Origin of the sequence: Evansella sp. AB-rgal1 (assembly GCF_041820985.1) — a bacterium.
Classification (GTDB): Bacteria; Bacillota; Bacilli; order Bacillales; family Salisediminibacteriaceae; genus Evansella.
In genome coordinates this window covers 1-57,671 of the sequence record NZ_JBGUAU010000019.1, presented here as the reverse complement: position 1 = coordinate 57,671, position 57,671 = coordinate 1, and the positions used below count along the sequence as shown (strand labels likewise).

The window sequence follows — 57,671 nt, the reverse complement described above, 5'->3', positions numbered from 1 at the left end:
ATGAATGGATGTGGAATTTTTGTATTCGTCCTAATATCATGAGATAATAAGATAACAATTCTGAGATTAATGGAGGTTACATATATGGAAACATCAAGAAATGAGGAGTTAACTCAGTGGAAACAAGAGTTACAATCAAGAAAAGACGAAATAATAAAAAGAAAGCACATCATTGAAACAAAACTGGACAAATACAAAACTCGGTTACGTATCGCTTCTTCTATTGAAGAAAGTAATAAAGGAGCGATAGTGGACAGTTTGGAAAGCCAAGTAACACAATTTAGGCGTGAACTTGAAGAATTTTCTATAGCCAACGAACCAGAGATAAGGGAACTAGACTCTATTTTAAAGTCAGTAGAAAGAGAGTTAGCACGCTCCTAAGGAGTAATTTAATCCCTTCTAAACTAGAGGCTAAAGTATTCAATAACGAATGTTTTTCGTACGAATAGTAAAAATAACCCGTATGAAATCAAGGTAATATACATGATTTCATACGGGTTAGCTATGTTATAGTTTTTGTTCCATCATTTTGTACATATTCCCTTAGGAATATTAAATGTTAATGGAATATAAACGTAGATAACTTATCCTTTACATGTCTCTTTTATTTCATTAATGAATTGTAAAACATCTGCACGTAATTCTTCACGTTGTAAAGCAAAGTCTAATGTAGCTTTAATGAACCCTAGTTTATCACCTACATCATATCTTTTTCCTTCGAATACATATCCATAAACAGATTGACCTTGTCTTAGCTCGTGAATTGCATCTGTAAGTTGAAGTTCATTACCAACACCAAAAGGTATTCTCTCTAAGATTGAAAAAATCTCTGGCGTTAATATATACCTTCCTAAAACAGCAAAATTTGAGGGGGAATGTTCAAGTTTTGGCTTCTCTATTACTCCGTTAAATGAATATAAACGATCCTCCATTTTTTCTGGTGAGATCAGCATACCGTATTTCGTAACATCGTTTTGTGGAACTTCTTGAATACCAACAATTGCAGACTGTTGTTTTTCATATTTTTCTATTAATTGCTTAATACAAGGAACATCCCCTTGTATTATATCGTCTCCTAACAAAACAGCAAAAGGTTCATCCCCAATGAAGCTCTTTGCACATAAAATTGCATGCCCTAGTCCTTTCGGTTCTCGCTGTCGAATATAATGAATATTAGCAAGACTTGATATCGCCTGCATCTCCTTTAACTCGGCTATTTTCCCTTTCTTCAATAGGGTCTCCTCAAGCTCATACGAAGTATCAAAATGATCTTCAATGGACCGTTTTCCTCGACCACTGATAATGATGATATCCTCGATTCCAGATTGAATAGCCTCTTCAACAATATATTGAATCGTTGGTTTATCCACAACTGGAAGCATTTCTTTCGGTTGAGCTTTAGTAGCTGGTAAAAAACGCGTTCCTAATCCAGCTGCAGGAATAATCGCTTTACGAATTTTCATAGTTTCCATCACCACTTTCTTTCGATACTACTCGTTTTCATTATACCCCTTACTCTTTGTAACTAGTATTTCCAAAATAATTCTTAACATATTCTTAATATCCACTTCAAGGGAATTAAATACATTAATAAAAGGACTAATCAGTCTGAATTTCAGACTGATTAGTCCTTACCTTTTTAATAAGTAACAAATTTCAGATTTATTCCCTGTTCTGACTATCTATTCATCTATTCAACGGCTTCGCATTGATAATATAACGTTCTGGTGCATCTCCTACAAAACGAAATGGATAGCACGTAGAAATAGTCAATACTTCTTCATCGATGGAATAATCGATAACAGTTCGATCATCAGCATCTACAATGAAAGTTTCTTCTATTTCATATTGAAACGTTCCATAACTTAGTTGCACTTCCACGATATCACCAATCTCTAAATCACCTAAATTACGAAATACAGTATCTCTATGTCCTGAAAGTAATATTTGCCGTGCTTCTCCTGGAAAACCTGTTCCTATAAAATGTCCAACACCAGCTTTTAAATCCTCATCGCTCGTACCTTCCACTACTGGCCATTCCTCATTTAATTTTGGGGCTCGTAACAACCCAATTACATCCCCACCAGCTGGGTCATAGTCTCGTATAACACCTTCAAAATCTGAGAATTCTCTATCGCTAGCTCTATCTGCATATACTATGCTTTGAGCAGATTTTAACGCGTCATTTTGTTTGGCATTCATTTCAAAGTATTGATATCCGCCAATACCTAAAAAGAAGAAACTAGTTAAGATAAGAACGATACCTATCCATTTTCTCAAATTTCATGCACCTCCAATACTACCACTTTACTATTATACCCAAAAAATAGGAGTAACAAAAGAGAGCAAAAAAGAAAAATGACGAAGATCCAAAAGCTGTTATCAGAGTGCACGGGAAAATTTATATTAACTTCCTTAAGCGCGCTCTTTATTACTTTTTGAATCCTCCTCTATTCTACAAGCCAATTCACCGACCTCTGTCAGACATTCTAGGCAGTGGATATGTTGTTGCTTACACTCAGCTAACCAACTTAATGAGACACATCAAAAAGATTTAAATTTAATCTATAAGACTTAAAAACTCATTCACTAAATCTACTACATAACCACTACCACCAAGCTCTTCAACATGTTCGATCATAACGGTGACTAGAATATCCTTTTGCTCGTAATCTAAAGCAACATACCATCCAAGTTCTTTTCCATCTTCACTTTCTAACGTATCCTTCAGTTCTGCAGTTCCTGTTTTTCCCGCAATCACTCTTGAATGGTTTACCCCTTGTCTATGAGCTGTTCCATTTGGTTCTTCTACTACCGCAATCATTGTTTCCAAGATTGTTGCAGCAGTGTCCGCTGTGATTATGTTTTCCTTCCAATACGCCCCTTTTGCTGCTTCCTCACTATATAAAAATGGTTGAACAATGGAACCTTCATTGATAAACATTGTGTATAAGGCAGTTAAGTGTAACGGTGTCATTTGAACTTGCCCCTGGCCATATCCCGTATCTGCTAGTAATATTTCTGAATTAATCCCATCATTTGCTATCGATGATGAGTACATAGGGAACTCAAATGGAATTGGTTCTCCAAAGCCAAACGCTTCTGCCCAACTTTCCATGGTATCTGCACCAATATCCAATGCCTTTTGTGCAAAATAAATATTGTCGGAAAACTTCATTCCTGTTTTCAAATCAACAGAAGTAACCGTATCAGTAACCCGGGTAACTCGATAATCTCCCCAGCTATCATTTGGCTGCCATCGTTTTTCTGTGATTTCGAGTTCTTCTGTTGGATTCAACATTCCTTCTTCTATACCAATAGCAGCAGTAATTGGCTTGAATACAGAGCCTGGAGAATAAGCATTCTGAAATCTACGTTCAAAAAGTACATTCATATCTTCTAAGTTTGCTGTTCTTGGATCCTTCATTCGTAGATATTGATAGTTTGAGTTATAAGAAGGAACACTTAATAATGCCAACACTTCTCCAGAAGTTGGATTCATTACAACGGCAGAACCTTGTTCATCGCCAATCGTCTCTGCAAGTTTCGCTTGTAACTTTGCATCAATTGTTAAAGTAATATCTTCTCCATCAACAGGTTCTTTTTTTATCACTACATGTCTTGTATTTCCTGCTTCATCTACTGTAGAAATAGTAATTCCACGTTCACCTCTTAAACGTTCTTCTAAAACACTCTCTAGCCCACGTTTTCCAATGTTAGAATGAGCATGATATCCTTGACCTTCAAATTGTTCCAATTCCTCCGCAGTAATAGCTCCGATATATCCCACTAATTGCGACAAAGATTCTCCTTGAGGATATTCTCTTCCTGAAACTCGATTCACCTGCACACCTTTTATTTGCTGCAGTGCCATTCTTCTTTCATCTGATAGTGGCATACTTTGTACAGGTGCAAACCAGCCTGGATTGTTCGGGTATTGGTTGGCCATATTTTGCACATATTCTATATCCAGATCAAATAGCTCTGCTACTCTTTCCGTGGCGTCGTCAAAATCTTCTATCATTTCCGGGAAAAATCCTACTTGATATATTTCACCATTAATCGCTAAGCCATTTCCGTTTCTGTCAAAAATTTGTCCTCGCTCTGGATCTGAAGATTGAATTGTTATTCCATCGGTTGGTTTCTCTAATCCTACGAATAAGTGACTAGGGGACCAATCCACGGTCCAACTTTCGATTTCTTCCTCATTTTCATCTAACTCTATTACTTTTTTTAGTATAACTTCCGTCTCATAACGAAGGTTACCTGCAATGGAAGACATCGTTACATCTATTAGATATCTAAGTTCTTCTATTTCCTCGAAATCTAGTTCTTCTTCTTCAAAATTACGTGATTCAAAGCTGACAGCAATAGAGTCTACACTTAAATCTCCATACACTTTCTCCATTCTCTCTGGGAGCGACCACTCTTGCTCTGAAAGCTCCGCTAGAGATTCTTCACTTAATACCTCCATCATCCCACCGTACTCATGTGATTCCCATGATTCTATGTAATGACTAAGGGTGTCTTCAGGATTAATTTTCTCCTCCTCTTCTTCTGAACAACCAAAAAGAAAGAAGCTACTGATCACTGTGACTAAAAGTAAAAGAAAGACGTTTTTCATGTAATCCCTCCCCAACCTATCTTGTACCCATTATATATGAAAAATGGAAAAATATGAATTCCACGAGACGACAAAATAGTAGATTTATTTTGACATCTCGTCGAAGCTGGTAAGGGAGGACACCAAAGAAAGTGATTATTTTCACCAAAGCGGATGAAAATACGTTATTAGATGCTTTAGTAACATCAACTTTATATGGAATGAGCGTAAGTCCACGAACTCCTGTTGTGGGAAGCAGAGTAAAGGCGAGACACCACAGAACGGAGCCAGGATGGCGACATGACGCCGTTGCCCACAGGACGTGGGCATGTACTTAGGCGGAATTCTGCGAGGAGGCTCGGCAACTCCCCACGGAAAGGAGTGGACAGTAGCGAATGGAATACAAGCAAACAAAGTTAGTATTACTATATAGCTTAATACACGTATTTTCAGGGTAGAGACTTTCTTCATTTAAGCTAGCATTGCCACGGCACTCTCTACCAAAAAGCCACTGAAAAGTAGTGTTGTACTTCCAGTGGTAGTAAAGTTTATGCATCGTTATATTTAAGAACTAGTCTGTCTCTGCACCCTTCTTGCTGTTCTCCACTTTCTCCAAATGATAATAGCACTAATTCCAAGCATGCCTCCTACAGAGTCTAGAATAACATCCTCTACCATTCCCGTTCTGTTCGGATGAAGAAGCTGTCGAAATTCATCAATAGATGCATATAGAGTTACAAATAGCCAAGCTGTGATGGCCGAATATCTCCTTTTTCTAATAAAAAAATCAAAGACTCGATATGCTAATAGCCCCATTACTGCAAAGGCAAAAAGATGAGCTCCTTTCCGAAGAAAGAATTCTACAAATGCAGCAGGAGTTCTCGTCTCTAAGCTAATAACAGAGTCTCCATATGTAAATGAAATTGGCTCCGCTATTTTTTCTACCCATTCTAAAGGAAAGTCTTCTAGAATAGGTTGAACATTTTGGTCTTCATACGATTGAGATGATGAAAAATATATGAGACCTACCCAAGTTAATAATGGAAAAACATATAATATAAAAAATCTCGGTGTTACAGGTTGCTTTACATTTTGAATCACCATAAACGTCCTCTCTCGCTAACACGTTAAGTTTATGTGTAAATTATATCAAAACTGTCAACGATGATAGTACTTCTAGAAAAAGGTGGTAAATAACATGAAAAAAACTTTCCTATTTCTAACACTACTCTTTTTATTTTTGCAGACATTCCCAGATGACAGTTTAGCATCAACAAAGTCCTATCAATTAGAAAGTAACTTTTCTAGCAACGATAATCCAATCTCTATCCATGAATTGATCCTGTTTCAAAATGAGATATATGTTGCATCCAAAATTATTGCTTCTTATGAAGAAAAATTCACTTTATTAGAAGAGGAAGCAAAACTGGAATTAGATGAGCTTGTAACGGAGGCAATAGCTGATTATGAAAGCAAAAGAAACAATGATGAACGAATATCCTATCTTTATTTCTATCGAACATATTATCGAGCTGCCCAATCATTAGAGAACGAAATTGACACACGATTTCAGCATAAATACGATCAATTACAAGAAGAATTAACAGCAAATGGATTATCCCCAGATAAATCCATTCACTTTAAAAAAACATATGAAAAATTGAAAAATAAGCAGAAAAACTCGTTAATGTCCATAGTCAAAGAAATGATTTGATTTTTTGGGAGACCTCCCTCCAAGTGGTAATTTGCACCATGGTGATGAAAATACGTTATGAAGTATATTAGTACATCTAAAATGAGCGCAAGCCAGCATGACTCCTGTGAGAAGTAGACCCAGAGGGGAGATGACGTAGGGTGCTTGCACTCGAAGGTAGCTCGGCAGACCCCCTAGGAAAGTGCGTGGAATATAAACCATCAAAGTTATTCATACTAGATAAGTTTGCTACCATGAACCCACGCATTTTCAGTCCATGATAGTGAAAATTTCAGAGTACACACTCTATGTTGAGATTATGAGTGCGTGAATGAGACAACATTTGAGACACCCTCTGGTCTCCTAAAAAGGGGATAATCATATGCGTAAATTCATTTTAGCTTTTTTATTAATACGAATTGCTGTTTTTTCTGCAACTCCTTATTTAGTTGTGCACGATGTAAGCACTTGGTTTCACCCGCCGGAATATCACACTTTCTCGCTTGTGTCTTTATTTCACTATCAAAGTGATTTTTATACCTTCTATCCCTTTGAAAAAAATTTGGAGGAAATTCTACAACTAGCTGGGCATCTTGTTTCTTACAGCTCGTTAAGTGTTTCTTTTTTTCTTACCTTCAAAAAAATTCCTATCCATCGTCGTTTTATGATTACATGGGGATTTTCATCTTTTGTTGGCCTACTCGATGAATGGAACCAGTTTTTTATTGTTGGTAGAGATGGCAGACTTGTAGATTTTCTTCTTCATTCATTCTCTTCTTTCATCACGCTTTTGTTGATACTTGCCTTCATCTATTTGAAAGGACAGATGTTAACCTACTTCAAGGACAAGAAATCACCTGATGTGAATACCAATTTATAAAACTATATTCTAACGTTTTTCATAAACAAGCAGTTGATCGAATAAGCTTGGTGTATACAACCCTTCTAGTGAAGGAGGTACAGTTTTGTATCGTAGAGGTGTGTCATCGGGTCCGGTTATTATTATTGGTATTGTAATTCTCGTTGTGGTTATTATCTTCTTTCTTTATTTGTCTCCATCACAGCAGGCAAAGAGGGCTGTGGATCAGTTTTATCGTTATGAGCAGGAAGCGAAATTTTCCTCTTCTTGGGAGATGTTTCATCCGTTGATGAAGGAGCGTTTTAGTCGGAGTAATTATATGCAAGACAGAAATCATGTTTTTATGAATCATTTTGGTGTAGATACGTTTGAGTTTTCGTTAAGTCGTGCGAAACGGGTCAATGGGTGGCGTATGTCAGAAGATTCCGAGGCGATACCTGGTGTTTATAGAGTTACGGTTACGAAGTATTACGGTGGCAAGTACGGGAGATTTCAATTTGTTCAGGATACGTTTGCTTCAAGAGAAGAAGATGGCTGGAAGATTATGTGGGATTATAGAAGTGGTGATTAAAAAATATACAATTCTACTTACATTTTCAATCATTATGAGCTTTTTTTCTCTATTTTCATATGATAAAAGTCAATTATTTTCAAAAGGTACAAATTTCTATTGCTAAAAATCTAATTTATGAGATATAGTAACAGTAACTATATTTTTAGGAGAGTGATGGAATTTTGGACAGTATACCCTATGCCTCGATAATCTTATTAGGGACATTGTTATTGTTATCAGGTTATTTTTCTGCATCAGAAACGGCTATTACGAGTGTAAATAAAATGCGCTTACGTAATCAAGCTGAAAATAATGATGTGAGAGCAAAACGTTCGTTAGAGATGGCGGAAAATTTTGACCAAAGCATATCTACGATTTTAATAGGTAATAACATAGTGAATATCGCATTGACTGCGATTGCGACTAGCATTGCAACACAAACATGGGGTAATGGTGGTAGTACACTAGTTGTCACTACGATTGTATTAACAATCATCGTTTTAATCTTTGGGGAGATTTTACCGAAATCTTTAGCAAAACAATTTGCTGAAAAATATTTGCTTACAATCTCTGCAACCTTAAGAGGTATCATGAGAATCTTCTACCCAATTACATGGCTTTTTGTCCAGTTAAAATTAGGGATTAATAAATTGTTTACCTTAAACAATGAGGAACCTAGTGTTACGGATGAAGATGTAAAAGCATTAGTTGAAATTGGAGAAGAAGAAGGGACATTTCACACTCAAGAGCGGGAACTACTTCACAATGCCATTGAATTTGATGACATTGTTGTAAAAGATATCCTGACACCTAGACCGGATGTTGTTGCAGTTTCTATAGACACACCTATAGAAGAAATTAAAGATATATTAATATCCGAAAAATACTCTAGAATTCCAGTTTATGAAGGTACAATTGACAACGTTGTTGGAGTCATTTCCCACCGTGACTTTTTCGTTCAGTATGTGCAAGAGGAGAAGCCTCTTCTTTCAGATATAGTTCGTCCACCTTATTTTGTGATAGGTTCTGTTAAAATCTCGAACCTTCTTAAAGATTTACAAAAAAATAAAGTTCACTTAGCAATAGTTTTGGACGAATATGGCGGTACAGCAGGCATAATTTCTATTGAAGACATCTTAGAAGAAATTGTCGGTGAAATTTGGGATGAGCACGACGAAAATGAGCAATTAATTGAGACACTGGAAGATGGAAGAGTACGTATGGATGGTCGAATTTCGATTGAAGAATTTTGTGAAACAATCAATTTAGATGTTCCAGAGACATCGTCGAATACGTTAAGTGGTTGGATTAGTGATACTCTTGGGCACTTACCTGTGAAAGGTGACACGATGGAGTACGAAAATATTAGTTTGTATATTGAAGATGTTCGTAATCGCCGAATTCATAAAGCGATTGTGGAGATTCAGAATGAGAGTTATCAGACGGCATTGTGATCGTTGTAACGCGTTAGTGGTGTTGTGACGCTGGCGTGGTGGCGCTGGTTCTTTCTGGGTTGATGGTAGATAGTAGATAGGGCACTGGAAAAGGTGGTATTACACTTTTTTCGGTGCTTTTTAGTTTAGAATGAAGTCCGTGATTTGGAGGAGCTCTGATCGCACCTTTCACAAGACAAAATGCTTCGCAAAGGCGCGATTCCGCTCTGATCGAACCTTTCACGAGTCAAAATGCTTCGCAAAGGCGCGATTCCGCTCTGATCGAACCTTTCACGAGTCAAAACGCTTCGCAAAGGTTCGATTCCGCTCTGATCGCTCCTTTCACAAGACAAAATGCTTCGCAAAGGCTCGATTCCGCTCTGATCGAACCTTTCACAAGACAAAATGCTCCGGAAAGGTTCGATTCCGCTCTGATCGAACCTTTCACAAGACAAAACGCTTCGGAAAGACGCGATTCCGCTCTGATCGCTCCTTTCACGAGTCAAAATGCTTCGCAAAGGTTCGATTCCGCTCTGATCGAACCTTTCACGAGTCAAAATGCTCCGGAAAGGCTCGATTCCGCTCTGATCGCTCCTTTCACGAGTCAAAATGCTTCGCAAAGGCTCGATTCCGCTCTGATCGAACCTTTCACGAGTCAAAATGCTCCGCAAAGGCGCGATTCCGCTCTGATCGCTCCTTTCATGAGACAAAATGCTTCGCAAAGGCTCGATTCCGCTCTGATCGCTCCTTTCACAAGACAAAATGCTCCGTAAAGGTTCGATTCCTACACCTAACAAATCAAGTTACTAGCTCCAGCTACTTATCTCCCATTCCAATCTGCAAAACTTCCGCTACCATTACAACCTCCACACTCTATATGTGACGAGGAGTAATAGTACTCATTTGCAAAAACGTTGAATCCTCTTCCACGACAATCTGGGCATATCCCTCTCGCCTCCATTTTTGCAATTCTTTTATCATACTGCGCATTTCTCCATTCAACAATTGAATTAATTAACCCCATTTTTCTCACCTCAGTAATAATTTTTTACTAGTATGTGGAAAAATGAGGAATATATACACAATTGGCCGAAGATTATTTTTAACTAAAACCTCACCAATATCAAAATACACGGCTCATAAAAAAATGAAAAACCAAGGTTGCCAAAAGCCCACCCTGGTTTTCCATTAAAAATTTATTCTTTGACTCGAGCTAAAATGTCTTCTTTTAAGCTATCCAAAAGACTTACACTTTCTTCTTCAGAACTTCCTTTTACTCCGAAGTAAAACTTAATTTTCGGCTCCGTTCCAGAAGGTCTTAATGCAACCCAAGCATCTCCAGCTAATTTGTACTTCAGCACATTCGATTTAGGTAATTCAATAGGTGACACTTCGCCTGACTCTAGGTTTTTGCTTGTTTGAGATTGGTAATCCTCAACAACAGCAACTTTTTGTCCTCCAAGTGTTGTAGGTGGTTCTGCACGGAACTCGTTCATAATATTGTTGATTTGTTCCACTCCAGCAATACCCTTTAACGTTAAAGAAGCCAAGTCTTCTTTGTAATATCCTACTTTTTCAAACAATTCGTTTAATCCTTGAAGCATTGATTTTCCTTGAGATTTATAATACGCTGCTACTTCAGCTGCTAGCAAGCAAGCTTGAACGGCATCTTTGTCGCGACAAAAATCACCTATTAAGTAACCGTAGCTTTCCTCGTATCCAAACAGGAACTCTCGCTCATCAGATTCAAATTCTTTGATCTTTTCACCGATGAATTTAAAACCAGTTAACGTGTCGAGAGTTTCTATACCATACGATTCCGCTAGCTTACGTCCGATTTCCGAAGTAACAATGGTTTTGATGACTTTATGATTGTTCGTTAGTTCACCTTTTGCCTGTTTTTGCTCTAGCAAATAGTGAAGCAAAAGAGCACCTGTTTGATTTCCAGTTAAAACTTGATAGTCTCCTGCTGCATTTTTCACCGCAACACCAACACGGTCTGCGTCAGGATCCGTTCCAATTAAAATATCTGCATCTATTTTTTTCCCATATTCAATAGCCAAAGTAAAAGCTTCATGCTCCTCTGGATTTGGTGATTTTACTGTAGAAAAGTTTGGATCTGGCTCCGCTTGCTCTTTTACAACAGTTACGTTTTGGAAGCCCATGCGCTTTAGACCTTCTTGAACTGGGATGTTTGCTGTTCCATGTAACGGTGTAAAAACAATTTTCAAGTCATCCTTCATTTCATTTATCAGACCTTGGTTTTCCACTAACGTCAGAAGTTCATTGTAATATGCCTCATCTACTTCTTCATCAATATATACGAGAAGTCCTGAGTCCAGTAACTCTTTCTCTTCCTTTACTTGTACTTCAAGCTCATTCTCCACTTTGTTTACAAATTCAATTATTTCATCAGCCATCTTCGGCGGAAGTTGACCACCATCTGGACCGTATGCTTTATAGCCGTTATATTCAGGAGGATTGTGACTTGCGGTTACAACAATCCCTGCAAAAGCATGCAGATATCTTACTGCAAAAGAAAGACTCGGTGTCGGTCGTAAACTTGAGAACAAGTATGTTTTTATTCCGTGATGCCCTAACGTTTTTGCTGCTTCTAAACCAAATTCAGGGGACATGTGACGGCAGTCGTACGCAATTGCCACTCCTCTTTCCATTGCTTCCGAACCTTGAGATACTATGTATTGAGCAAGACCTTCCGTTGCTTTTCGAACGGTATACAAGTTCATTCTATTTGTACCTGCCCCTAGCTCGCCTCGTAATCCACCTGTTCCAAACTCTAAGTTACGGTAAAACGCTTCCTCCAGCTTTGCTTCATTTCCCGCTAATTGATCTAACTCATCTTTATATTCTTTTAATAAATTTGGAGTTCCAACCCATTTCTCATAGTTTAGTTTCCAACTCATCGATTCTGTCTCCTTTATTCCGCATTTTTTGATTACATTATCTTGATTTTACCAAATTTCGTGTCTCCCTGATACCACTATCAATAGTAAAAAAGCGACAAAATAATTGCAGGTTTTTTCTGATGGTGGTCAGTATTTTATATCGTTTCTTGAACTTCCGCCTCATACCATGCGTAAGTGTTTTTTCCATTTTCTTTCGCTTTGTACAATGCAGCATCTGCTTTTTTTATAATAGATTTAAAACCTTTTCCATCCTTAGGGTAAAGCGCAACTCCAACGCTCATCGTGACGATCCAGTCTTGTTCCTCATACGTCCAATGTTCCCTTGCACATGCAAGTATCTTTTCTATCACATCTTCCACTTCCCGACAATGGGTAATCGAAGGCATGAGAATGTTGAACTCATCTCCACCAATTCTTGCAATAGTATCGTTTTCACGAATGCAACTCTTCAACCGATTAGCCAGTGATTGTAAAAACAAGTCACCCACATCATGACCTAGTTCATCATTAATAGGCTTAAAATTATCACAATCTAAATATAGGATAGCAGCCTGATGTCTATCCCTTAAAGCACTTCGAAACACTTTCTTCACTTTCTCTTTAAAAAAGCTCCGATTAGGAAGGCCTGTCAATGGATCATAATATGCCATATAATGAATCTTTGCTTCATAGTCCTTCCGCTTAGTAATATCTTCTCCCACAAGTAGGATTTTCTCAATATTATTATTCTCATCTACAATTGGAGTGATATCTAGTTGCAACCATAACCATGTTCCATTATTATGTTTTGCTTTTACTTCAATACTCTCATAATTCTTTTTATGAAGTACATACTCAAATTTATCGATAAATTGTTGCTGAAAGTCTTTATGAACAATTTCTACTATAGTATGACCAATAAGACCTTTTTGATGAAAGCCAAGCATTCTCTTGTGAGAAGGTGAGGCATATAAGGTTTTTCTATTTACATCCACTAACTGAATTAGATCTCTTGTATTCTCTGTAATTAAACGATATCTTTCTTCACTTTCTACTAGAGCCTTTTCCACTTTCTTTCGCTTGGAAATATCTCTAATAACAGAATGAACTGCCTTCTTCCCTTTATCATTAATCTCAATTCTTGATATTTCTACATCTATTTCATTCCCGTTTACCGTTTTAATTTTTTCTTCTTGTAGACTCGATTCATTTCCTTCTTCTAATAACAGCTGAATGCTCTGCTTCACTTTTTCTCGAGATTGAATAGGGAAAAAATCATAAATAGATTTTCCGATTAGTTGCTCGTTACTATTAACCTCAAATAATGATACTGCCGCCTCATTTGCATATTCGATAAAACCATCGCTATGTATAATCACCGCATCCGGTGAGTAATTTATTAATCTACTATAACGTTCTTCACTATCTTTTATCGCTTGGTTCATTCTTTTTTCCTTCGTTATATCATTTAAAATACCATACACACCAACAATATCCCCATTTACAAAAATAGGGATATTAATAATACTACAATCAATCAAATTACCTTCCTTATGTATCACCTTTGTTTCATATTGTACCGTTTCTCCATGTAACGCCTTGCTGAAAAAATGCTCTACTTTTTCAATTTCTTCAGGTTCAATTATTGGTCGAAAAGATGATTTAGATAACTCCAGAGTTTCATATCCTAATATTTCACTTGTAGCTCTATTAGCATTATTAACTTTCCCATCTGCATCTAATGTATATACTGCAGACGAATGATAATCTACTAATGATTGATATCGTTGTTCACTTTGCAGTAACTTTTCCTCTGCTTTTTTTCGCTTTGTAATATCGCGGGTCACAGCTAATACATAGGTGACTTCGCCTTTTTCATTCATAATAGGTGTTAATATTGTTTCTCCAACCTTATCATCATTACTTCGTTGTTCATATGTACGGGGTTCCTTTAGTCTACACACATTCATATATTCCTGATTAAGTAGGCGAGCATTATCCTCGTCCATTACATCTGAAATATGTTTTCCAATCACACATCCATTAAATCCAGCTAACTCAATAGCCTTTGAGTTTAATGCTACATAACGAAATGACTCGCCTGATACTACCTCCATGACAAAAATAGCATCCTCAAGATAATTAATAAACTTTATAAACTCATGAAAACTGGACTCAAATAATGTTTTTAGCTGGCTCATCCTATTTCACCCCACTACTCTCTTAAAGTGCGTAGATACTACTGATTGAAGTTTCTCATTTAGATAACAAGCGAGCAAACAACACGACTCGACAAATATATTTGAATACTCTAATTGTTATAGGTATAAAGTTGTGCACAATCAAAGTATATAGAAAATTTGTATTAATGAAAACAAAAAAAAGGTAAATATTCATAATGGTATATTACAATATTGTTACGATGTGAGAATTCCAGTTTTTTAAACATGTATTGTATTAAAGGAATTTAGAAATCTTTATCATTACTTTATTTACTATCGGCTCTGTTAAACGTTGATGTTGATTTTTACTCCAAATTGATATCAACATTGTCCTTTAACATTGCTTTATATAAAAAACACCCCTGCAGAATATTGTTTTGCAGGGAATGATATAAGTACTTTTTTATACTTTGATACTCATAAATGTTTTCCAAGTCTTACCAGATTCCAATCGATACAATTCATTTTTCTTATTAAATTCTAACTTTAACCCCATCCATGGCTCGATGCAAACATAATTTTGCCCCTTTGTGGACCAAAGAACAATATAAGAAAACTCCTTACCATACTCAAGGGTCACCCGTTTTTCCATATGCGGCAAAGGAAACGTCACATAATTTCGCCTCGAATCCAACAAAACTACCGCCTCTTTCCCCTTATCTAAATCAACACTTCCATAAAACGGCTTAATTTCCCCATCATTATAATCCAAATACGATGTGGAATCCGTATCCACGCCAACAAGCTTTGAAATGGATGTAAAGTATGGATGAAACCCCGCATGAATCGGCATAACTTCCTTTGATAAATTTTTATATTCCTGATGAATGACAAGTTCATCTTTCTTTAATTCATATGTATAGATAATTTCAAACTCAAACGGGTACGACTTCTTCGTTTCTTCATTGCTTGCTAACCGCAAAGTAATAGATAAAGAATTTACATTATTCGTTTCCACTACCTCCCATGGCATATCTCGCGCAAAACCATGGCCCCTCATTTCATACGTTTGCCCTTCCCATTCATAAACCCCATCCTCTAATCCACCACAGATAGGAAAAAGAATAGGAATTCCACCTCGTATGTTTGAATCTCTATCATGAAGTGTCTCCTCATTAATAAACAACAACTCATCCCCAGCAATACGAAGCTCCGTAATAATACCACCTCGCTCTGGTACAACTACCAACCTCGTATTTGCTTCTTCATGAAAAAGCTCGAATACCTCTAACGATTTATCTCGATAATTACGAATTTTCACTGGACGGCCTCCTCAAAAAAATGTTCTCCATTCGAAAATTAAATGAAGACATCATAATGTTTTATTATAACATTAATTTCAAGAGACCGATGATAATTCCCCATAAAGGAATGCTAAACGCAGTTCCCCATAAAAGCCCTTTAAAAAAGTTCCCTTTTTGTTCCATGATGACCAAACTCCTTCTACAATTACTGTTAGTTAAAAAGTATTGGTTTATGGAAGCAAACTTAAACAAATTATTGCCGATATTATCTTCCAACAACACGACAAGCATAAATTCCACAACTTCGTAAAAACCTAAACATAACAAATATAGAACGCTCGAGGACAATTCAAGAAAGGAGCCTTCACGTTATGGGTAACATGGGACTACTAATCGGTAATGGCTTTACCATCGACTTCGCCACAAAACTAGGACTAAATCCATCAGAACCATTTTCCCATTTCAATACCGACCAAATCACCTACAACCATTTTATCAACTACATACCAGCAATCAAAAACGAACTTTTTAAACTTGCTCATACAGAACAAAATGACTATGCAGCAATCGAAACATTCATGAAAAGCAAGCAATATAACACAGACAAAGACAGCCAACTGCGAAGGTTTCTCGCCATATCCTACTCTATTTTTCAAATGAAAGCAGAAAATCAACACATCCACGACTGGAAATGGACAAAATGGTTCCACCAAAACAAAGACAAGCTCGAACTAGCCATCTCCTTCAACTACGAACTACTATTAGAAACAGCACTAAAAGCAGCCGGGATCCCACACTACCGAACAGGCACAACCGAACCCGAACAAGGCATTCCAGTCATCAAACCACACGGCTCCATCGACTTTGACATCGTCGACGAACCAGCAACCATCACACGTTGGAACGAACCAACACGATTACACGACACCGGCCACGTCCATACCGTACCAAAAAGCGAGTGGCTAGACCCAAGGATGGAAGCAGACATCATACCACCGCGAAAAAACAATTATCAACGTTCCCTACGTTGGGTAAAAGAAGGAATTCGTACCTTTAAAAGTCGTGCGTCTCGAATAGACACCTTCATCATCGTCGGCCTCTCCTACAGCCTAGCCGATCGCGAAGAAGTGGATCAATATTTGGATTGCTTACACGAAGACACGCGCGTGATCGTAGTTGATCCCCAACCGAGTGAAGACCTCTTGAGGAAGATCGTCTCCCTTAGGTTAAAGTTAATCACACCACGAACAACGAGCGGGCTCCCTTGGTGAAAGATTTTGTTTACCAAGGGTCGCTGCGTTCCCCACCTCCTCGTCAAGGTCCAACTTGGTTTACATAATTAAGCTCTATCCCGTATCCCAAAATCACCTATCGCAAAAAAAACTACACAAATAAAAAGACCCCTTTCACGAGTGCACTAAATTAGTGCAACCCTCAAAGGAGGTCTATCCTGAAAACACGCTTCATCATTAGATGTAAACTATCTTGATTAACAACTTTGTTTGATTGAATTCCATTCGCTTCAGCCCTCTCGCTTTCCTGTGGGGAGTTGTCGTGCCTAAGTCTCTACTCTACTTCCCACTGGAGTCTTCGGGCTTCCGCTCATTCCTTATAAGGAGTCCAGTATCAAAATAACTTCACAGCGTATTTTCATTTCCCATGGTGCAACTATTCACTTGAATGGGTGGTCTCATTAAAACAACCCGTCATACCCTTTCAGCCTTGCCAATCCTTCTACAAAGTAATAATCACCATAAATCAACGGTACATCCACATTACTATTTTCAGGATAGTGACCTGTTCCGTGCAAAATTAAGCCATCTTCTGCTTCATTTTCCCAGTCGCCATAGTTTTCGTATAAAGACTTCAACATTGCCACGGCGCCATCTCGGTAAAGAGGCCCCTCTACCGGCCCAGCCTTCTCCCCGAGTAATAGCAACCCGGACGCCGCGATTGCCCCAGCCGAAGAATCACGATATTTCGGCACATCATCAGGAATTCTCATATCCCAATGAGGCACCATGTCCTCTGGTAAGTGAGACAGTAAGAAATGTGCCACACGCTTCGAAGCTTGCAAATACCGCTCCTCTCCAGTGTAGTGATAGCTCAACGCCATGCCATAAATAGCCCACGCAGTTCCACGGGACCACGCTGAGTAAGGTGCGTAGCCTTGACCACCAATGTTTTCTGCATGCTCTCCTGTCGCAGAGTCAAAACGAACAATATGATGAACCGCTCCATCCTCACGAATAAAATACTCCAGCACCATGTCCGCATGCTTCATCGCCGCATTTTTAAAACGAGGATCGCCCGTCTCCTCCGACGCCCAGTACAACAACGGCAAATTCATCATACAATCAATGATCGCCCAACCAGAATTCTCATTCCCCTCAAACCAAGGATTCCATGCACGAATGTAATTCCCATTTACATTGAACCTACCTAACAAAATCGTAGCCACCAACAACGCCCGGCGCTTCGAATCCTCATTTCCCGTAAACTTATAATTCGTCAAACTCGTCAACGTCCACATAAAGCCCATATCATGGTCGAGCTTATAATAATCCGTAATCACCTTATCCAGCTTCGCCTCACACTCTTCCGCGATTCCCTTCAAAGACTCATCCTGCGAATCCCTATGTAACAACCAAAGCAACCCTGGCCAAAATCCAGCAGTCCACCAGTGTGGCGCCTCCAGTTTATATTTCCCATCGATACTTGCATGAGGAAAGTTGGCACCGATTTTTGCGCTCGTTCTCCCAACCTTCTCACTAACCTTCGACCATGCTTCCTCTACCCATTTTTCCGTCATAATCTCGCCCTCCTACTAAATTGAAGTAATCACTTTTCCCTTAAACACAACTTCCCAACCGCCATTATCATCCTGGCGTAATTCCGGAACATCCTTCCAGTTCTCTGCTCCATCTCCCTCACTCGCAAAACCATAAACAGCTGCACCGAAAACGGTCACACCCTTCTCCACGTCGCCCTTCAACGATGGAATAAACGTAGGACTAGAATAAAGAACATTCACGTTCGGATCCGTTCTCACCAACGAAGAATCCCGATCCCCCGTCAGCGACACAATTCCACTCGCCCCCCACGGTAACGAAACACCCCGCTCGCCATCAAACACAACAGGAGACACCCGACCAGACTCTCCAACCTCCATCGGTACAGAGAACGCACCCTCCATCGAATTCAACTCCCGCTCCGAATCAATCCGATGCACTCGAACATGCCAATCCGCATTCACAGGAACAAGCCACGTCTCCACCGAAACATCACGCCACGGCTTCCACAACGAATACAACACATTCCCTCGAAGCTCCGCCACCTCACAACGCTTCCGAACACGATAATACCCATCACGCTCACTCAACGCCAACATCGAATCAAACGCCCCCTGCGCAGCCCCATCCACACCACGCTGAATACAAAAACCAAACTTATTTGAATACGCAAACTTCCCATACTTCGCATCATTTTGCCCGTGGATAGACTTCAAAAACTGCCCTGACGTTAGGGAAACCACATGCTGTTGATCCTCACTTCGGCAAATCACCATTCGAGGATGCTTCTGGACAGAAAGACTCTCCAGTTTCGGTAAAGGTTTCTCCTCCGACTCCCAGATCGGGTGATCCTCTAACAATGCTAAAACCAGAAACGATTTCAATGCCCAATAAGGAGATCCTGGACCATTGTAATTTTCCGACATAAGTAAATTCGGATATCCATAACCAATCGTGAGTAAACCATCTTTCGTGAAGATCGGCTGTTTCATCCACCAACGAAGATGTCGTAGTACCAGCCCTTTCACTACTCCCCAATCCATCACTTCTACATCAGCAAAGGCAAGGGCACTCCAAAACGCCCCTTGGGAAAAACGGTACGATAAGCTTCTTCCAAAAGGAAGCGCTGATCCATCCTCCCCGAACCAATAAAGAAAGTCCTTTGCAAAAATAGCAGCGCGCTCCTTATATCGTTCCGCCCTTTCAGGATCTTTTTCTTTCATTACTTTTGCGTAAATTAAACTATAAAAATGAAAAGCAAAGGGAATATAGTAATCTTGCTGCTCATTGTGACCGTCACTATACCAGCCATCCCCCATGTAGTACGATTCAATTTTCGCAAGAGACTCTTCTTGTTTTTCCGTATCATAAGGAAGACCCACTGTTTCAAAGCCAACGTTCACAAGCACTCGAAAAAACTGCCAGTTACTCGGTACGATCTCTTTATAGTTGATTTGATTTAACCAGTGATACACGTTGTCTTTTTCATCATCGGTAAGTGGCTCCCATACTTTTTCAGGAATGAGTGTTAACGCATAACCAAACACTGCCATCTCCACTGATCGCTGATCATAATCTCCCACTTTTCCCCAATACTCTTCGTGTGCTGGGTTCGTTCCATTAATTATTCCCCTGACAAACGTTGGGAGTAGCTCGCTTTCCTCTTCCCCTGCTAATAAAGGAACTAGGCCCCATAGAACGCGAGAGAACGCTTCCATCCCTGCGATGTCCGTTCCATAATGAGCGTTTGTATCTCCAACATATATGCGTGACGATCCTTCACTGAAATGATTCTTTAAAGGCTCACAGATTTGATGAAGTAACGTAACCACGTCTTGCCTCGTTTGTAACGGATTTTCTTTTATTTGCTTCATCGATACACCTCCGATTATTAGTACAATAATTGTATGAAAGTAATTCTACGAATCCATGAATCTATTTTGATGAAAAATAGAACAAATTTGACTTTCTATACTGCTCGTAAACTATCTTGTAATACTAACTTTGTTGGTTTGTATTTCATTCCCTTCAGCCTGCTCCCTTTCCTGTGGGGAGTTGCCGAGCTATCCTCGAGCTAAAGCTCTGCGGGATCTCGCCTCTACTCTGCTTCCCACTGGAGTTGATCCTGCTTTCGCTCATTGCATATATAGTTAAAAGTACTAATTATCCTCATAACGAATTTTCATCTACCACCTTGCAAATTTTAAATTGCTTGAGCTCTTTTACCCTACTAATGAGGGTGTTTTCATTTGGTATGTTGCATATCTTCTAGTTGCATGAGTGAAAAAATATAGAATAGTATTTATCCCCACTGAAACTTTATCTCTATGTCCATTTGTGTAGATGGTTGTTTCCAGGTTATGTCTATGAGTGTTACTGCTTCGTCTTTGCCGAAGTGGTTTGTGTAAGTGACTCTGTTCCAGGTTACATCCACTTTTTCCCGATCAACGATGACGTGTAGTGGTCCTTGATCTCCAGTGATAAGGAGGCCACGTTCTGTGAGTTCTAACGTTTCAACGGGAGATATAAAGCGTTCCACCATGGACGAAGGGATCTCGGAAAATTGATAGGAGTCTACCAACGTTAGGTGAGGTTGACTTGATTTTTCCCAAGAGAACGTTCGTACTAGCTTTGTTAAGCTTTCTTCATCATAAGCGTCGGTCATGTTGATGGAGATGGAATTGCTGCTACCTTCCTTGTTTATGTCTTCGATACTTGCATGGCGTTTCCCTGCTGATTGGTGAATTCCGTTTATTATTGGAACGGAGTGTCCGTGTGATCCGTTGCAGAGTAGGTTGTATCGGTTTTGTCCGAAGTACTCTCGGGTGTATAGTCCTGATCCTATGTCTGATAGGTATGCTTGCCCGTTTTTATATAGCATAAAGTGGCCCATGTCGTTATGGTTGTGTGGCTCGTCGTTATGCCCGCCTTTTGTTGCAAAACCAAAGTGTCCGGTTTGTGATGTGTGTTTAGAGATGAACCATTGTGAGTGTGGAAAATAAATGGTTTCATCTGGCCATGGTTTTCCTTCTGTGTGGGAATCGTCTACCCACAGTAGATTTCGAATTGCTGGTGCCCATCTGCTGCAATGATCGTCGGTGTAGTTTGCATGTGTGGTCGCAGGTGGGATTTGAATGTCTTGGTACGTGCGTTTTAAGTAGTGACTTAACCCTGGGAATGTGTAGAGATTTGCGAATGTGTCGGAAAAATTGACGGTAATATTGTTATGTATAAAGCATGCTTGTTGAAACCGTGCAATTTCATGGACTTTTTCTGATGCAAATAAATTTATTTCTCCGTTCGTTTTCTTTTTTATTAGGTCTGCAAAATAGGTGAAATAGCCAAATCCGTATTGCCAATAGCCATAGCCTTCGAGACAAACTCCGTCTTCTTGGAATCCTTGCAAATAGTAGTCCATGGTCGAGAGGACTCTTTCTAGTATGCTTGCTAATTCATCTTCATCATCCAAGAGGTATAATGCTGCAGCACCAATGGATCCAGCGCATACGGATGCCCAGTTGTGTTCTGCGGTTTCCCAATGGAACGTTTCATTTTGGAATGGCCAAAAAATACGATGATAGATCTCTTCTTTCACTCTTTTTACGAGAAGTGGGTCAATGATATCCTCTGTTAAGGTAATGATTTCACTTAGTGCGAACCCTGTCTCTGCAGCAAACAGATCAATTGTATACCTTTTCATTTTGTCGGATTGCTGTAACGATAGGTCGATTGTTGTTGCGTACTCCTTCTCTTTATGGATATGTGCTGGCAAACACCATGTGTACTCATTGCAAATGGACCAGATGGCATTCTCTAGTTCTTCTTTGTATGTAGGGTTATCTTGTTCTAGTAAAGTCATGATTGCAAATGTGTTCAGGCGTCTTCGTTTGGAGAAATAGGCTGTTTCATATTCCTTTCGGGTACCAGTTTCCTTGAATTGCTTGAATAAAGTAAAAGATAGTTCTGGTTCTTTTTCTTGGGTTAGCCTTGTTGCTTCCTGTTTTATATCTTGTAACATGTTGCGAGTCGAGTCTTGATTTTTAAGTTTTTTTAGTAAATTATTTTTTTCTGTATCAGATTGAAGTAGTGTCATCGGTGTTTGGGCGCTGGATCGTAGAGCATCCTTCATTGTTATTCCGTTCATTTTTTCACCAACTTCTTTGTTTTTTGATTCACATAGATCTATGTGGTTTCTGTTAGGTGAGACTTTTTTTAAGTTTTTCATTACAAAGTAGAAACAATGTGTGAAGTCGTCGTAACCTCATATGTTTAGTGTCGGCTAGTATGCTCGCAGGGAGGTAGCCATGCAATTCATGAATGAACATGAACGAAACACTTACTTACTCTTAAGTTTACAGAAAGTTGATATGGACGTATATACTACTTTTTTTACTATTCTATTAATATTTTTACAGAAACAGACGCGGATGTAAATCATAAAGGGTAATTCTGTTGGAACATCGTGCTAAACAACTTTGAATCTGGAGAGCTTTGGTTTGTCTTGAAAACTGCTCTTGTGGGGGGGTGCTTGTTTAAAAATAGGTAATTGTCTTGGAAATTGGTTTAATTGCCGTTTTACATATCTCCTCTGCTTGGTTTGGAAATTAAATCGTGGTTTTTTGCCATTTCGCCGCTTTCCTCTGCTCCTTTTGGCAATTAAAAATCGAATCCTCTAATTCACTCTTTGAAATACCTCTCCAGTAACTAAAATAGGGTTTCTCTTTGCTACCATCAAATTCGATCGTGCACTCAAAAAAAGTGAAACCTTCCCTACCATAAAATCGTATCATTTTATAGGGATTTATAAAGCTACCTTGTAAATTATGGTATTATGTAAATAATAAAAGACCACTGGAGGGGATTTACATGTTTCGATTTTTTAACCGTGTTCGTACAATCGTTTCGTCTGAATTGAATTCCTTATTAAACAAAGCAGAAGATCCAGCAAAAATGCTCGATCAATTCATCGTAGATATGGAAAGCGACATATCCGAAGTGGAAGCAGCTGTGGCTAAACAAATAGCAAATGAAAAAGTACTTAGAAACAAGTATGAAGAAGCTGCTGCCTATGTAAAGCGCCGGGAAGAACAGGCTATTAAAGCCTTAGAATCAGGTGATGAGGATCTAGCAAGACGAGTGTTAGAGGACAAAAACAAGCAACAAGGAAATGCAGATTCTTTGAAGCAATCTCACGAAGAAGCTCAAAAACTTTCTGCTGAGTTAAAAGAAAAATTGCTAGAAATGAAAGACGAATACAATGAAATGAAGATGAAGAAGGATTCATTGAAAGCTCGTTCCGAAAGTGCACAAGCACGAGCGAAAGTAAACAAAACTTTATCTGGAATCGGAACAGGTGCAAAAAGTGGTTTCCAACGCATGGAAGAAAAGGTTATTCTTCATGAAGCAGAAGCAGAAACATCGGAAGAGATGCGCAGTGTCAATAAATCATTAGATGATGAGTTGAAAGCATTAGATTCCAACAGCAGTGTTGACAACGAGTTAGCAGCACTGAAAGCAAAATTACAGAAGAAGGATGAGTAGGTTATTTTAAGATAACATATTTGTTCCTTATAGACGCATGGGGCTCTTCTATCTCTAGAAGTCTCCATGCGTCTTTTTGGGATTATACCTTGGGTAGGCGCTACCCGCGTAGTGCCTACAAAATGACCTAGTTGAAATCTCCCTTATCCTCACGTTTCCTCTCGGTTTTAACCTGCGACTCGGGTAGGCGCTAGTTCAGTATCTGTCCGAAACCAAAAGACACATGGAAATCCCATGCGCCCTTCAAAGCTAATCAATCTTAAAACCTACGTCCGCCACCGCGAGAGCCTCCGCCACGGAATCCGCCGCCACCTCCGCGAGATCCGAAGCTTCCGCCACCGCCACGAGAACCTCCACCAAATCCGCCCATTCCACCACCGGAACGGCCACCCGGTCGACCTCCGCCACCGAAGCCTCCTCCGCCAAATCCACCTGGACCACCTAACGTGGTATGTCGGCGCATTTGCGCTGCTTGGCGACGTCGTTGTGCTTCACGACGATCGTGTTCGTCCTTCATATCTTGAATAATACGTCTTCCGATAGCAACTTCACTCATCACTTCATTAAAACGCCCTTGAGACATATATGTTTGCACTTGTGTCTCACACGATTGGAAACGAGTTCTGAAGTTAGATGTAAAGAACCCTAGCGAGTATCTTCTCTCCGCTTGACTGTAAGCCGATTTTAAATCGGACCACTCTCGCTCTGCTCGTCGCTTTTCTTCCAGCCTTGCTGCTACATCACGACTATATTCATCAATATAACCTTTTTCTTCGGAAACTAGCTTTTCAATTACTTGCATATCAATTGGTAAGCTCTTCAGCTTTCTTTCTAGCTCTGATAGGCCATTTTCAATCGCTGAAAAGTGTTTATTGTTCACCTGTAGAGAATTTTGCGCTACATCGTTTTGAGCTTTCTGGAGTTTTCCATATAGTCCTTCTAACTCTGTTTCCATTAACCCTTTACGTCCTTCTAGCAATTCGAAAGCTTGAAAACAATTATGATAGTATTTTTCCACCGTTTCAAATTTACTTAAAAGAGAGTTCATTAATTCATGACTTTTTTTGTATTCCTGAACATTATCTTTCAGCCAGCTCTCCACCTCTGGAAGTTTCTGTACTATTTCCTCCACCAACTGCTTCAGTTTGGAAAACTGGTCTTGTAGGTGGATCCAATGATGCTCGGCATAGTTCACACGAAGTCGCTCCAGCTCTTTTGCAAAGGAGCTATCTAAGTCAAAATAGGATTTTATAGCCGTAGATAGAGTAATGACATGTTCTTTTGTATTATCTCTGTATTGTACAAGTGTTTCCACTCGATACTTCGCTTCATCTAATCGGTCATAAATTGTTTTGCTTACTGATTCAGCTTTATTCACTTCCCCTGCATATAAGTGACCACGGAAGTTATCCATATACAGGCGTGCGTCCTTAATGAAAGCAAATGGATCTTCATCCGGTAAGCTCAAACGCTCTCTTTCGATATAGGAGCTTATCTCCGTCTCTTTCTTCTCGATGTTGGTTGTTACTTGCTTATCATCCTCTAGTAATGTTTGCAAAAGTTGAATATCTGCTTTCAGACTTGAAACTTCGGTAGCTACTTTATCGAGTTGGTTGTTTGCAGCAATAAAATCAAACGCATCCTCTAACTTAATTGTATCATTCAATTTCCTCGCAACATTTTCTTTCTTCTTCATTAGTAAGGCGAAATCTCTTTGTTCCTCTGTTTGAAGCTTACGAAGCTGCTCGTCATACTGCTCCATTTGATTTCGTAAATTTGATAATTCTCGAGAAGTTTCAAGCTCTTTTTGCACATGTTCGTCAACTTGCAAAGTTAAAGACTCTAATTCCATTTTGTCTGCCTTACTTACATCCTCAAATGGCTTCAGCTTGTTGAAAAAAGCTGTGAATTTACCCTTTGGAATCGTGATTCGCTCTAATTCTTTTTCTCTTTCTTTTACTCGGTTTAAAAGAAGGAGAAGCTCATCATTTAATTGCTCAAAAATATCCCTTGTTTCTCCTCTACATAATTGTACTTTTTCATTCGTTTTATTATAAGGTTCTAGGACATTCGCAAGAAGATTCTTTTGACTTTGTAGTATTTCTGTATAGCGTATCTTCGCTTTTTTCCGCTGAGATAGAACACTTAGTCCATACACAATGACAACTATTAAAAGCATGACTCCAATAATAGAGAGAAACACAATGCCTCCACTTCCGCCTTGACCACTATTTTGTGCCGGAGGAGGTGGTGGTGTAGATGTGTTGCTATCTGGAACCTGTAACGACTCTATACGAGACAAGAGAGATTCTATCCCCGCTTCAAAATTTCCGTCCATGGCATGAGGAAGAAACGTTTCGTCTAATAAGGCACCAAACGGATCGGAGTTGTGTAGCGTATCAATGGCTCTGTCGATACTCGTTCCCGGGGTCACAGATATGTATACTTCACCAAAATCATAGTCGATGAGAATGACAGCATCATAACCCTCTGTACGAACCTCTTCTAAAAGATTACTTGCTGCATCCTCAATGGGAACTCCTCCCAAGCTCACTACTGTATGAACGTAGTAATGATAAGTTGAATTTACAAAACTAGCCTCTAACGATTCAATTTCACTATCAGTAAAGAAATCTCCATTATCATGAATGGATACAGCTGCATTTGTTGTTTGTGGAAAAAACAAGAAACATACTATTAGGACACTCATTATACTTATTAACAACCGTTTCATGTTCATATTCATACCTCCTTCTCTTCATTCTAATATCCTTTAAGACAAACCGAAAGAACTAATTTCCAACTATGTATACGACTCTGATTGCTATGAAGTTTCATCTATACGTTGTCGTTCTGTTTCCTCTTCTTGCCTGTTCATGAACGTATCATGGAAATCAAACCTCTACTTTTTTTCTCGCTTGCGTTACATGAGAGCTAGCTTTAGGATTACCTAACTTACCACGCACTCCAGTTTTCAGATGCTTTAGAAGTTACACTCTTACTAATAAAGACAGGATCAGGCTCCTTCAAATTAGTATCCTCACTTTCAGGAGTCTGACCCTTCTTTTTTAAAAACCTGATGAGAAACGAGTTTCTCTGAGTAGACACGGAACGATTGGATCAATTAGCACTACCACCTAACACAGTGAAAAAGTTCGTTTGTACTTTTTCAACGGTTACCTTTGTTATTGGGGAAGGTTCTTGGACAATCTTTGTTGAATCATATTAAGAATTTCTTTGGAATCAACATTTGGGTCTTTTTCACTTCTGTCTTTTATGTCCTTCATTAACTGTTTTAACTCATCGATTCCCATATAAGATTCCTCCTCATACATGGATAGAGCGAAAGACATATTGCTCTTTCCTTTATAATATTAACGTGAGGAGGTTAGTGTTAGTAGAAGAGAAAACAAGCATATCACATAAATAAAAATACAATTGGTAGAATAATGATAAGTAAAACAGTATTAATGAGCCAGCTTGAATTGGCTAAATCAAGGTCAAGTTTATATAGCTGTGGTGGTACAAGTGATGTAAATCCTGGTGGCATGACCGCTAGGATAACCACTGTTTTAAAGACAATTCCATCGTATATTACATGCAGTCCAGTGAGGTACCCTACCATAATAACAGCCACAGGAACAATCGCATATTTTATTGCTGCTATTATCATGCTTTCTTTTATATATCCCTTTACTGCTCCTAGCTTCATGTTAAAACCAGTTGGTACGATGAGTAAAATAGTGAAAATTGGTACAAGAATACTATTTAATCCTGCGTAAAATGCTGGCCGCTCTAGCGGCGACAAATTGAGGAGTGTCCCTACCAAAATGGTCGTCACAGTTAGAATGACAAACGGATTTCTCACTAATTTAGAAAGTGCGGACCTTTGTTTTTCCGCGGCATGCTCTTCGCCATACGATTGGGCAACTGGGAATCCAATAGCATAGTAGATAAAGTCTTCAAATAAGCGATACATGGCGACAAAGGCGAGGCTGGCTTCGCCTAGGAAGACATAGCAAAATAGGTTACCGAAGCTTCCAAGGTTTGTGAATGTTCCGGAGGAGAACATGGCTCCTGTTTGCTCTCGCTTCATGTGTAATAGTTTTGCTGCGACGATTGCAAGTGCGCCTCCGAAGAGGATGGCCGTTCCTCCTAGAATTGGAAGTAGAATAAGTTTGATGTCTTCTAGTTGGACGTACCAAAATGCGCCTAGTATGATGAGTGGGTTTACTACAAGTAGTGCTGTGAGTGTGCTTCGTTGTAGGAGTTTGTGCATGTTTTGGTGTGATTGGATTTTTCCTTTTTCAGTGAGGATTCTTAGGGATCGACCTGCTAGTAATCCGCAGACGATGATGGTAAGTGCAAAAATGAAGTTTCCTACCACAGCGGTTTCTCCTTTGTTATGCATCTAGTAATCTCTTACGTTGAATGAACATGATGAGGCTGGGACAAAAGTGCTTCTATCGCTGAGAAATCCGATCGAATGATACACTTTTATCCTATTCGCTACGGAAATATACTTCGCGTTCCACGGGCGGCTGGTGAGCCGCCGAGTGCTTAAGCATTCCTGGAGTCTCACCGTTGCCTTTTGATTCCGCCGGAGTCTTCGTATTTTTCCTCGCTTAGGATACACACCGTTCGTTTTCTCCGTTCCGGTTATGTCCCTACCTATTTTTTCGTTCCTCTTCTTGTTGTTTCTCGATTGTTATAATTGATTTTCTTTCTACGATATTGTGAGGCACGATAATCCGTTTGTTTGGTTCATTCGGTTCTTTTATTTTTTCAATGAGGCATTTTCCTGCTTGGTATCCTAGTTGGAATACTTGGACGTCTACGGATGTTAAAGGTGGGTGAGACATTTCTGCTAGTAAAACGTTGTTAAAACTAATGATAGATAGATCTTCTGGAACCTTTATGTGGGATCCATATAACGCATTCATTAGACCAAACGACATTAAGTCATCTGTAACAATCGTTGCGGTTGGTTTTTTGGGAAGTTTCGCTAACTCTGCTGCGGCTTCCTCTCCCCCTTCTTTTAGAGCTTTTTCTGTAATAATATACTCTTCTTGAAAAGGTATGTTTGCTTCCTCAAGAGCTTGTCTATAACCCTCTAACCGGTCCACGGTAACTAATAGCTCGCGGGATCCGCCAATAAAAGAAATTCGTTCATGACCGTTTTGAATGAGATAATTTGTGGCATCTCGTGCTGCTTTGACATTATCGTTATCCACGTGACTTATTTCGTCCATATGAAAATTTGGTTTTCCTACAATAACGAAAGGAAACCCTTGTTTTCGTAAAAAATTGGTGACCTTATCTTGTACTCGAGAGTATAAAAGCACGAACCCATCTACTCTACGACCATAGACCATTCGTTGCACGCCCTCAAAGATCTCCTCTTCTGTTTCTCCTGTGGAAATGAATAATCCGTACTCTCTTCCGTGCGCAACGCTTCCAATTCCACGAATTACCTCTGGGAAAAATGGGTTTTGAAATACTCGATCTGTAGAATCCGGCATGACTATTCCGATTGTTTGTGCTGATTTACTTGATAAGCTTCTTGCTTGAAAATTTGGATGGTATCCTAACCGCTTCATTATTTCTCGTACTCGTTGTTTTGTTTCTATACTAATACTTGGATGGTCTGCAATAACCCTCGATACGGTGGAGGGAGCCACATTGGCCTCTTTTGCAACATCCTTTATTGTAACACCCATACGCCTTCTCCTTTAATCTTAATCAATCCTATAGGAAAACAGTCAGAAAGTTACTCTCTGACTGTTAACGACCACGTTGATCTTTCATTTTTTTCATATGTATACCTATATTATATAGTAAGTTTTCTACAATTTCATCATAAACATACATCGTTAAGAGATAGCTCTATTATTTCATGTAGAAATGATCAAAGTACTACTTATGAGATTTAAGGTATGAAAACTTGTATAGGAACGTATGTTCTGTTAATATGTTTTTAACAGAAACATTCTCCAAATGAGGTGACTATAATGGAGCAACTTTCAGATACCAGTTTAATAAAATGTTATGAAAATGCTATTAAAATGGAGTTAGATCCCGCATTTCTTACCATACTAGAAAAAGAGATGAACAAACGAGGATTAAATTATTATGCCATAAACGTAGTAACTTGCTGCATGAAGACTGAAAAGCAGTCTTTTTAAAAACTGCTTTCCATTTTCCTATTTTCATATTCTATCGGTAATACAATGGTGAATGTGGTACCTTCACCCAATTGGCTATCTACAATTACCGTTCCATTATGATTCTTAATTATATTATAAGTAACCATTAGGCCTAATCCTGTTCCATCTTCTTTCGTTGTATGAAATGATGTTCCAAGCTTATCTAGCATCTCTTTTGGAATGCCATAACCATTATCTCTAATTTTTATAAAAACATGGGCTGCACTCTTATGAATTTCAATGGTGATTTCCCCTTCACCTTGATTATCAACAGCTTCCATTGCATTTTTGATCAAATTAATGAAAACCTGTGTAATCTGTGTTTTTTCAGAGAGTATAGGAATATTACTTTCTGTAGCGGCAAACTCCATCGTGATTTTTCGTTTAAATGCTTCTGTTTCCCACATAAATAATACATCTTGTACCACTTCTACTATGTTTTCCACTTTAAAGGACTCAACTTTTGGCTTGGAATATTTCAGAAGATCATTTGCAATTTTTTCTATTCTAGTAACTTCACTTTTCATAATTTGAATATATTTTTGATCACTTTTATCTTTACTTTCAATTAGCTGTAAAAAACCTTTTATAGTCGTTAAAGGATTTCTAATCTCATGTACAATCCCAGCTGCCACTTCCCCAATCATCGATAACTTCTCCGATTGTAACAGCAATTTTTCGTTTTCTTTTCTTTCCGTTATATCCCGAATAATCACCTGTACAAGGGTTGTTCCTTTGTTATAAAATGGTGCGCAAACTACTTCCACGTCAATGAGAGAACCATCAGACCTAATCATCTTTTGTTCCATTAATTCCACTCGTTTGCCTTCTAAAGCTCTTGCTACACTATTTTCATATTTCTCTTGATAATCAGGATGAAAATAACTTTTATATCCATTAGCAATTAACATTTCTTCATCGACTTTTAACATATCTAAACAAGCATTATTTACGTACAACACATTTGTACCATCTATAATTAACTTAGCGTTTAATGAGTGATCCACAACTTGCTTAAAATCAAGCTCTTCTGCTGTTATTCGTTGATTTGTAACCACACAGCCGTCCTCCTAATTGCAAGCAGTATTGTTTAATTATACCTCATCAAGGAAAATATTGATAATCCTACCCTTGTAAAGCATATATGGATATTTAGTGTACATTTTCTAGTTTTTATTATGAAAATACTCGTATCAGTAAGTAGTTGAACCATCTAGTATTACTATTACTAACTTTGTTAGTTTGAATTCCATTCGCTTCAGTCCATATACAGTGATAGGAACTAACTATAACCATAGTGTATTTTCGTATACGCTGGTGTTCATTTATTTATAGTTGTTTCTAATCTGCTCTCCATTTTATTATTATAGTTAGTATCATTTTAATGCACCAGAAACTTCCATTCAATAGGATAAACATACTATTACTTGCAAACGGAAAAATATATTTCAAACTAGAAGGGCACTTTAATAATAAGTCTTGTGAAAAGGGGTGTAATGTATGTCTGAGAAAGAGCAGATTACTATTCGAGATGATGAAGGAAATGAAAAAGTTTTCCAAGTAGATGCAATGTTTGAGATGGGTGATCATTCCTACGCAATGGTAACTTCGGGAGATAATACATTCGTCATGCGAATTATGGATAATGGAGATAGAAAACAATCATTGATATCTGCTACAGATGAAGAAATCGAAAACTTAATGGACGCTTATAATATAGCTCTCGATGCAGATAGTGATAAATGATAAATAGAGAAAAACGCTCAAATGGCAATCTTCTTTTTGAGCGTTTCTTGAAATAATAAACGAAGTGTTCGATTATGTGGCGGGTTGAGGATTCTTCACAAGACTCCACTAGTGTTTTTTAAAATTAAGGAATACAGCATCAATCATGATCATCTACTTTATGTTTAAAATACCCTTTTGTCTCAAGAATAACTCCCATTTTCGCAAACCCTAATGCAACTAGTACTGCAAAAATAACGACGGAATAAAAACCTGCGCCTATCCCTATCCCTACTCCACCTACAAACAAGATCATGGAAGCTGAGGTTAATCCTTTAACATGCAAGCCATCTTTTAAAATAACACCAGCACCTAGGAACCCTAGTCCTGTAACAACCTGAGCGGCTAAACGCATTGGGTCCATCAATCTATCATTCTCAACAGAACCATACATATCGACACTATAAATAGAGACAATCGTAATTAACGCGCAGGCCATACAAACATACATATACGTTTTAATACCAGCGGGCTTACTTTTGGAAGAACGATCCCAACCAATAAGGAAACCAATGATTGCACTTAATAATATCCTAAAATAAACTTCATAAGATAGAAAAAATTGTTCCACGGCACTTCCCCCCTCTTAACTATTATTACATTACAAAAGTACATTTTAGACCTTTTCGTGAGGATATTTACATTATGTAGTGACAGAAACAGGACTGCTCCATGCTCAGTCCTGTTTCTAATGAAGTAGTTACCAATTTATTATATACATGCCTCTTTTTTACTTTACCCTATTATAGCCTTGTTAATGTTATTAGATACGAAAAAGCTAATCTGTGAATCTGATACAGTAGCCTTCTATCTATGTATTATATATTGTTATTTAAGTTAGTTACCATTAAAATTGAATAAAGAATATTCTGACTTAAACACACTTCGAAGAGGCTACTACTTCCCAAAAGGAGAAACTGACTATGAGTAAATACATCTTTGCGGTAGGAATCATTGTTAGCTTAGCATATTTTTTATCTTCTATATATTTAGCCGAAAATATATACTTGATTACTGAAAGAGAGGAAGTCTATGCACTATATGAAGAGGATTTAATCACTACATTCGAAGAACAAAGGGTGGACTTTACTATCTTTAACAATCAAATGACACAACTAATTCAGTACTATGAGTCTATGTTAGATGCTTTATCATTATACAATGAGTACGCTTCTAAAAAAGAATTATCCACCTTTTTAGCCGATTCAATTGGAAAAATGGAGAAAATACCCTCACTTATACAAGGTATTCCTTCTCCTCAAGGCTTTCGAAAAGAGGAAGAAGAAGATTTTGCAGATATGAAAACAAATCTTACAGTTGCATTTCAGTATCTAAATCAAGGTTTTGAGGAGTACATTTTTTATAAGAATGAAGGTAGATTGGAAGATGAGAGTAACTTCCAATTCTTATGGTACGAATCGAAAATACATTTTTCCAAGGTAAAGCTTAAATTAGAAAAGTATCAAAAGTTTTTCCACCATGATAAAGATGTATCAGTAGATTCATAGTGCCAATACAACGCAAGAGAGTAATAGAACATTGGTGATATTAATATCGTTTTGAAGGCGCGATTTCCTAATATGTTCTGTAGGGAGACACTCGAGCCTCACTATCAATCGGTAGGGCTCCATGGAGTTGAAATAGAAACATAAACACTGCTCTATTAATGTAAGAACAGTGCACTTAAAATACATATAGCAAAATGGAGTCAAGTTAGTAATACAATACTAATCCATACGAAGTGGTAAGCAACAACCAATGTATAGATAAAGAAACTTATGTAAATTCCTCGATCAATCCATTTTTTATTTGTAGTAAATGGGTATAAAAGAAGTAATAATAGTGGAAAAACAAATTTATATGCATAAAATGCAATGATGTTCCATTCGTAGATGATTCTTATGAGCGGGTTAGCTTCTTCAATGAATGATAGGCGTAGCCCTACATCTGTAAATAAAGCGTCCAACAAGCTTAATAACCAAATCCACTTGATAATAGATAATTTATTGATAGTTACTACATGTTGAGATGCTTGGTATGTATTTCCCATTCCCTTACCTCCTTAAAACCACTTTACACACGTTCGTTATAAAGAACCGTTTATATTATATAACGAATTACCATAAAGATAAAGTATGAATTTAGGGAGATTATTGTACTTATATTACTATATTAGAAACATAAACATAAAAAACCACACCTCTGGTAGGTGTGGCTTTTTATAAGAATAGAAACAGTTTCTTCTAACAAACATGGCTTCAAATTTCCACTTTGTTCTATAACATAGCCTAAAAATTAATACACTTCTTTCCACTCATCGATATTGTCAGCATCAAATCGGAATGGATCGCCAAGCATAACCTGTGTACCTTCCCCGTCTTCTACTACTTCTTTTTCACCGAGTCTTCCGGCATTATACGTGTCTCCAAGAGCCCCTGTAATTTCTCCTTCCACTAGTACATGCGCCGTCATACCAGCTGCATAACCAACATCAATCGGATTCCATAAGAACATTGCAGGAGAAACTCCATTTGTAAGGTAAGTTGCCATTTCACTTGGCAATCCAAGACCTGTTAAAGCTATTTCACCTGCTAAACCTTTATCAGTAAGAACCTTTCCTGCTGCTGCGATCCCTACTGTAGTAGGTGCAATAATTGCCTTTAAGTCTGGGAATTGAAGAAGTAAAGCTTCTGCTTCAGAAGTACTCTTATCTCGTAAATCATCACCATATGCAACTTTCACTAGTTCTATATTTTCATAACCTGGCTCTTCAAGTTCTTTTTTCATCCATTCAATCCATATATTTTGGTTCGTAGCTTGAGAGGTAGCACTTAATACTGCAATCTGGCCTTCTCCACCAATCATTTCAGATACGGCTTGGATTTGTGAACGTCCTATTCTCTCTGGGTCAGCCTGATTAACGTGTAGAATCCTGCTTTCACTGTTTACAGCAGAGTCAACGGAAATAACTTTGATCCCTGCATCCATTGCTTTCTTTAAAACCGGTTGTAGAGCATCTTCATCATTACCTGCAATAGCAATTGCATCTACTTGTTGCGTAATCAACTGTTCAATAATTTGAATCTGTCCTTCGGCTGTTGGTTGATCTGGAGAACGAAGAATGACTTCTCCACCAATTTCTTTTATGGCTTCCTCAAAACCTTCCATCATCTTTTCACCATAAGGATTTCCAGTATTCTTAAACACCATCGCATATTTCTTTCCACCATCACTACCTTTACCATCAGCAGCCTGATCTGTCTCTTGATCACCACATGCAGCAAGCATTGTTAAAGCCAGACCAACAGTTATACACATCGCTAAAAACTTTTTCATCTTATTCGCCCCTTTACTATTTTAAATACTATACATAATCAGTAGATTATTAGATTGATAGCTGACCAATACGGCATCTAATAATCTAGCCTGTTAGTACTAAAGTCGTTTACTTCTTTTTAGATGATGCAAATTTATTGCCAAGATTCACCTTTGGTATGGAAACAGAGATTAATAATAGTAAACCGACGATAACAAGCATCATTTGTGATGGGATGTTAATTAATCCTAAGCCATATTGAAGATAACCAATAATGAACACTGCAATAATCGCACCAATCATTTTTCCTTTTCCACCAGCTGTACTTATTCCACCTAATGCCACCATGGCAATAACATCTAGCTCATACATAGTTGCTACGTTGGGTCTTGTACTCCCCATCCGTGATGCAAGAAAAATAGCAGTAACTGCCGCCATTAAACCTGCTAATGTAAAAACAAGAACTTTTATTTTATTCACTTGGACACCAGAGAAACGGCTAGCCGTAGTATTATTTCCCATTGCATACACTTGTCTTCCAAACGTTGTTTTGTGAAGTAGAAGAGTAAACACTAAAGCTAGAACAAGAAAAGCTACTAAGATAAATGGTACTCCTGCAACCTTTCCCCATCCAAAAAAGCTAAACCAATCAGGAAAATTGCCAGATGCCTGATTTTCTAAGATTACATAAGCAATCCCACGATACAAAATCATTGTTCCTAACGTTACGATAACAGCTGATAATTCTTTAAACTTTACAATAAGAATCCCATTAACAAATCCACATAACGCTCCCACAAGTAAACAAATAACGATTGCTGCTTCCATAGGAATTCCTAAACTGTTATAAAGCGTTGCCATGATAACAGATGATAATGCTACTGTGGATCCTACAGATATGTCGATATCTCTAAGAATCATAATCATAACCATGGGAAAAACAATAAAGGCTTTATCTAAAAACACCATTGTTGCGTCTCGTAAACCCGCAGCATTTAAAAAGTAAGGTGATAGATTTGTATTAATAATCATGACTAGTAAAAAAACGAGGACTAACATCCATTCCCATTGGAAGAAAAACCTCTTCAGAGAGAAAGCTTGTTTATTCTCAAGAACTCTTGGCACATAATTATTTTGATTGACAGCTCTCTGTTCCATAGTCTTATATTTTCCTCCTCAGTAGATTATTTCGTTCAACGCCCCGTTTAACCAATGCGTTGAGAATAACTGCAAATAATATAATGGATCCTTGTATTGCCATTTGCCAGAACGGGGATACATTCATGAGTGGTAGAGAATTATTAAGAATCCCTAATAGAATAGCCCCTAAAATGACACCTGAGATTTTACCTGATCCACCAGCGATACTTACCCCACCAAGAATACAAGCGGCGATAACCGTTAATTCATAGCCAGCAGCAGTATCTCCCTGAGCTGATGCAAATTTAGCCACCCATAGAACTCCTGATAATCCAGCTAATCCTCCCATGATGGAATAAACCATTAGTAAAATTTTTGTTTGATTAATTCCACTTACTTTCGCCGATTCAGGGTTGCTCCCAACTGCATAAATTTGTCTCCCTGTTCTTGTGTGATTTACGAAGTAGAAACCAATAATGTAAATTACTATGGCAATGAATACGAGAGTATTTATTCCAAGTATTTTACTTGTTGCAATTGAAACAAAACTATCTGGCATTTGATAAGAACTTACCCATTGACCATTACTTACAGTAAAAGTTAATCCTCGAAATATGTTCATCATCGCAAGGGTTGCAATAATAGGTAGTACTCCAATTTTTGATACGAAAAAACCAATAGTTACACCACATACAAGACCAATTCCAATTCCAATCAGTATCGCTACAATAGGATGCAACCCTTGGTATACGCTTACAGTTTGAGCAACAATCATTCCAGATAAAGCGAGAGTTGATCCTATCGATAAATCGATCCCCCTCGTAATGATTACTAGCATCATCCCTAAAGCAAGAATACTTAGAATTGCCGTGTTCGTAATCATATCTGTTAAGTTCCCAATAGTTAGAAAACTAGAGTTGCGAGTTTGTACGAATATACATAAAAGAATGATAAAGATTAATAATCCTAACTCACGGAACTTTGCAAAGGCTGCTAGCTTTGAGGCCTTTTTTTCTACATGGACCGTAGCTACATTGTCCAAAGCACTTTCTGCCATAATTGTCTCCCCACTTTCCTTTCCCTTATCCAGCATTAGACTTCGAGAGATCTGTCATTGCTGCTTCAAGTATCGCTTCTTGTGTAACATCCTCTTTATTTAAAAATCTAGCAATTCTACCTTCACGCATTACTGCAATCCGGTCACTAACTCCGATTACCTCTGGCATTTCTGATGAAATCATAATGACACCATATCCCTGAGCGGCCAAATCATGAATAATCTCATAAATTGCCGTTTTAGAGCCTACATCTACTCCTTTTGTTGGTTCATCTAAAATGATGATATCTAAATCAGCTGTTAATAATTTTGCAACCGCAACCTTCTGCTGATTACCACCGGATAAGGAACTTGCCAGATCATAGATACTATTTGCCTTCACATTTACTTTCTCCGCTAACTGTTTTGCAAGTTTCGCTTCTTTTTTTTCATTTAACCAGCCTTTTTTTCCAAGTTTCTTCAATGCTGGTAACGTAATATTTTTTCCAATTCCCCATTGCAGAACCAGTCCTTGTAGTTGTCTATCTTCAGGTAAATATCCTATCCCTAACTGCATAGCCTCTTTAGGACTTTGTATTCTTACTTTCTTCCCATTCATTTGAATATCTCCCTTGTCATACGGCATAATACCGAATAATGATTGACACACCTCGGTTCTTCCTGCTCCTACTAATCCTGTAAGACCTAATATTTCTCCTCTATGAAGAGTAAAGGATATATCTGCAAAGTATCCTGTTTTACCTAGTCCATCCACATGCAGTAACTTCTCGCCAATTTGACCTTTCTTTTCCGGATAAATTTGTGTTATTTCCCGACCAACCATAGCCACAATCAGGTCTTCATTTGATATTTCATTTACTTTCCAAGATCCTATATATTTGGAGTCTCGTAGCACCGTTACTTGACTTGCCAACCGATACATATCTTCAAATCGATGAGAAATAAAAATGATAGAAGCTCCATTATCGCGAAGACTTTCTGTGATCTTATAAAGCTCTTCACTTTCTCTTGCTGTTAACGCAGCTGTTGGTTCATCCATAATAATAATTTTCGCATTTGTAGAGATTGCTTTTGCAATTTCTACAATTTGTTGTTGTGCAACACTTAATGATCCCATTAAAGCTTTTGGATCAATGTTAGAACTCAAAGATTGTAATAACCTTTTTGCTTCCGCATGCATTTCTTTCCAAAGGATACGCCCTGTAATCTTTTGTACTTTTTCATGCCCCATAAAAATATTTTCTGTAACAGTCAAGTCTGGATAGTTTGTTACATGTTGATAAATAGCTGCTATCCCCACTTCTTGAGCCTGTCTTGGATTCGTAAATTGAATCTTTTGTCCATGTAAGATCATTTCGCCTTCATTTGGGCCATGAACTCCTGTGATAACTTTGATAAAAGTAGATTTCCCTGCACCATTTTCTCCCATTAGCGCATGAATTTCACCAGACTTCAATTTAAAATGCACATTGTCTAGAGCTGTAACACCAGGAAATTTTTTTGTAATTCCCTTTAATTCAAGAACGTACTCTGACATAATCTCACTCCTAACTTGCTTAATACGAACCGGCCAGACCGTTTGATAACGCTTACATATAATGTAATACTTTTTTTACATCCTAAAAAGGAGAGAACTCTCGGTTATAGGTAGATAAGTTTCTGTTGTTTTATAATGACACTTCACAAGGGAAATCCTCCTTACATACAAAACCTCTCCCGCTAGCATAATTCCCATAAAAAAAAAGACACGAATGTTTCTCGTGTCTTTTTTCTCCTTCCTAATAAAGAAGAGATAAACTAACGGTTACTCCGTAATATCGGCCAATGCAATAAGCCGATTTCCTATCGTATGAATGCTGACTTTTTATGAGATAATGCATCCTTTAACCAACGTGGGTGCATCTTCAGTAAATCATATGGTAAGTTGTGTGGCTCAAAAAACTTTAATTCTAGTGATTCATTTGAATTACATGTAAGTTCTCCTCCTGTAATTTCAGCTAGGAAACAAGTTGTTATAAAATGTACTACTTTGCCATTGGGATATTCAAATACCTGTGAATTAGGGTCAGAGTATACACCAATTAACTTCTTAATACTTATATCTAAATTGGTTTCCTCTTTTATCTCTCTAATAGCAGCTTCAGAAACTGTTTCCCCAATTTCTATATGCCCTGAAGGAATTCCCCAAAGTCCTACATCAGACCTTTTTTGTAATAAGACATGGTTCTCCTTATTCAATATAATTACTGCAACACCAGCTTTTACATCATCAATTCTTTTCATAAAGATAAACCCTCCTTGAAATAATAGGCTCTGTTAAACGTTGATGTTGATTTTTACTCCAGGTTGCTCGCGTTCCTTGGGCGAACCTCAAGCCTACTCGGTCGTTACCTCCCTGTGGGGTCTCGCCTGGCCCGCCTATCCGCTAGGAGTATCGCACCTTCCGTAAAAATCAACAATGCAAAATATCAACAATTATCCTTTAACATAGCCAAATAATAAAAAAAGGCCCGAAGAGAAAGATTTTCAACGCATAACAAATACGTTGAACCTTTCCCCTCGGACCTTTTATGTCAATAGGTGCCTTTTACATTTGTAAAAGATGTAGCCCTCGGTCGCAGACCTACCTAAATAGCGGAACCCTAGCTACAATTTTCCAGTTCTCATTTATTTTACTATTTAATTCAGGGTAATAAAAGTGAATATTGAATAAACTTATTTATTCTTAATCATCTCTTTGTATTTAGACGGCTGTATCCCGTGATGTTTTTTAAATAGCTTACTAAAATACTTCGTATCCGCATAACCCACTTGCTTTGAAATCTCATACATCTTCATATTCGTTGACAACAATAGTTCCTTTGCTTTATTAATACGCACTCTTGTAACAAAATCTAATACTGTTTCACCTGTCTGACTTTTAAAGTACTCGCAGAAATAAGTAGGATTCATATAAACATGTTTCGATATTTTTTCAATTGTAATGTTTTCTTTTATGTTCTCCACAATCCATTCTTTTGCTATTTCAACTTGGTCAACTACTTTTTCTTCACTAAGAGATACAAGTTTATGGAGAACTTTTAGTAATAAATGTTCAATCCCTCTTTCTAATTTAGTAAAATCGCCTGTTTTTTGTAACAATGCAGCTGTATCTTGTATATTGATGAAATCATTATCTAATCTAGGGGTATACCTTATATAGTAATTTATTACTTGAATACATAATGACTGGATACAAAGTTGTATTTCAACTGGTTCATGTAAAGACTGGAGTTTTCTAACAAACAGTGCAATATATCGCTTTATTTCTACTTCGTTTAATTGGTCAAGACTTTGTAAGATTCTTCTTACTTCAATTTGTATTTCACCACTTGCATCCTTCATCTCTTTTTTTTCAACAAGTAGCTCACTATGAAAGTCCTGCTGAAGAACTTTATTCCCTGCAATGAGACGATATTTCACTAACGTTAATACATCCGTCATCAATGTTTGAAGCATTGTTAAATCCGTAAAAATTTGACTTACTGCAATGGCTGTTGTGATAGTAGAATTTTCATTCAATCTGTCTTGTATTGTATATGCAAGTTGGGTAACTTCATTTTGTAGAATCTCTTTTTTTCTATCCTCTATTTTACAAATAAGAATCCAAAAAGAGTTAGTCTCATCTCCGCTCCATTTCCAGTACTGTTTATCACATTTACTTAGTACATCTTTTAGGACATTCTCACTCATGGTGATCAGATTGCTCCATTCATTTTTCCCAACTGATTTTGAATATAGGAAATAGTTATCTATTTTAATATGAAGGAGAGCATAAAGTCCTTTAGGAAATGAACCTAATTCATCAATTGCAGATAAATCAATTTCATAACCTTTTGTTAGTTCATTTAATTTTTCCATTTGCTTCATGTACATTAGTTCTGTCTTTTGAGATTCAACTTTATCTAAATTCTTTGTTTCAAGTCGCTTATTAATTACTTTTTCTTTAAACGTTCGTAATTGTTTCTTAAACTCTTCTCGATCAATTGGTTTGATTAAATAATCCAAGGCCCCTTCCCGAATGGCTGTTTGTAAATACGTAAAATCGTCAAAACCACTGACTACAACGGGATGAAAAAAGGTTAATTTCTTCATTTCTTTAATTAACGTAAGCCCATCCATGATAGACATCCTTATATCTGTAAAAAGAATGTCAAACTCAAAAGGATCATGCTGATAGGTTTCTATCATTTCTTCCCCATCACTAAACGTTGCAACAATTTCCCAATCATCATCACTAGTAAGAATTAAATTTTCAATACCTCGACGGATACGACTTTCATCATCAACAATGACTGCTCTTATTTTAAGTGAATTCATAGGAACCTACCTCATTTCTAGCAGTAAGAGCTGGAATTCTTATCACTACTTCTGTTCCTTCTCCTACTTCGCTAAATAATTCAAGTCCGTATTGAGATCCGAATTTCATCTGGATTCTAGCATTTACATTTAATAAACCAAAGCCTGATTCACGTTTCGTCATAGGATTTGATTTAAGTAAACACTTGAGCTTATCGAGAGCTTCAGGGTTTATTCCAGGTCCACTATCTTTTACTCGAAATACCACTTCTTTTGAATCTGTATTCGTGTCATGTGACAATTCAACAGTAATATCAATGGTTGTGATTCGACCATAAACAAGCCCATATTTTACTGCATTTTCAACAATAGGCTGCAAAATAAACTTAGGAGTATAAAAAGACTTCGCATTTAGTTTTTCACAAAACGTAAAGGTTACTTTGTCTTCAAAACGTATCTTTTGTATCGTTAAGTAGTCCTTCATATGTAGAAGTTCTTCAGAAATTGGAATAACAGTTTCTTTAGTACTTATGGAGAATCTCAACATCCTTCCTAACAAAGTTACCATTTTAACAACGGTATCCTTATCATCATCTTCTACCGACATAGCTACAGTTTCAAGTGTATTGTACATAAAATGAGGATTAATTTGAGATTGAAGTGCATACAATTCAGCCTCTTTTTGCTTTAACTCAATTTGATATTTTTCACGAATCAAATTCTTTATTTCTAGTACCATGGAGTTAAAGCTATTGGCCAACGCTCCTACTTCATCTTTCGAATTAATAGACAAGTTGATATCAAAATCACCTTTCTCTACACTTTTCATTAAGCTAGTTAAATGATTTAGTGGTTTGGTAACATTCCAAGCTAATAAAATGGAGATAACTGTACTAAATAGAATAATAGCAATAAATAGAATAATAGTTACATTTCTAACTAAGTCCGTTCGACTCGTTAGATTTTTCACAGAGATACTATGACCTAATGTCCATCCTGTTTCATCTAATCTATGTAAGCTTATTAAATTATTGTCATCCCCCATTGTTCTAAAGCTACCGTTAATAGAGGGATAAGAATGTATTTCATAGTCTATTGCTCCTATTAACTCTGCATCTGTATGATATATTATTCTTCCATTCTCATCATTCAACCATACAGCAGCCTTGCCATCATCATTCAATTTTTTTACGATATCCCCCAAAAAGGAGACTTCTATAGCAATTAACATTGTTCCTAAGTTAGTTCTGTTTTCAAAATCAGTAAGCTGCCTCATTAAAAGAATGTATGGTGGGTTTCCTTCAAACTGTAGTGAAGTTTGATAAGGAAGAATAAATATGTCTTCCGTTCCCTGTAGCTTCATATTTTGCCCATACGGAAGTCCATTATAGGCCAAATCAAACCGGGCATGGGGAATCGTAACACTCTGAAAAACCCGGTTTTTCGAAAGAATAAAAACACCCAGAATATCTTTGTTTCCACCGTTAATATAGGTCCGAGTTAAATAACTATTTACTGTAAACTCATCTTGTAATAAAAAGGAGAGATTTTGATGGGCATCTTTTCGTAATACCTCAATCACATGACTTGAACTGTATAGTAAATTAGGAAGTCTTTTTATCTCTTTCACTTGATTCGCTATATTTTCGTTCGCTTGTGCTAATAGTTTCGGTATATATTCCCCTACTTGTTCCTCTATGGATCTTGTATATTGTTGATAAGAAATATAGCCTAACAATGATAATGGAATTACAGTCAGTAAAATATAAGTAACAATTAGCTTCGATCTTAATTTTAAATTACTGAATTTTCTCATTTTAAAAATCATATTGATCCACATTCGCTTCCGTAAAATCAATTGGCTCGCCCATAATCACCATATCTTCTATCATTCGAATTTGCCCAACCTGAGGTATCTGTTGCCGATCATATGGTGGAAACCCTTCGTATGCATTCTTTGCAAGAGCAACAGTTAAGTACCCTAATTTCTTCGGACTCCATAATGTCACTATTTGTGCAGAACCATCTTTTAAGTATTCATTCATTTCATTGGGAGAGGAAAGTCCAACTACAGCTATCTCTCCGTGCTTATTGAATTTTTTAACAGCACTTGCAGCAGCAGGGGGGCTCTCTGAAGAATTACCAATAATGCCCTTTAGATTTGGATATTTTTCTATTAACTCTACGGCTCTGGAGTATGCTTTTTGCGAGTCTTGGTCTGTTTCCATTATTTCAACCAAAGTCATGTTCGGATAATACTCTTCATGTTGAACTAAAATCCAATGTAACCATTCATTTAAATTAGCTGCCGACAATGAACCTGTCATAATTGCAAATTGACCTTCTTCATTCGTATTCCATGCTAAAATATCCATTAAGTGTCTCCCTAAAGTTTCAGGATCAACCATATTTACAAAAAACTCCCTTGAATCAGGGAGGGTGTCCGCATCCCAAGTAATAACTTTTATACCTTTTTCTTTAGCTTCCAATAAAACTGGAGATAATTTCTCAGGATTATTAGCGGAAACAGCAATTACATCAACTTTCTCTTCAATTAGTTCTTTTATTATTTTTATTTGTTGATCTGCATCAGCTAGAGAAGGCCCTGTATAAATAACTCGAACACCTAGATCATTTCCTGCTTCCATTGCTCCTTTTTGAACTGCATTAAAATAAGGAATATTAATTAGTTTAGGAACGATTGCTATCGTAATTTCTTTCTTTATGTTAGTATTTGTTTCTTCGACTACCCCTTCTTCTAACGAATACACTACTTTATATTGTTCGCCACTATCTTCTCCCCAAGCACAACCACTAAATAGTATCAGTAGACTAAACACGACAATGTTATTTTTCATATACTTCCACTCTACCTTTCTACTTAAATTAGAATAAAGAGTGCTAGAAGGATCTCTACAGGTAAGCGCTACCATTTTATTTTTATCATAGCATATTATCATTTTTTATCTAGATTAATATAAAGTAAATTTGTCAAATGGATTCATTTCTCTCCATTACTAACCGATAATAACTATATGTGCATAATAATATATTTGGGGGAGAAACAATAATGACACAGGTTATAGAAACAGTAGATAAGAAAACAAGTTTTATCAAACTACAACAGGAAGAACTAATTAAGAAGAATAACTTACTTTATCTTATGGTGCTAATATCATATTCTTTAGGAAGTTTGGCAAATTTGCTTCAAAAGGCACCTATGATTTTGACTTTATCCCTTTTTTCAGGGTTTATCTTAAGTATCGTTGTATATGTACTCGATAAAGCCCTTAAAAAGGAAAGCTATAGAAAGGTAATTCCTTATGTTCTCGTAACGACTGCGTTCTTAGTATTTTTAGTCATTGCCATAGCACGAGGCGGGTCGTTATCTGGTCTTTTAATTCCTTTGTTTATTTTGGCTCTTGCTTCGGTTCATGCATATAAGCCATTATTTATAAGTGGTGTCGCGATGTCTAGTATTTTAATAGCACTTAATGTTCATACCTTGCAAGAAGGTACAATTATCATTGAAAATCAAATCGGTAATGTAGTGTTAATCTTTTCTCTTGTTGTTGTTACGTATTTTGTTCAAGGAAAATTGAGTAGGAAGGTCTCAACACAGTTTAATGAACTAGTTGCTGAGCAAGAGCTGATTGCGTTTAAAGAAGAACAAGAAAAGCAGCTGTTTGAAGAAGATGTTCGCGTCATGGTGGAAAACATTGAGGCTGTTTTCAAGCAATCGGAAAGCAATCTTGATCTGCAACGTGAAATGCTACTATCCATCCAAAGCATCTCTAGCGGTAGTTCAAAACAAAGTGAGCAGATTAATGAAGTAACGGAAATGGCTAAAGACACAAAAGTGGCGATGGGTGACGTTGATCGTAATTCAAATCAGTTAAAGGTAGAAGCTGTTGAGGTTAAAGAAATTACAAAAACCGGAAAAGAAAAAATGAATCAACTTCGTGTAGGGATGGAAACCCTTAAGCAAGCAGTGGATGGTTTATTATCAGTATTTGGCCTTTTAACAGCGAAAAATAAAGATACAAATATCCTTGCAAATAATATCAAAGAAATTACAGAGCAAACGAATCTATTAGCCTTGAATGCCTCCATTGAAGCCGCTCGTGCAGGTGAGCACGGAAAAGGATTTGCGGTTGTTGCAGAAGAAATTAGAAAGTTAGCCGATAGTACTCAAAAAACCACGGTGCAAATCACTCAGAATTTACTTGAGGTTAATCAAGCAAATGAAGAGGCTGAAAAGCAATTGAATGAGAGTAACGAGGCGTTTTATGCGAATCTAGAAGTAACAAAAGTGGTAAATAACATTATTGAAAAAGTACACAGTACGTTAGATCACTTAGAACAAAACTTAGAATCATTTTCAAGTTTAGCGAAGACCGTTTCGGGTAAAACAGAACAAACGCAAGATCAAACAGTTGAATTTGCTGCCATTGTTGAAGAGTCAACAGCTGGTTTAGAACAATTAACTGCTACCGTTCAAAGTCTGAATCAAGATAATGAGAAGATTGTTGAATACTTGAGCGAAACGATGAGAAGCGTGGAAAACTTGAAACAACGTATGAGTGAGACAAAGTAATTTATAGGTAATTTTAGAACTGCAGCCTGCTAGTTAGAGAAAACTAACTAGTTATGGCTGCAGTTTTTTTATTTCTCGTAAATATATGTGCGGGTTGCGCGATTATATGTGCGAATTCCAACAATATATGTGCGGGTTGGGCGATTATATGTGCGAATCCCAGCAACATATGTGCGAATTCCAACAATATATGTGCGAATCCCAAAATATATGTGCGAATCCAGCATTATATGTGCGAATCCCAACAACATATGTGCGAATTCCAACAATATATGTGCGAATCCCAGCATTTTATGTGCACTTAAACATTGAGAAGGTAATCTGTCTACCTATAGAATTATCTCGATAAAATTAATAACTACTAGAAAATTCATTTTCATCACGCTAATCGTTTATCGAAGGAAAACTACCCCAAAAATAAAAAAAAGCGTACCAAAAGCCCTTGAGCTCTAGGTACACTTATAAAATTATAACAATCAATAAACAATCAACCTGTATTCATCAACCCTGCTGCAATTCCACTAATCGTCAATAACACTTCTGTCATCAACTCTTCCGACTCTTCGTCTGTCTCGCGCATCTTCTGAATCAAATCAACTTGTAAGAAGTTTAGTGGATCCACATAAGGATTCCGACGATGAACAGACTCTTTAATATTAGGTGTATGGTCAAGAAGTTCCTTACTTCCTGTAATTTTCAGCAATATTTCCTTCGTACGATTGTACTCATCCGAAATATCCGTAAAAATCCGCTGCCCCATTTCGCTATCTTCTACTAACGTGATATATTCTTTCGCAGTAGATAAATCAGCTTTCATTAGAGCCATTTTCAGATTATTAATAGTTACTTGGAAAAACGGCCATGTTTTGTACATTTCTTGAAGAAGCTTTACATTATCATCACTTGCTGAAGCAAAGGATTGTAATCCTGTTCCAGATGCATACCATGCAGGGATCATTTGACGAGATTGCGTCCAAGCAAATACCCAAGGGATTGCACGTAAATCTTCGAAACGTTCACTACCTTTACGTTTCATTGGACGAGATCCTATATTTAATGCACCGAGTTCACGTAACGGTGTCGCTTGGTTAAAATATCGTAAGAAATCTTTATCGCCAAAAACGAGTGATTGATATTTTGATAATGAATGCTTTGAAATCACTTCCATTGCATTTTCCCATTCTGGCGCAGTATTGCTTCCATGTTTCCCATGTTTCGAAGCTTTTGCAGATGCTTCTAATAAGGCAGATGCCGCCTGCTCTAAGTTACGATACGCAATATCCTCTAAAAGGTAACGAGAAGATAACACTTCACCTTGCTCTGTGATCTTAACCCCATCACCTAGAGTTTCAGGTGGTTGAGATAAAATACTTCTATTTAATGGACCGCCACCTCGACCTAACGAGCCTCCGCGACCATGGAAAAACTTCAAACGTATATCATATTCTTTTGCCATTTCATGTATTTCTTGTTGTGCTTTATAAAGCTTCCAGTTGGCAGTTAATGTTCCACCATCTTTACTTCCATCTGAATAACCTAACATGATTTCTTGGTGATCACCATGTTCACGAATATGATTGCGATATACATCCATTTCAAACAAAGTTTTCATGATGTTTGGCCCAGCTACTAAGTCGTCAATAGTCTCTAATAGTGGTGCAACATTTAAAGAACTCTCTACTGTACCATCTGCATGGAGACGATATATCCCTGCTTCTTTCGCTAGAACTAGCACTTCAAGCAAATCACTAGATGATTGTGTCATACTCACCAAGTAAACATCAATAGAACGTTTACCAAATTCTTCATGAGCTTCGTTTATCATTTTGAAAACTTTGAATATTTCTTGTGTTTCTGGAGAGTAATCTTCATTTAAAAGCATAATCGGTCTAGGATCACTAAGAACATCTTCTAGAACTTTTAGCTTCTCTTCCTCAGACAATTCACTATAGTTTTCAGTAATTCCTACAACTCTCAAAATTTCTGATATTGCAGTCTCATGCTCGCCACTATGGTTTCTGATATCCAGTGTTGCTAAGTGGAAACCGAATAACTGCACTTGACGTATTAGCTTTCGCAACGTCTTTAATTTCTGATTAGCAGGCTGGTGCTTCTCGGCACTTTCCTTAATGGACATTAAATCTTCCAAAAGCTCTTCCGATGCCTTATATCCGACCTCAGATTTACCGACAGTTCGAAGCCTTTTCAGCATAACTGCAAATTTACGACGGTATATTTCCGTCTCAACTGGCCAAGCTTCCCCTTTTTCTAAGTATAACGCTTCCTCATTTTCTACTGATTTGATCAATTCATCACTAATAGAAACACGTGAGGTAGATTGACTAAATCTTCTTGCAAGATCAATTAATGATGCGTCATATTTTTTAATTGCGAGCTTTCTTTGTCGCTTTAACGTTTCCCATGTCACTTCAGGTGTAACATTTGGATTTCCGTCTCGGTCTCCTCCGATCCAAGATCCGAAATGAAGGAAATTTGGTACACTCCATTCATTTTGTGGAAAATAACGGTCTAGCTGATCTTCCAATTCTTGATGAATTGTTGGAAGTGCTTCAAACAACGTTTGATCAAAAAAGTAAAGACCATTTTTCACTTCATCTAAGACAGTAGGTTTTCTATGTCGTAATTCATCTGTTTGCCATAAGGCAGTTACTTCATTAAATAAGCTATCATCTAACTTTCGTTTTTCCTTCTTCGTTAACATAGGGTTATCGAATTTTTGAAGGATTGTAGAAATACGTTTTTGAATTTCCAGTACCGTTCGCTTTGTAGCTTCCGTTGGATGTGCTGTAATGATTAATTCAATAGATAAATCGTTTAATACATTTTGAATTGTTTCATCGGAAAACTGTTGTTCTTTAATTGTTGAAACTGCACTTTCAATGGAAACAGGTTGTATTACTGAATCATCTTCAAGCAAATACTGCCGTCTACGGCGAATTCTGTGATTCTGTTCCGCAATATTAACAAGGTGAAAGTAAACAGAGAAAGCACGAATGACATGCTGACGAGTTGGAGATTCAAGACTACTAATCTCTTGTTTTAACTTTTTATATAAGCTTTCGTCATAATTTTTACGTAGATCCTTCGTCATTTCTCTTATTGATTCAACTTTGTTAAAAAGAGTAATTCCACCATGATGAACTAATATCTCACCAAGAATATTTCCTAATTTTTTTACATCATTTCTTAATAGAGAATTGTTGTCTGCTACATCAATCATGCTTATCATCCTCCTATAGTGATGGGGTCTGACCCCCAGTGCGTTAAAACGTTAGCGCACAGAGGTCAGGCACCATTGTTAATTATTCTAACAAAAAGTCACCCAAAAGACCAATATATAATTTCTGACTATTTTTTATTTACAGTCTCTTTACCTATTATCTGTAAAAAAACTGTGTTATTTTTCGTAATTGATAAAGTCAAGGCTGTCGGTTTAACCAAGCAACTATAGTAGCTAGTAGAAAAAATACTAGCACAACCATTAATATTTCTTTATATCCACCAAACCAGTCAAAAGCCACCCCAAAAGGTAGTGGTCCTAAGGACGATGCTATGACAGTAGACGTCATTCCCACCCCTTTTATACTACCAAGGTGCGTACGTCCAAAGTATTGTGGAATAATTAAAGCAATACATAACGTTCCTATTCCCCCTGCAAACCCTCTCAAAACACCAAATAGAAGTGCCATTGAGTATGATTCTGCCATAATTAAAACAAGAACTCCTATCCCTTCAAGAACAAACGTTAGCGCGAATAGTTTATACAACGGGATACGTTCGAGCAAAAAGCCTGCAAAAAAACTAATTGGGAAAGCAATTAATGCCATAAGACTTAGAACGAAAGCTGACTCTCCTCTCGTTAAGCCACTCTCCCCTAAAATGGATACAATATGAAAGGTCATCCCTGTATTTGCCATTGCAGGGACAGCAATACAAAATAACACCCCCCATAATACTTTACTTTGTAATGCTTCATGTAAAGTCCAACTACGCTCTGGTGTATCTATTATCTGTTGCTTTCTTGTTACATTTTCTCCTTTATTAGACAGTGCCTCCGCAATAACACCATCTGGAGTAAGACCGTATGTTTCAGGACGATTTCGGATAAAGAACCATGCTAGGGGAACAAAGCTAACAAGTAAAATAAATGCCCATATTTGCCATGCGCCACTCCAGCCAAAATAGTTAATTAACCATACGTTTATAAGTGGAAGCGCCGCTGAGCTTAAAAATCCTCCAACCTCCATAAATGCAAACGCCCGTCCTCTCTTTTTTACAAACCATTGTGGAATTAACGTATTAGGAATTAACTCCATAAGTCCTTGCCCAAATAATCGGATGAGAAAGAAGCCGAGTAGTAACATAAAAGGTCCTAAAACAAAACTATTAAACAAGCAAGCTACCGCTAGCATTGTTCCAGCAAAAACCGACATCCACCGCTGCCCAACGCGGTCAATGAGACGCCCCATAAAAATCATTAGCAGACCTGATGCTAATGTGGCGGATGAGTATAACGTGGAGATTAGAGAACGACTCCATCCAAACTCTTCAACATATACATCAATGAAAATAGATACAGAGTATGTCTGACCAGGACCTGACAGAAATACAGCCCATGCCCCTAATAAAACAATCACCCATCCATAAAAAAATGGAGGTTTATGTACAATTGATTTTACTTTTTGTTCCATTCTCGCCTCCGGATATTGGTGTATTCCACCTATATATTTAAAACCTCTTATATAACATTCTACTAATATAATAACTTTAAATATATATTTAGCTCAAGTCTTAGAATCTACTAACAAGCTAAACTCGAATTTTTCGATTTTCAGTATCTATTAATGATGATTTAACAGTTCCTCTCGTTACACATCTGCCACGTTCTCTTTCCATTATTTATTTTTTTCGTAGAAACATCTCCCCTGTAGTTTTTTTAGCAACAATTTTCTTCAATAGACAACATCCTTTTGGAAGACAGCCAAATTAATAAACGATTCCTAAATTATTTCCAAGGAAATATATATTATGACATTTTCTACAATAATATTGTCAGAAAAAAAGAGAATTATTCTAGGTACGTAATGCCTACTTTTACAAATGACATATTAAATCAATAGCAAAATAATAGGTTCAATAATAGAAATAAGAATAGTTGCCAATGCCATTGGAGTTCCTACAAACAGCACCCTTCAATTCTCCTTCTCTAGGGATTTCTGCTTTCCGATTACATGAGAATTAGCACCAATTGCCAATCCTCGTGAAAAAGGAAAAGTGAATTTTGTTTTAACTGAGGTTGGTATAAAGAAGAAACCTAAGTGTCTTACTAGTTACTAGCGCCTAATTTTATAAAGGATAAAGGTATTATTTTTGTAGCTATTAGAGTAAACAAGAAGATCATAGCAACTACATTTCCTAGTGCCAGTATGGTACACGTTCCCACAATAATAGCCAATTGACTCATAAGCCAAAACAATAATAATTGAAATTCAATTATGATAACCTTTCGAAACAGTAATTACACTCTCCCGCAACATCAACTGTTACTTCACTACTATATAACAGTTTCAATTGAACCATTGATTCTAACCATTAGACTATATATCTCTGAAAAAATCTATGTCATTTCTCCTTTGTATGTAAGGGTATTTAACAATCGGAAAAATACCAAAACCATTATATTCCAAATTACCCATATGGAAAGATATAAAATACTTTACTAGATTCGTATGGTGCAATCACCTTAAATAATCGAGTTATTTCGGTAGAGTTCAGAAAAAGATTAGCATGTCCGACAAAATAATGCGATTATAACACAAACTTTAGACAGAGTTTTACTTAAAACGTGAAAATCAACTCGATAATCTCACGTTGAATTTTCAGAAAAATTAAAATAGTGTTGTGGTGTAACATAACAGGCATTTCAAGCTCGAAAGGAGGATACATACTTATCACCTGCATTAACCTGTTAAATTATAGCTTTTAAGGAGGAATTTATGTTTATTAATCGCCGTTTTAGTAGAAGAACCGCTATTGTACTTGTGTTACTGCTACTCTTTACTCCGTTTAGCAGTGTGTTCGCTAACAGCAGTTCAGCTGGTAGCTCTCCTCTCGTATCTACAATGCAAGATGCTATGAAATTAACAGCAGCTGAGAAAATAGATTCAACCGTTACGAAAGCTTTCGAAGCGGACAAGTTCGTTAGTGTAATCGTTGAGCTAACAGATCAAGTCGATACAGAAAAAGTAGCTGCAGCTGCAAAACAATCATTAGGATCCAATAGTATTACCTATGATCAAAAAATGGCAGCTCGTTATGCTGTTGTTAATACGTTACGAGCTACGGCAGAAACCACTCAAGCTCCGCTCATTTCTATCTTAGAAGTTGCTCAAGCAGATGGTGAAGTAAAAAGCTTCGAATCATTTTATATCATGAATGTTCTTTCCGTAACAGCGACAAAGGACATTATAAACAAACTATCATACTTACCTGAAGTTGCTAGAATAACAGAGAATGAAACAATAGACTTAGTTTTTCCTGAAAAATCATCAGAGCCAATGACATATGTCACGGATGACGGTGTTGAATGGAATATCGATCGAGTACAAGCTCCAGATGTATGGAGTGAATTTGGAGTAACTGGAGAAGGAATAGTAGTCGGTGTCATTGATACAGGCGTACAGTGGGATCATCCTGCATTAATGGAAAACTTCCGTGGATTTGATCCAGCCAATCCAAATAATCCTGATCCAATAGGTAACTGGTTCGATGGAATTGGAAACAACTCACTTCCATTTGACAACCATGGACATGGTACGCACGTTACAGGAACAGTAATGGGTCAAGATTCTTCAGGGGATAACAAAATAGGGGTTGCACCCGGGGCCCAATGGATCGCTGCAGCAGGTTGTTCCACATCAGGATGTCCACAAGACGCCCTAATAGGTTCAGCAGAATATATGTTAGCACCTAATGGCGATCCAAGTCTTGCTCCAGATATTGTACAAAATTCTTGGGGTGGACAACCAGGTATTAATGAATGGTATCGTCCATTGGTACAAGCTTGGAGAAGTGCTGGAATGTTACCTGTTTTCTCTGCTGGAAACTCTGGTCCTGGTTCACAAACCGTAACGCCACCAGCAAACTATCCAGAAAGCTATGCAGTTGCAGCAACTGATAATAATAACGCTGTTGCTAGCTTCTCTAGTCGTGGCCCTGCTAACTATGATGGAGATCAAAAGCCAAACATTTCTGCACCTGGAGTGAACATCCGCTCCTCTGTTCCTGGTGGTGGATATGAAGGTGGTTGGAATGGAACATCAATGGCTTCACCTCATATCTCCGGGGTAGCAGCATTACTTTTATCTGTTAATGCAGCATTATCACCTGATGAGCTAGAGGAAATTATGAATGAAACAGCAATTCCATTAACAGATGGTCAATATACAGAGGTACCAAATGACGGCTACGGTATTGGATTAGTAAATGCGTTTGACGCTGTGGCAATGATTGCAGACGGCTTAGGATTTATTAGTGGACAAGTATTGAAAGAAGGAACGGACGATGAACCACCTTCCATTGAACATACACCGGTTGACTTTGGCTTCTCTGGCTTAGATATTGAAGTCTTTGCAACAGTTTCCGACAATGTTGCGGTTACAAGAACAGAAGTAATAGTAAGTCACGAAGATTTGGAAGATGATGTTATTATCTCTATGTCACGTATATCAGGAAATCACTTAGACGGTGATTACCGTGGCGTAATTCCTTATATGTTCGTGCAGGAGCCTGGATTTTCGTACCAAATTGTCGTAGAAGACTTTGGCGGCAACATAGTTACAACGGATGAATTCTTTGTTGAAATAGAATTTGGTGTTCTTCCTGGTGAATATAGTCAGGATTTCGAGAACTACCCAGTTGGTTGGATAACAGAGGGTTCTTGGCAATGGGGAGAGCCAACAGCAGGACCTTCACCTGTTGTTGGGTCAAAGGTAATTGCTACAAACTTAACTGGCAACTATCCAAACAATGCAGCAGATTTATTATTACTCCCTCCATTCGATTTACGTAATACAGACGAAGCATCTCTTCGAATGAACCATTGGTACGATATTGAAAATAACTGGGATAATGGGTATGTCGGAGTAACTGCTGATTTTGGTGAAACATGGGAGATAGTTGAACACTTCACTGGTAGAGATCAACAGTGGAGAAACTTATTCGTTGATCTAAATCCATATGCTGGTTCCGATACACCTGTTTTCGTCGCTTTTGAGTTTACATCAGACGGAAGTGTTGCTTATCCAGGATGGTACTTAGATAATATGGAGCTTGTTGGAGAAGATACAGAAGCACCGGATGTACCAGCTAACCTTACTGCTGAATCTAGTTCCGTTGGAATAAGCTTGGCATGGGAGGCTTCCATCGCTCCAGATGTGAATGGATATCGAGTTTACAAATCTACTACTTCTGGCTCTGATTACGAAGTATTAACAGAAACATCAGATACATTTTTCACTGATACAGATGTAGAAGTTGGTCTAGAATACTTCTACGTTGTTACTGCATTTGACTACTCTAATAACGAAAGTGACTACTCTAATGAGGCTTTTGCTGGTGCACCAAATATTGAAGTCATCTTCCACACTGATTTTGATGCGGATGATGGTGGATTTACTATAGGCGGTGAAAATAATTCTTGGGCATGGGGAACACCAACAAATGGCCCAGGAGCAGCTTATGCAGGAGAAAATCTATGGGCTACTAACTTAACTGGTAACTACAATAATAATGAAGATAGCTGGATTATGAGCCCTGAAATTGAATTAAGTGCTGACCTAGCTACAGCAGAATTAACATTTTCTTATTGGCAAAACATCGAAAATAACTGGGATAATGGTTATGTTGAGGTATCTACAGATGGTGGTGATACATGGGATACTCTTAGAGGATACACAAATATCCACCAATACTGGCAAACAGATTCTGTATCCTTAAACAATTATATCGGTGAAACAATTCAATTCCGTTTTGCATTGAATACAGATGGATCTGTTGTACGTGTTGGTTGGTATATTGATAATGTGTATGTATTAGGAGGATTCGATGATACTAACGTTTCTTCATCAGTAGAACCAATGAAAAGAGTATCTCTGGACACATCAAAAGAAAAAGTGGAAGCAAAAACAGCATTGGATCACAAAATCCAAAAGGATCCAACTTCTTACGATTTCGAACTTAGAAGTCCTGCAGCTAGCTTAACGTCAATTAATGGTTTGCCACTAGCAGCAACAGTTACAATCCTTGAAACAAACCGTACAACTCGTACGAACCCAATCGATGGTTCTTATACGTTAAGAGCGTCTGCTGGAGAAACAGTGACTCTTAGAGCTGAAGCTTATGGATTCTACCCTACTCAAGCTTCCGTTACAGTTGAGGAAGATACCACAGTAATTCAAAACTTCAAGTTAGAGCCGCTACCGAGTGGATCGATTGAAGGTTCAGTAACAAACTCTCGTACTGCAGATGGAATCTCAGGAGCTTCATTAAGGTTGCTAGAAGATTCTCGAATTCCTGGAGTTACCACTGACTCAGATGGAAACTTCACATTTGATGAGGTTCTTATCGGTGATTACACTGTACGCGTAACTGCTGATGGGTATAATCCAGCAGAGGTTGAAGTTACCGTTACAGATGGTGAAATTACTGCTCTAGATGTAGCTCTTACACCATTCATCGGTTACGAAGATGAAATCGCTTATGATAACGGTGTAGCAGATAATGCTGTTGTATTAAATTCTGCTGGAAACGGTTTGGGTGTTAAATTTACTCCAGACGATATGACGGAAGTCCGCGGTGTATCTCTATACATTTGGGATGATAGCTGGCCAGTACCAGGTGGAAATGAAATTAGTATTATTGTCTATGACACAGATACGAATGGTAATCCAACAAATATGGTAGGAAGCCCTGTATCTGCTGTAGTTGATCGTGGTGGCTGGAATTACATTGATTTAACAAGCCTTGGATTTACTACAGATCGTGATTTCTTCATCTCCACATTACAAGAACATATTGGAGACCTTTCTCCTGGTGTTGGTACAGATATGGATGGAACTGGGGTAGGACGCTCCTACTTATATGTAGGTGGAGCTTTCGAACAAAATACACAGTATGGAAACTTCATGATCCGTGCAAATGTTGCATACTCTTTAGATGCTCCTGTCATCTCAACACCATCAGACATGACATACACAAAGGAAGATATTGTGGAAGTATCTGGAACAACTAACGCAGACAGCACTGTAAACATTTATGTTGATGGTGAATTAGCAACTTCTGTAGAAACAGAGGGTAGAGAATTCACAGCAACAGTAGAACTTTCAGAAGGTGAAAATGTAATTACTGCTACTTCAGAAGTAGAACAAGGAGAAACAGATCCTTCCGCTCCAATAACTGTAGTGAAAGATTCAATAGCTCCAGAAGTAACGATTACTTCACCTGTAGATGGTGATGTAACGAATACACAAGTTGTAACTGTCATAGGAACTGCTGATGATGAGAACCTTTCAGCTATAACTGTTAACGGTTCGTCTGTTGATTTCGATGAAACTGGTGCATTTAGCAAACAACTAATTGTAGAAGAAGGGGAAAATACATTCGAAGTTGTTGCAACAGACCTCGCTGATAACAGTACAACGGAAACAGTATCAATTACTGTTGACTGGACTGCTCCAACAATCGAAAATGTTACACCATCCGAAAATGTAACAGTAGCACCAGGTGAGACAGTTACTGTTTCATTCGAGAGTGATTCAGAAGGTGGAGACGCTAGCTTTACTGTCAGCCTTCCAAGTGCAATATCTACAAACTCAGCAGGTGTACCGATGACAGAGGTATCTCCTGGAGTATACGAAGGCACATGGACTGCTCCTGAAGCTACCTTCGAAAATGCTGTCATTACTATTACAATGACAGATACAGCAGGTAATACTTCTACTGCAACTGCAGATGGAAAAATATCCGTAGTACCCGCGGAAGAAGAAGAGCCACCTGCACCTGAACCAGTGACAGCAGAGGAACTATACGATATGGTTAATGGCTACGAAGCTTCTGGAGAAATTTCTCGTCAAGCTGCAAACCAATTCCGTGTATCTCTGAATAATGCTGTTAGACACTATGAGAATGGTAGAACTCGCCAAGCCCTTCAAGCACTAAATCAATTCATTAGTAGAATTGATGGAAACCATATGAGAAACGCTTCACCTGAAGTGAAAGCTGCATTACATGAAGCAGCTGCATCCTTGTATGAAGCTTGGTCAAATTAATTGCTAACTAAATGAATGAAAAAAGGTGTGGCAAGTAC

41 protein-coding genes are annotated in these 57,671 nt (G+C 37.8%); 13 read left to right on the top strand and 28 right to left on the bottom strand.

The window, feature by feature from the left end; all coding sequences use genetic code 11:
* Positions 1 to 84 precede the first annotated feature (84 nt).
* A complete protein-coding gene (locus ACERII_RS16480; RefSeq protein ID WP_373643814.1) occupies positions 85 to 381 on the top strand; it encodes a hypothetical protein in 297 nt (98 codons plus the stop codon).
* Between the two features lie 203 nt (positions 382 to 584).
* Here the strand turns inward: ACERII_RS16480 and galU are convergent, their stop codons facing one another.
* The 3 genes from galU to ACERII_RS16465 form a co-directional block, all read right to left on the bottom strand.
* A complete protein-coding gene (galU, locus tag ACERII_RS16475) occupies positions 585 to 1,463 on the bottom strand; it encodes a UTP--glucose-1-phosphate uridylyltransferase GalU (protein WP_373643813.1) in 879 nt (292 codons plus the stop codon).
* Between the two features lie 223 nt (positions 1,464 to 1,686).
* Entirely contained in the window at positions 1,687 to 2,280 is a 594-nt protein-coding gene (locus ACERII_RS16470) for a class D sortase (protein WP_373643812.1), read from the bottom strand.
* A 280-nt stretch (positions 2,281 to 2,560) separates the two neighbouring features.
* Positions 2,561 to 4,624, bottom strand: coding sequence for a penicillin-binding transpeptidase domain-containing protein (locus ACERII_RS16465; protein ID WP_373643811.1), 2,064 nt, complete (start codon positions 4,622 to 4,624; stop codon positions 2,561 to 2,563).
* A gap of 131 nt (positions 4,625 to 4,755) precedes the next feature.
* On the opposite strand from ACERII_RS16465, the gene ACERII_RS16460 reads away from it, so the two are divergent.
* A complete protein-coding gene (locus ACERII_RS16460; protein ID WP_373643810.1) occupies positions 4,756 to 4,941 on the top strand; it encodes a hypothetical protein in 186 nt (61 codons plus the stop codon).
* 226 nt (positions 4,942 to 5,167) lie between these two features.
* Here the strand turns inward: ACERII_RS16460 and ACERII_RS16455 are convergent, their stop codons facing one another.
* Positions 5,168 to 5,707: a VanZ family protein gene (locus ACERII_RS16455; protein WP_373643809.1), complete on the bottom strand. Its 540-nt coding sequence runs from the start codon at positions 5,705 to 5,707 to the stop codon at positions 5,168 to 5,170.
* Positions 5,708 to 5,801: 94 nt separating this feature from the next.
* Between ACERII_RS16455 and ACERII_RS16450 the strand changes: the two genes are divergently transcribed.
* From ACERII_RS16450 to ACERII_RS16435, 4 genes are all read left to right on the top strand, one after another.
* The gene (locus ACERII_RS16450; RefSeq protein WP_373643808.1) at positions 5,802 to 6,317 is read left to right on the top strand and encodes a hypothetical protein; all 516 of its coding nucleotides are present in this window, start codon (positions 5,802 to 5,804) and stop codon (positions 6,315 to 6,317) included.
* A gap of 361 nt (positions 6,318 to 6,678) precedes the next feature.
* Positions 6,679 to 7,176 carry a VanZ family protein gene (locus ACERII_RS16445; RefSeq protein WP_373643807.1) on the top strand — a complete coding sequence of 166 codons (498 nt, stop codon included), beginning with the start codon at positions 6,679 to 6,681 and terminating at the stop codon, positions 7,174 to 7,176.
* 85 nt (positions 7,177 to 7,261) lie between these two features.
* A complete protein-coding gene (locus ACERII_RS16440; protein WP_373643806.1) occupies positions 7,262 to 7,726 on the top strand; it encodes a hypothetical protein in 465 nt (154 codons plus the stop codon).
* Positions 7,727 to 7,890: 164 nt separating this feature from the next.
* Complete coding sequence (locus tag ACERII_RS16435) at positions 7,891 to 9,162, top strand: hemolysin family protein (RefSeq protein WP_373643805.1); 1,272 nt, start codon at positions 7,891 to 7,893, stop codon at positions 9,160 to 9,162.
* Positions 9,163 to 9,961: 799 nt separating this feature from the next.
* Here the strand turns inward: ACERII_RS16435 and ACERII_RS16430 are convergent.
* From ACERII_RS16430 to ACERII_RS16415, 4 genes are all read right to left on the bottom strand, one after another.
* Positions 9,962 to 10,165: a methionine aminopeptidase gene (locus tag ACERII_RS16430; protein WP_373643804.1), complete on the bottom strand. Its 204-nt coding sequence runs from the start codon at positions 10,163 to 10,165 to the stop codon at positions 9,962 to 9,964.
* Between the two features lie 172 nt (positions 10,166 to 10,337).
* A complete protein-coding gene (locus tag ACERII_RS16425) occupies positions 10,338 to 12,065 on the bottom strand; it encodes a phospho-sugar mutase (RefSeq protein WP_373643803.1) in 1,728 nt (575 codons plus the stop codon).
* Between the two features lie 137 nt (positions 12,066 to 12,202).
* Positions 12,203 to 14,248, bottom strand: coding sequence for a PAS domain S-box protein (locus ACERII_RS16420; protein ID WP_373643802.1), 2,046 nt, complete (start codon positions 14,246 to 14,248; stop codon positions 12,203 to 12,205).
* A 424-nt stretch (positions 14,249 to 14,672) separates the two neighbouring features.
* Positions 14,673 to 15,530, bottom strand: a complete 858-nt coding sequence (locus tag ACERII_RS16415; protein ID WP_373643801.1) for an aldose epimerase family protein — start codon at positions 15,528 to 15,530, stop codon at positions 14,673 to 14,675.
* Positions 15,531 to 15,884: 354 nt separating this feature from the next.
* Here ACERII_RS16415 and ACERII_RS16410 point away from each other — a divergent pair, with 354 nt between their 5' ends.
* Positions 15,885 to 16,784 (top strand): hypothetical protein, encoded by a 900-nt coding sequence (locus ACERII_RS16410; protein ID WP_373643800.1) that lies wholly within the window; start codon positions 15,885 to 15,887, stop codon positions 16,782 to 16,784.
* 422 nt (positions 16,785 to 17,206) lie between these two features.
* Here ACERII_RS16410 and ACERII_RS16405 read toward each other — a convergent pair whose 3' ends face one another.
* From ACERII_RS16405 to ACERII_RS16395, 3 genes are all read right to left on the bottom strand, one after another.
* On the bottom strand, positions 17,207 to 18,325 hold the full coding sequence (locus ACERII_RS16405) for a glycoside hydrolase family 88 protein (RefSeq protein WP_373643799.1): 1,119 nt from the start codon (positions 18,323 to 18,325) through the stop codon (positions 17,207 to 17,209).
* A 15-nt stretch (positions 18,326 to 18,340) separates the two neighbouring features.
* Complete coding sequence (locus tag ACERII_RS16400; protein WP_373643798.1) at positions 18,341 to 20,179, bottom strand: DUF2264 domain-containing protein; 1,839 nt, start codon at positions 20,177 to 20,179, stop codon at positions 18,341 to 18,343.
* 428 nt (positions 20,180 to 20,607) lie between these two features.
* Positions 20,608 to 22,449 (bottom strand): heparinase II/III domain-containing protein, encoded by a 1,842-nt coding sequence (locus ACERII_RS16395; protein WP_373643797.1) that lies wholly within the window; start codon positions 22,447 to 22,449, stop codon positions 20,608 to 20,610.
* 722 nt (positions 22,450 to 23,171) lie between these two features.
* Between ACERII_RS16395 and ACERII_RS16390 the strand changes: the two genes are divergently transcribed.
* Entirely contained in the window at positions 23,172 to 23,846 is a 675-nt protein-coding gene (locus ACERII_RS16390; RefSeq protein WP_373643796.1) for a PspA/IM30 family protein, read from the top strand.
* A 259-nt stretch (positions 23,847 to 24,105) separates the two neighbouring features.
* On the opposite strand, the gene ACERII_RS16385 is transcribed toward ACERII_RS16390, so the two are convergent.
* The 4 genes from ACERII_RS16385 to ACERII_RS16370 form a co-directional block, all read right to left on the bottom strand.
* Positions 24,106 to 26,586, bottom strand: a complete 2,481-nt coding sequence (locus tag ACERII_RS16385) for a TPM domain-containing protein (RefSeq protein ID WP_373643795.1) — start codon at positions 26,584 to 26,586, stop codon at positions 24,106 to 24,108.
* A 445-nt stretch (positions 26,587 to 27,031) separates the two neighbouring features.
* The gene (locus ACERII_RS16380; protein WP_373643794.1) at positions 27,032 to 27,160 is read right to left on the bottom strand and encodes a hypothetical protein; all 129 of its coding nucleotides are present in this window, start codon (positions 27,158 to 27,160) and stop codon (positions 27,032 to 27,034) included.
* A gap of 104 nt (positions 27,161 to 27,264) precedes the next feature.
* A complete protein-coding gene (locus ACERII_RS16375) occupies positions 27,265 to 28,257 on the bottom strand; it encodes an AEC family transporter (protein WP_373643793.1) in 993 nt (330 codons plus the stop codon).
* Between the two features lie 256 nt (positions 28,258 to 28,513).
* On the bottom strand, positions 28,514 to 29,566 hold the full coding sequence (locus ACERII_RS16370; RefSeq protein ID WP_373643792.1) for a LacI family DNA-binding transcriptional regulator: 1,053 nt from the start codon (positions 29,564 to 29,566) through the stop codon (positions 28,514 to 28,516).
* Between the two features lie 291 nt (positions 29,567 to 29,857).
* On the opposite strand from ACERII_RS16370, the gene ACERII_RS16365 reads away from it, so the two are divergent.
* Positions 29,858 to 30,031, top strand: coding sequence for a sporulation histidine kinase inhibitor Sda (locus ACERII_RS16365; protein WP_373643791.1), 174 nt, complete (start codon positions 29,858 to 29,860; stop codon positions 30,029 to 30,031).
* Here ACERII_RS16365 and ACERII_RS16360 read toward each other — a convergent pair.
* Positions 30,028 to 31,110, bottom strand: a complete 1,083-nt coding sequence (locus tag ACERII_RS16360) for a two-component system sensor histidine kinase NtrB (RefSeq protein WP_373643790.1) — start codon at positions 31,108 to 31,110, stop codon at positions 30,028 to 30,030. The two genes, ACERII_RS16365 and ACERII_RS16360, sit on opposite strands and share 4 nt — an antisense overlap.
* 442 nt (positions 31,111 to 31,552) lie before the next feature.
* On the opposite strand from ACERII_RS16360, the gene ACERII_RS16355 reads away from it, so the two are divergent.
* On the top strand, positions 31,553 to 31,798 hold the full coding sequence (locus ACERII_RS16355; RefSeq protein ID WP_373643789.1) for a DUF1292 domain-containing protein: 246 nt from the start codon (positions 31,553 to 31,555) through the stop codon (positions 31,796 to 31,798).
* 139 nt (positions 31,799 to 31,937) lie between these two features.
* Here ACERII_RS16355 and ACERII_RS16350 read toward each other — a convergent pair whose 3' ends face one another.
* Positions 31,938 to 32,408: an MgtC/SapB family protein gene (locus tag ACERII_RS16350; RefSeq protein WP_373643788.1), complete on the bottom strand. Its 471-nt coding sequence runs from the start codon at positions 32,406 to 32,408 to the stop codon at positions 31,938 to 31,940.
* Between the two features lie 352 nt (positions 32,409 to 32,760).
* Here ACERII_RS16350 and ACERII_RS16345 point away from each other — a divergent pair, with 352 nt between their 5' ends.
* Positions 32,761 to 33,345 (top strand): hypothetical protein, encoded by a 585-nt coding sequence (locus tag ACERII_RS16345; RefSeq protein WP_373643787.1) that lies wholly within the window; start codon positions 32,761 to 32,763, stop codon positions 33,343 to 33,345.
* Between the two features lie 200 nt (positions 33,346 to 33,545).
* Here ACERII_RS16345 and ACERII_RS16340 read toward each other — a convergent pair whose 3' ends face one another.
* The 9 genes from ACERII_RS16340 to ACERII_RS16300 all read right to left on the bottom strand — a co-directional run bounded on the left by ACERII_RS16340 (position 33,546) and on the right by ACERII_RS16300 (position 44,546).
* On the bottom strand, positions 33,546 to 33,887 hold the full coding sequence (locus tag ACERII_RS16340) for a DUF5658 family protein (protein ID WP_373643786.1): 342 nt from the start codon (positions 33,885 to 33,887) through the stop codon (positions 33,546 to 33,548).
* 245 nt (positions 33,888 to 34,132) lie between these two features.
* Positions 34,133 to 35,173: a rhamnose ABC transporter substrate-binding protein gene (gene rhaS, locus ACERII_RS16335; RefSeq protein WP_373643785.1), complete on the bottom strand. Its 1,041-nt coding sequence runs from the start codon at positions 35,171 to 35,173 to the stop codon at positions 34,133 to 34,135.
* A gap of 109 nt (positions 35,174 to 35,282) precedes the next feature.
* Positions 35,283 to 36,311 carry an ABC transporter permease gene (locus ACERII_RS16330; RefSeq protein ID WP_373643784.1) on the bottom strand — a complete coding sequence of 343 codons (1,029 nt, stop codon included), beginning with the start codon at positions 36,309 to 36,311 and terminating at the stop codon, positions 35,283 to 35,285.
* 4 nt (positions 36,312 to 36,315) lie between these two features.
* Positions 36,316 to 37,350: an ABC transporter permease gene (locus ACERII_RS16325; RefSeq protein ID WP_373643783.1), complete on the bottom strand. Its 1,035-nt coding sequence runs from the start codon at positions 37,348 to 37,350 to the stop codon at positions 36,316 to 36,318.
* A 25-nt stretch (positions 37,351 to 37,375) separates the two neighbouring features.
* Entirely contained in the window at positions 37,376 to 38,887 is a 1,512-nt protein-coding gene (locus tag ACERII_RS16320) for a sugar ABC transporter ATP-binding protein (RefSeq protein WP_373643782.1), read from the bottom strand.
* A 305-nt stretch (positions 38,888 to 39,192) separates the two neighbouring features.
* Positions 39,193 to 39,633 carry an NUDIX domain-containing protein gene (locus ACERII_RS16315; protein WP_373643781.1) on the bottom strand — a complete coding sequence of 147 codons (441 nt, stop codon included), beginning with the start codon at positions 39,631 to 39,633 and terminating at the stop codon, positions 39,193 to 39,195.
* Between the two features lie 432 nt (positions 39,634 to 40,065).
* Complete coding sequence (locus ACERII_RS16310; RefSeq protein ID WP_373643780.1) at positions 40,066 to 41,709, bottom strand: response regulator transcription factor; 1,644 nt, start codon at positions 41,707 to 41,709, stop codon at positions 40,066 to 40,068.
* Positions 41,696 to 43,516 (bottom strand): sensor histidine kinase, encoded by a 1,821-nt coding sequence (locus tag ACERII_RS16305; protein ID WP_373643779.1) that lies wholly within the window; start codon positions 43,514 to 43,516, stop codon positions 41,696 to 41,698. Before ACERII_RS16305 ends, ACERII_RS16310 begins: the two co-directional genes overlap by 14 nt.
* Positions 43,506 to 44,546, bottom strand: coding sequence for an autoinducer 2 ABC transporter substrate-binding protein (locus ACERII_RS16300; protein ID WP_373643778.1), 1,041 nt, complete (start codon positions 44,544 to 44,546; stop codon positions 43,506 to 43,508). Before ACERII_RS16300 ends, ACERII_RS16305 begins: the two co-directional genes overlap by 11 nt.
* 212 nt (positions 44,547 to 44,758) lie before the next feature.
* Here ACERII_RS16300 and ACERII_RS16295 point away from each other — a divergent pair, with 212 nt between their 5' ends.
* Positions 44,759 to 46,285, top strand: a complete 1,527-nt coding sequence (locus tag ACERII_RS16295; protein WP_373643777.1) for a methyl-accepting chemotaxis protein — start codon at positions 44,759 to 44,761, stop codon at positions 46,283 to 46,285.
* A gap of 487 nt (positions 46,286 to 46,772) precedes the next feature.
* Here the strand turns inward: ACERII_RS16295 and ppc are convergent, their stop codons facing one another.
* Positions 46,773 to 49,526 (bottom strand): phosphoenolpyruvate carboxylase, encoded by a 2,754-nt coding sequence (gene ppc, locus ACERII_RS16290; RefSeq protein ID WP_373643776.1) that lies wholly within the window; start codon positions 49,524 to 49,526, stop codon positions 46,773 to 46,775.
* Between the two features lie 199 nt (positions 49,527 to 49,725).
* The gene (locus tag ACERII_RS16285; protein WP_373643775.1) at positions 49,726 to 50,997 is read right to left on the bottom strand and encodes an MFS transporter; all 1,272 of its coding nucleotides are present in this window, start codon (positions 50,995 to 50,997) and stop codon (positions 49,726 to 49,728) included.
* A gap of 1,305 nt (positions 50,998 to 52,302) precedes the next feature.
* Here ACERII_RS16285 and ACERII_RS16280 point away from each other — a divergent pair.
* Positions 52,303 to 57,633, top strand: a complete 5,331-nt coding sequence (locus ACERII_RS16280) for a S8 family serine peptidase (RefSeq protein WP_373643774.1) — start codon at positions 52,303 to 52,305, stop codon at positions 57,631 to 57,633.
* Positions 57,634 to 57,671 lie beyond the last annotated feature (38 nt).

Bases quoted from the DNA above. Each gene is read 5' to 3' on its own strand.
- ACERII_RS16390 (WP_373643796.1), top strand. From the start codon at position 23,172: ATGTTTCGATTTTTTAACCGTGTTCGTACAATCGTTTCGTCTGAATTG.
- ACERII_RS16300 (WP_373643778.1), bottom strand. From the start codon at position 44,546: ATGAAAAATAACATTGTCGTGTTTAGTCTACTGATACTATTTAGTGGT.
- rhaS (WP_373643785.1), bottom strand. From the start codon at position 35,173: ATGAAAAAGTTTTTAGCGATGTGTATAACTGTTGGTCTGGCTTTAACA.
- ACERII_RS16320 (WP_373643782.1), bottom strand. From the start codon at position 38,887: ATGTCAGAGTACGTTCTTGAATTAAAGGGAATTACAAAAAAATTTCCT.
- ACERII_RS16450 (WP_373643808.1), top strand. From the start codon at position 5,802: ATGAAAAAAACTTTCCTATTTCTAACACTACTCTTTTTATTTTTGCAG.
- ACERII_RS16370 (WP_373643792.1), bottom strand. From the start codon at position 29,566: ATGGGTGTTACAATAAAGGATGTTGCAAAAGAGGCCAATGTGGCTCCC.
- ppc (WP_373643776.1), bottom strand. From the start codon at position 49,526: ATGATTGATGTAGCAGACAACAATTCTCTATTAAGAAATGATGTAAAA.
- ACERII_RS16365 (WP_373643791.1), top strand. From the start codon at position 29,858: ATGGAGCAACTTTCAGATACCAGTTTAATAAAATGTTATGAAAATGCT.
- ACERII_RS16420 (WP_373643802.1), bottom strand. From the start codon at position 14,248: ATGAGCCAGCTAAAAACATTATTTGAGTCCAGTTTTCATGAGTTTATA.
- ACERII_RS16305 (WP_373643779.1), bottom strand. From the start codon at position 43,516: ATGATTTTTAAAATGAGAAAATTCAGTAATTTAAAATTAAGATCGAAG.
- ACERII_RS16355 (WP_373643789.1), top strand. From the start codon at position 31,553: ATGTCTGAGAAAGAGCAGATTACTATTCGAGATGATGAAGGAAATGAA.
- ACERII_RS16410 (WP_373643800.1), top strand. From the start codon at position 15,885: ATGGGTAACATGGGACTACTAATCGGTAATGGCTTTACCATCGACTTC.
- ACERII_RS16480 (WP_373643814.1), top strand. From the start codon at position 85: ATGGAAACATCAAGAAATGAGGAGTTAACTCAGTGGAAACAAGAGTTA.
- ACERII_RS16330 (WP_373643784.1), bottom strand. From the start codon at position 36,311: ATGGAACAGAGAGCTGTCAATCAAAATAATTATGTGCCAAGAGTTCTT.
- ACERII_RS16315 (WP_373643781.1), bottom strand. From the start codon at position 39,633: ATGAAAAGAATTGATGATGTAAAAGCTGGTGTTGCAGTAATTATATTG.
- ACERII_RS16465 (WP_373643811.1), bottom strand. From the start codon at position 4,624: ATGAAAAACGTCTTTCTTTTACTTTTAGTCACAGTGATCAGTAGCTTC.
- ACERII_RS16430 (WP_373643804.1), bottom strand. From the start codon at position 10,165: ATGGGGTTAATTAATTCAATTGTTGAATGGAGAAATGCGCAGTATGAT.
- ACERII_RS16400 (WP_373643798.1), bottom strand. From the start codon at position 20,179: ATGAAGCAAATAAAAGAAAATCCGTTACAAACGAGGCAAGACGTGGTT.
- ACERII_RS16295 (WP_373643777.1), top strand. From the start codon at position 44,759: ATGACACAGGTTATAGAAACAGTAGATAAGAAAACAAGTTTTATCAAA.
- galU (WP_373643813.1), bottom strand. From the start codon at position 1,463: ATGAAAATTCGTAAAGCGATTATTCCTGCAGCTGGATTAGGAACGCGT.
- ACERII_RS16395 (WP_373643797.1), bottom strand. From the start codon at position 22,449: ATGAACGGAATAACAATGAAGGATGCTCTACGATCCAGCGCCCAAACA.
- ACERII_RS16405 (WP_373643799.1), bottom strand. From the start codon at position 18,325: ATGACGGAAAAATGGGTAGAGGAAGCATGGTCGAAGGTTAGTGAGAAG.
- ACERII_RS16375 (WP_373643793.1), bottom strand. From the start codon at position 28,257: ATGCATAACAAAGGAGAAACCGCTGTGGTAGGAAACTTCATTTTTGCA.
- ACERII_RS16425 (WP_373643803.1), bottom strand. From the start codon at position 12,065: ATGAGTTGGAAACTAAACTATGAGAAATGGGTTGGAACTCCAAATTTA.
- ACERII_RS16280 (WP_373643774.1), top strand. From the start codon at position 52,303: ATGTTTATTAATCGCCGTTTTAGTAGAAGAACCGCTATTGTACTTGTG.
- ACERII_RS16325 (WP_373643783.1), bottom strand. From the start codon at position 37,350: ATGGCAGAAAGTGCTTTGGACAATGTAGCTACGGTCCATGTAGAAAAA.
- ACERII_RS16340 (WP_373643786.1), bottom strand. From the start codon at position 33,887: ATGGGAAATACATACCAAGCATCTCAACATGTAGTAACTATCAATAAA.
- ACERII_RS16455 (WP_373643809.1), bottom strand. From the start codon at position 5,707: ATGGTGATTCAAAATGTAAAGCAACCTGTAACACCGAGATTTTTTATA.
- ACERII_RS16310 (WP_373643780.1), bottom strand. From the start codon at position 41,709: ATGAATTCACTTAAAATAAGAGCAGTCATTGTTGATGATGAAAGTCGT.
- ACERII_RS16285 (WP_373643775.1), bottom strand. From the start codon at position 50,997: ATGGAACAAAAAGTAAAATCAATTGTACATAAACCTCCATTTTTTTAT.
- ACERII_RS16445 (WP_373643807.1), top strand. From the start codon at position 6,679: ATGCGTAAATTCATTTTAGCTTTTTTATTAATACGAATTGCTGTTTTT.
- ACERII_RS16385 (WP_373643795.1), bottom strand. From the start codon at position 26,586: ATGAACATGAAACGGTTGTTAATAAGTATAATGAGTGTCCTAATAGTA.
- ACERII_RS16345 (WP_373643787.1), top strand. From the start codon at position 32,761: ATGAGTAAATACATCTTTGCGGTAGGAATCATTGTTAGCTTAGCATAT.
- ACERII_RS16380 (WP_373643794.1), bottom strand. From the start codon at position 27,160: ATGGGAATCGATGAGTTAAAACAGTTAATGAAGGACATAAAAGACAGA.